The organism is Candidatus Latescibacterota bacterium, from assembly GCA_019038625.1.
Taxonomy (GTDB): Bacteria; Krumholzibacteriota; Krumholzibacteriia; order Krumholzibacteriales; family Krumholzibacteriaceae; genus JAGLYV01.
Genome location: JAHOYU010000077.1, coordinates 1 through 56861 on the forward strand (window position 1 = coordinate 1; position 56861 = coordinate 56861).

The following is a 56861-nucleotide window of genomic DNA, read 5'->3' on the forward strand; positions in this document are numbered from 1 at the left end:
AGTCAGGTGCCTATCCACATGATGTTATCAACCTTATCGTGGGCCAGCGCCCGTACCTGCGGGCCAACTCCCAGACTGTCATCATCATAGTTCGTCCACGTTGTATCCATGTCAAAAACATCCACACCAGCATCATTGCCTATCCAGAGGTTTCCACTGGTATCAACGGCGAGCGCGTAGACGGGAACGCTTGAGAGGCCGTCAGAAGTATCGTAGCTGAACCAATAACTTAAATACTGGCGCTCAAGCCCCTTGTCCGAGCCGTACCAAGTGCCACCCGTACAGTCTATGGCCATAGCATGGATAAGCTTGCCCGCCGTGGAATCGATCTCAGAGGTATTGATTGTGGCGCTGTCTACGACAAACAGCGTAAGCCCCTTAATCGTACCCATCCACAGCGTATCGGCATCAACCTCTATTTGAAGCGTTCCCACAAGCTGACCGGGTAGACCGTCAGCGGTATCGTAGCGCGTGGTGTCCGAGGATGATGCGCTGTCCAGTACCACAAATCCCTGGGCCGTGCCCACGTACAGATCGGTCGTGCCGGAAGCGATTGCAAATATATTGTTCACCGATTCCTGATGGTAGGAGGCTACCCCGAAGCTGGCCAGCGAAAAGCTGTCTGCGGAAAACTGGCTGTATAGACCGCGTGAGGTGGCCAGCCATGGCCTGCCCGTATAGTCAGCCTGAATGTTCCTAACGGCGTTGCCCACCACCAGAGTATCCCCGGCTATAATATCAAACCCAGACCAAGCGGCTACCGAGACCTGCCCACGTATGTCGGAGGTGACTATAAGGTATAAGATAGATGCGGCCAGAAGGGAGAGAATAGCGCGCAACGCCCTATTGTACGTTGTCACCCTGGGTATCCTTTGCTGAATTTTATTGCCGGGGCAGCGCAGGGCCATCCCTGAGAACCATTAGCTCCTATGGAACAACCCCGTAGCGCTGCCCCGGCAGTCACCGAGAGATAGCGACAATTCAATATGGGGGGAGAGGCAATATAAGTCAAGTAAAAAATAATTTATAAAAGGGTTGACAGCGGGCTATTAATTGTTTATAGTAAGGAGGAAAGAAGTAGAAGCAGCAATAAGCTCAATGTTAGAGAGTTACAGCCAATTTACAGTAGTGTACGTATGACCGAAGCGGTGACTGGTGTCTGGCGCACTGGCGGCCTAATGGCCGTGGGCTTAAGCCCCATCAGCCGGTTTGAATCCGGCTCCGGCAGGTTAAATATTCGGGCGATGGTGTAATAGGAGAATCCGGGATAAATGTTGATCGAGCGGGGAGCGCTCCCCTTAATAGGCTCCGAGGCACCCGGCGGCACACTGGCTATGGAGTCAGAGGAGCGGGGTTAGGCACCCGCAGACCCGACCAAATTTTAAGGCGCAATCGTCCAGGGGTCAGGACATCGGATTTTCAGTCCGACAACGCGGGTTCGATTCCCGCTTGCGCTTCCAATATTCCGAAGCGGGCAACTACTGGCGGTCGTAGGGATTCAGCAAGCCGATCGTAGCCTGAAATCAAGTAGGGCGCGGAGCCGATTCCGGCCCGCTTCGGGAGAATATCATAACAGGAGATGCAGAATGCCAAGGTGGTTATGTGAATGCAAGTGTGGGCAAAGGGGCAACGTAGCAAGCGGAAAATTGCTTTCCGGGCGATCCACAAAATGCGCGGATTGTGGCAGAACTACGTTTAGGCATGGCGAGGGACGCAGTAAATTGTATTCGATTTGGCGCGGCATGAAAAAGAGATGCGCGCTGAAAGGATACAGTAGATATGAATATTATGGAGAGCGCGGAATAAGCGTCTGCCAAGAATGGGGGGCTGATTATTTAGTGTTTAGAAAGGGCGATTATACCTTTTACGTACCCACGCGAACAGGGGGTTTAAATGACTCCCTGCCATAATATAGAAAATGATCGTTCAAAAGAAACTATCGAGAGCAGGGGTTACTTCGGTAACTATGTAATTAAAGATGTCGCTGAGTATTGGGATAACCTTCTCCCCGATCAAAGGCCCGTCTTTGAACGCTATTTCAAAGGCAGGGAAGATATTCATGTGCATTTCAGGGTCGGGGACGAGTATTCCACGGGGTATTCTGGCGAATATTGCCTCGCCTTCCACTGCGCCCAAGCTGAAAACCTTAAGCTCTCCGCCCTCCCGCCATTCTTCGCGCGGGAGAAGCATGTCTCTCGGGATTCCGAGTGCAGTGAAATTCCAAGCCGTGACATGGAGCATTCGGTGCTTGTCAATGTTAGAAAGCTCATTGAGTTGCCAGAGAGGGTGGGAACGAAAATTCCTCCCGCGCTGGTACGGTTGCAACCTCTCTATCACTGTCTTCGCTTTTGGGTTGATCGCTTGGAGCATTTGCACAGCGTTGTCCCGAAACCTATCGGAACCAAAACCGGACACACCCTTGCTACTTTCGTCCCCGATGATTGGGAACTGCGTTTTGCGTGCGGTCTCTTCCGTGAGTGGGCATGTGTAGACTTTCGTGAGCGCAAAAACCAAGTGATCCAGACTGCTGCGGAGATTTTGGACACAATCCCCGAGCATAAGCGAAAAGGGATCGACGGGGATTGGGTCAATACCGGACTTGACGAAAAGGTGGGTAGGATCGTCTGGATCGGGATCGAGTCTGGTCGGATGCAGGTGACCATTGACCCATTCGTTCAGCGCGATATTCAAATCTTCCAAGTGCTTTCGCGCTCGCTCGATTTTGAAGATGTGCGTCAGTTCTGGGGTGCTCATAGTGGGTGTTCTCTTGCGGTCTGCAAGAAAGAATTTAAGCGTCAGGATCACTAAAAGCAAAGCCAGAAGCGCCACAGTTAGGACATTTGCCGATGAATAGACCATCTTTATTAATTTCTTTTGGTTTTATGGGAAACTGATGGTTGCATTTTGGACAAGTGGTTGTATCAACTCTACTGAATTTTAACCGTGGCGGTGTATTTACAAGCTTTTTAACGACATCGTCAAACGGCTTTGGTTCATACTGTTCTTTGTCGTCAGACATGATTACCTCGCTTGTGGAGCGCAGTACATGAGACGTTTACCGGCGATACCGCGCAGGGCAATAATGGTTCGTTGAATATCGCCGATGTGGCGGTGGTTATACCGGAAGTCATATTCTCCAATGTAACGCTTAAGATGCTGAGAGCCAACATGCTGATAAATACCGACAAGGCCACGCTTGAGGATACTAAAGAATCCTTCAATGGTGTTCGTATGGACAGGGCCACGGACATACTCGCCCTTGCTATGGGTTACAACGCTGTGCTGCTCAAACAGCCTGTCAGTGTCCTTGTAGGCTCCCATTTCATCGGTGACGATATGGGTATCCCTGTTGATCTGGCCTTGCATGATCGGCTTGAGTGTCTTGCCCGTAACGGTATTGACGTGGAAGGAACGGACATGCCCACCACGCTCAACCAGAGAGAAGATACTCTCCTTGTGCGCATAGCCCCGCGCACCGGCTGGCTTTGGGTATTTGGTTCCCCAATAGGTTTCATCGGCCTCAACGATATTACCGCCTCCGCCGATCTTCTTGACGAAGAAAGAGTCTTTCATGGCCGCACGGATACGGTGAGACATGAACCAAGCGGTTTTGTAGGTGACATCGAGAGTCCGATGAAGCTGGTGGCTGCTGATCCCCTTCTTGCTGGAACAAAGCAAGTAAGCAGCAAGCAGCCACTTGTGCAGGGGAATGTGACTGCGCTCGAACAACGTCCCTACCGTCACCGTAAACGGCTTGCGACAGTGGCCGCACTTGTACAGTCCAGGGCGTGTAGACTTACCCTCAAGCTTGTAAGCCTTGTCCATACCGCCGCAATGTGGGCAGACAACGCCATCAGGCCAGCGAACCTTTTCAAGGTACTCACGTGCCGCCTGTTCATCATGGAAGTATTGCGCGGAAAGTTGGCTCATCGGTTACTCCTTGAAAGGATTACCATCGGGTGATTTGCCTTTTAAGCATGCAACTGAATTCCAAAGATATTCGCGGTCTTTATCTGAAAGATTTTGATCGCATTTCAGGGTATCAACTATCTGCCCTTGGCGATCCCAAATCTCTTTGAGTAGGGGAATTCTTCCTTCAAGTATTTTTAGTCGCTCAAGATTAAGTTGATCCAATTGGGCTTTAAGCTGTTTCTCTTGGGTTTCAAGTTGTTGGATTTGAATAGATAAATGCTTTTTATCAGTTTTAAGCCGTTCTGACTTGATGGTGAGTTCATCATAGCGAATTTGCAGAGTGTCCTTTTCGGATTGAATTTGACTTAAGCGATCTTCACTTTCCTGTTTGGCTTTTAAATCGAGGGCTTTATGAAATTGATGAAGGCGGATAAGAGCGGCGACAACTATGATTGTCAACGCGATGTATGCCAAAGTCGATTGGCTAAAATATATCAACGCCGCTACAATGGAATTGCCAATTCCAAGAATGAAATAAAGGCCATGTTTAAACTTGTCCGGGATGATACCGGTCTGAGCTTTTGGGCTGGGGTTACTATTTGCAATCTTTTCCATGTGTTGCTCCATAGCTTGAAAGGTCTATTTCCAATATACATCCTTTGTATCTGGTATGTCAAGTATATAATCGCCTTAGAAAGTGGGCTTTGAACAACGGCTATCAAGAGGGGCTTAGTCTGGACAGGATTAACCCCGATGGAAACTACGAGCCGAGTAATTGTCAATGGCTGACTCGCGGTGAAAACACAAGCAAAATGCACCGGGAAAAACACCGAGTTCAGGTTTAATGTAGTTTATAGCAGCAGCACTCACACTTAGCAAAAGGAGAAGCAGATGGGAAAGCTGCATGAACTATTGAGTGTGGAGCCGGATGTTGTCGGCACTGCAAAAGCCATTGTTGACGAGGGCATCAGCACCCTTGGCAAGAAAGGCGAAAGGTTTACGGGACTGCGCAAGACCTACCAGCCCCTGGACGAGGAGGGCACCAGCTACCCGCCTGAGATTACTCAGGTACAGGAAACGGTATCGGGCAAGCTCGATTACGTAGCGGGAACGCTGGCCAAGGCGATTAATATCGTTTTGAGCAAAGAGGTCACGAACACGCTGACCTCGGCCAAGCTCCTGATTGGCAAAGAAGACTTCGGGGAGTTCCCGGCCACCGTCTACTTGGCTCTGGAAAAGCAGGTTAAGGAGTTCAGGCGCGTGCTTCAGGCGGTGCCTACCCTTGACCCGGCGTACACATGGAAGGCTGACCCTGGCCGCGCACATACTATGGTAACAGATACCGTTGAAACTCAGCGCACGGAGAAACAGCATCAGCCGGTGGTGATGTACGAGGCCACCAAGGAACACCCGGCGCAGGTCGAGATGATCAGCCGGGATGTGGTAGTCGGCAACTGGAACACGATCAAAGAGAGTGGCATGATCTCCGTCAGGGCCAAGAGTGAGATGCTTGCCCGCTGCGATCAGGTCATCAGGGCCATCAAGACGGCGCGCCAGCGCGCTAACGACATCGAAGCTAGCAAGGTCACCGTGGGCATGGCGATCTTAAAATTTATAACCGAAGAAAGGAAGTAGTACCGATAGGGGTATGCGTCAGCTTTCGCCTTAGTAATGGGGAATAATCCCCTGAGCAGACGTAACAATTCAGCTTATTACCCCTCAGTCTCAAGAAGGAGCGGTGCATTGAATAACTTGCCAAGGTTACTTTGCCGAAACGTGGGTTCGAGTCCCACCGGGGCCGCCAATAAAACTCTATGGCCCCGTAGTTTAGTGGCAGAACGCGGCTATAAGCAGACACCCTGGCGTGAGCGAAAGATGCAGACAGCGTTCCGAATTGCTATAGCTCAATTGGTAGAGCTTCTGACTATGGATCAGACTGTTACCGGTTCAAATCCGGTTAGCGAATATTGAGAGACTTGTAATCTCTTGGGGGGGGGAACAGGCGAGTTCCCTCCCCCCTTTTATTTAAACGGGGATCGAATGACCTACGATGAGTCAAATCTTGAAGATGGCTGCTGCCCGTGGTGTGGGCATAAGCTTACCCTGCGTAGAATATATGGTAAGTACCACGAAGCGGAGTGCGAGAATTCCAAGTGCGTCGAGGGCTATTACTATGATAGCAGCCCACCTGAGGTTCACTTTGGACGACCGGAGTAGATGATGGATTTATCAAAGCTCAATAAGCTGCTCACCCTGCCGCCGTGGGAATGGGAGGGCATGTGCTTAGTGAATCAAGAAGGCGAAACAATTATTGAGGCGGCCCATCCGTCATACGCTACTAATCTCGAAGAATGGAAGCCGTTACTCGCCGCCGCCCCTGACCTGCTGGCAGAGGTTGAGAAGTTGCGGGAGAAGTTGGCGCAGATAAGCATCTGTGCCAGCAACGCTCAATATGGTCGGCTGGATATGAATGAGGCCATGAGCAGCATAGCCAAAGCCGCAAAACTGGAGTGTAAGTGATGGCAATATGTAAGGTGTGCAAGCCGCTGATAGCCGCACTGACCAACGAGGTGTATGCTATAAAGGCCGAGAGAGATAAGCTGCGAACCGAGAAATCCGTGTATAAGGAACTGGCCGAACTGCGAAGTAGTTTGTTATGCCTCTATCGCGTTGGAGGGAGACCAAGTGACCGGCTGCTTGATGGGCTGGATAGATTGCAAAAGAAAGCCGAAGAACTGGAGGGCAAGTGACTGATGAACAGGCACCCTTGAACCTTGAGCCTCGCTTCAACGGGCCGGTTTACGAGCCTGTGCAAGATCACTCACGGCTGTACAAGCAGCACGAGGTTATCAGGGGTTACATGCTGTACGCATACCGGCATGGCAGCGGCTGGCGCACCCTGGCCGAGATAGAAAAGGCCACCGGCTTTCCGCAAGCTTCTATCAGCGCACAACTCAGGCACCTGCGTAAACCGCGCTTTGGAAGCTATGCGGTAGATAAGCGCAGACGGCGCGATGCGGGCCTTTGGGAATACAGAGTATCACATTAACCGGGAGTAAATGATGGCGAACTGGCGGCATAGGGTTAAGCTCAGAGACCTGTTTGAGTCATTCGACCCACAAGAAACCGCAGAGGCCGAGAAGGCCGAAGTGCTGCGGGTGGGCAAGGCTGTACTTGCAAGGGTTAAGGGCGAAGATTGCCTTAATGGGTTCCGCCTGAAACGCTTTATTGAGGCCGAAACGGAAGCGCAGTCTAATCGCGTGATCGAGAGCCTATACGATTTTTGCGACCAACACCTTATCTGGGTTGATTAACCGATCCAAATCACCGAAAGGGACTACAGATGAAAGGATTTAGAATAACCCTACTGATGCTCGATCATTACGGCGGAGTGAAAGCCGCCCTTGTAAGGCCGGGAGATATACCGGTGATCAAAGTCGAGGGGCCGAATGGAGCCGGGAAGACAACGGTGATCGATTCGATCTTTGCCGTTGTTGCGGCCCAGACACTGCAAGACCCCATTCGTCACGGCGCGAAAAAGGCCACTATCACGCTGGCCATGAGCAATGAGGAAAAAGATGAAATCACGGTCACCAGACACATGACCGCGAAGACATCCAGGCTGGAGGTGAGCTACAACGGCGTCCCGCAGGAAAGCCCGCAGACCCTGCTCAACAAGCTGTTCAGCAAGGTATCGATTGATCCGCTGGCCTTTGCGCGCATGAAAAAGCGGGAGCGCATTGACGTTATACTCGACCTGACCGGCAAGAAGGATGAGATAGCCAAGCTGGATGCCGAATACCAATGCGCGTACGATGAGCGCACGCTTACCAACCGCATAATCAAGACGCTTCAAGGTAAGCTGGATGGCGAGGAACGCCCGGAGAACGATAAGCCAGAGGCCGAGATAGACACACAGGGCGTACTTGATAAACTGGCGGCGGAGCGGCAGCGGATACGGGGGGTTGAAAGCAGCAACGATCAGCGTAAGATTCTGAGCAACAAGATTCTTGAGGCCGAAGTTGATAGGGACAATAATGCCCGCCAGATAAAGCAGTACGAAGACACTATAGCCTCCCTCAGGGAAGACGATAAGAATTTGCAGGAGGCGATAAGCGAGAGAAACAAGGCTATAGCCGATATCGATGATGGGTTGAAGGGCGAGGCACCAAGCGAAGTTGCAGCGCTTGAACAATCCCTGGTTGACGCACAGGCCCACAACGGTCGGGTGGCCGCTGAAAACGCATACTGGACGCTCATAGCCGATGCGAAGTCCGAGAAAGAAACGTCTGCGGCCTACACCCGCAAGCTGGAACAGATCGAGGTAGCAAAGCGGGATATCCTGTGCGAGAACCTCCCGTTCAAGGAGATCACCATTACCGGCGATACCATTCTAATCGAGGGTAAGCCGTTTGATGACCTGTGCGGCATGGAAAAGATGTTTGCCAGCATGGAAATAGCCCTGCGGATGAATCCAAGCCTACGGGTGATCAGGATTGCCGATGGCGCTGAACTGGATAAGAAAAGCTGGAAGAAGATCGAGAGCTTTGCCGTCAAGAATAACCTTCAGGTATGGACTGCCGTTGTGTCCGATGACCGACACAGTGGTAGTTTCTACATAGAGGAAGGAGTGTTATCGGCAAAAGAAGAGCAAGGGTAGCGTGGAGTGATGACAAGTATGGCAAAGGCACGGTAGCGTAGGGTTCGGTTCGGTAGAGTAAGGTAAAGGTATGGTGGAGTGAAGCATGGTGGAGTTATGGTGCTGGCCGTCCCATCAATAAAGGTGGCTGACTTGAGTAAAAAGTCCAAGGGCACATACCGGGCGTGTAGCGGTAAAGGCGTAGAGTTTTTTGACAAAGAGTGGTGGGCTGATGCCGCCGCGATATTGAGTAGGAAGCTCCCGAAGTCGGTAGTAGTTCGTGGTGAAGAGGTAAGGCAGAACATAGGAGGGGGAAGGGTAAAAAGGCTGGTTGTAAAGGAGTGGATTATCAACAAGGCCTTTCTGGGCAATCGGGTAGACGATTACAGGAAATGGAACGTGATGAAGTATATCGGTGACAAGGGCGTATGCCTTCTGTACTGCCTGTACCACCAGAAAATGACACTACAGGCGCTGGATATCATTGAGGAGGCCGAACCTCATATCCTGCACATACCTGGGGAATGATTCTAAACATGCCGCCTGTAAGCCTCCAGGGGTCGCGCTTACCTACCTTGGCGGGGAACGGCGTGAAGCCCTTGGAGCAGGGCGGGCTTAACTTAAGGAGAATTGACATGCCTAGAGTCCATTTTGTAGCAAAGGCACGCAAGGATAACGAAGTATGTAAAAAGGGCGAAAGTTACTACTGGTGGAAGCACAAGACCGGCCCGCGTAGCAGCATAAAACGCATGAGTAAAGCCAGACCAAGGGGCAGTGAGCTTACCCTGTCCGACAAGATTGGCCGCATGAGGGCCGCTGGCGAGGCCATAGAAGACTCGTTTGGTAATCTGGATACTGGTGATGTTGATAGCGCGGAAAGCGTCATCAGCGCCCTTGAGGAAGCTGAGAGTGAGGTGCGTGAGGTGGCCGATGAGTACCGGGAGTCGGCTGAGAACATGGAAGAGGGCTTTGGCCACTCCACCTCCCAGAGCGAGGCCATCGAAGAGCAGGCCGATGAGGCCGAGAGCTACGCCGATGAGATCGGGAACCTCAAGGATAGCATCGAGAATGTTGAGATACCCGACAGGGATGATTTCGAGACGGATGCCAAGGAAGAGATCGAAAGGCAGGTCAATGCCAACGAGCTTGAGGAAGCCGAGAGCGACAGCGCAGTAGCGCAGGTTATGGACGAAAAATACGATGAGGCCGTGAGTGGTTACATAGATGAGATAGGCGGGTACCAAGGCGAAGCACCGTGCCCCGTATAACCAAGCCGGAGGACAAATAGATGTCAAAACTGGCCAGTGAAATGTTTACCAAAGAGCAGGACGCGGCACGGCTGGTGGTGCTGAAAGAGGTCATGGATACACAGGCCAGAAACATGGCTTCTCTGCACCAGCAGGAGCTGAAAGCCTATTGGGAGAAGGCCGCTGACCTTGTCTATCTCGACGGCGAGATCAACCTGCGGCTACGCAAGCTCATCTTTGAGGCGGTAAGCCGGCACTACAGCCCAAATATGCTGGACGCGCTTGGCGGCGACAAGTACTCCGAGGATGAAAAAAACGAGATGAAGAAGGATGTAATCAGGGCCACTATTCTAATGGCCGAACTCATTTCAGTCACTTTCTCCGCACCCAATATGCTGACCGAACCGGAGAACAACTTACTCGATGCCCTGATAGACGCGCGGTTCTCGCACGCTCTCTCAAGGTGAGGAAGGATAGGATATGATGGACGAGATTACCTATATTTTTACTGTCTATGCCGCGCTTGCTATCCTCTCCTGCGCGGGGATAGCGGCTTACCTCATGTCCCGCCAGGCAAAGCGCCACCGGAAGCATGTTGGCCGCGTTAGAGCGGAAGAGATCAAGAATACAATCCACTGCTATCAGAGGTTTTGGGGCAGCGTGCGCGAAAACCGTGAGCGTATCGCGGCCATCCGCTGCGAAGAGGTGTTCCCCCTCCTGCGCATCCGCACATCCCTTGTCCACCAGCTTAAGCATTCCGCTGAGGAACGGCACCGGCTTATCGGTGAGGTGCAGCGCTACAGGAACATGGCTGGCGTGGCCGGTGATGCGTATGGCCTAATGATAAACGAATGCCGTCTGGGCCTGAGCAGCAGCAAGAGCACCATGAGGTGCCTGCGCGACATTCAGGAGATAATCCACAACGCCAGCGCAATGCTGGCAGCACAGGAGGTAGTCAGTGACGAGGGCGCAAAACAAGCAGCTATCAAGGTTGAGAAAAAAAGGGTGGGAAGTAGTCGCAAAGCCAAAGGGAGAAGAGGAGCCGGTACTGCTAAGAAGGGCTGAAATTGATTTCAGCGGCTATTTCTACAAACAGATATTGCCAAACGGCACTGTGGAAAACATCAGTAAACCGTGAGGATGTGATGCGAGCAATACAAGGAAAATATACGGAAGCTGTTATCTATACAGGGGCGAGTGCTGTCTCGTACTGCGGCCAAGGCCATGCTGTCTATGAAAAACTTCACCTCGTCAATGGAGGGCATCTATAGTCAATCGGTGGTCGAGAGCACGATAGATGAGGCTCCTATGGCCTACAAGGATGCGTCCCTGATAGAGTCAACCATCGGCCCGGCTGCGGAGATTGTTGACCGTCTTGTTCCGCTTCATAACCTGAAAGCCTGTTAGGGGGTAGATGGATGGTTCTCGAAATAATAAACCCGTCCGATAGCTACACGATGGAAACGGACGATAAGGCGGCGGCTTGCGCTGCGGTCTCTCTTCTTGGCTCAGGCCAATACGGCCTGAAAGACTTGGCAAACGGGGAAGATATTCTTCCAGTGCTAATTTTCTGCCAGGACGAAGACCATTTCAATGAGATATTCAAGAAATACGCCGGAATGGGCCTGAATGAAGTAATGGAAACAAGGCGGGAGCAGGTCGCGGAGGCTCTTGAGAGCGTTCTTATCGGCGACAGGGCCGCATATGAAGATGCCATTAAAGGCATAACAGATGATACCGAGAGGGCTGCGTTCGCCGAAAAATGGCATGCCGAGAAACGCACATCACTGAATGACATTGGCGGCAGAGCAAAAGATATAGCGGCTGCCCTGCGAAGAAGCTCAGAAACACCCTAACCATTGACTTTCGCCGGGCTATAAACTATTATTAATAACCGAAAGGAGCAACGATGCCGATAATAATGACACCAGAGCAGTTAGCCAAGCGCAGGACGCATATCTGCTCATCTGAGGTGGGCAAGATATTCAACGAAAGCCCATTCGGGAATGCCTGGGATGTCTGGTGCGAAAAGGTCTGGGAGTTGGAGGATTGGCCGAGTACGCCCATGCAAGAGGCGGGTAACTACCTGGAACCGGCAATCGCCGCTTGGGCCTGCGACCAGCTTGGTATTGAATGGGAACTTGACCAAGAGAAGTTAGAGGGCATCAAGGGCTTGCACATGAGCCACCCCGACGGCGAGGATAAGGCTAACCCAAAGGTTGGCGGGGAGTGGAAGCTTGTGACCATGACAGCCGGTTGGGGTAAGGCCCAAGATGAAATACCTGGCTTTGTCGCCCTACAGGTTGCCCATCAGATGTATGTAAAGGATTATGACAAGGTTCATGTCGTGGTGTTTAAGCGCACGATGGGAGAGCCTTTCAGCTTGTACGAGATCGGCAGAACTCCGGTGGTTGAAGAGATGATCAAGACGGTGGTGGAGCATACCGAATGGTGGTGGAATGAGTACGTACTGACCAAGAAAGAGCCGGAGAACACGCCACTGCCCTCACTTGATACCCTGAACAGAGTCATCCGACTGCCGCATCCTGATAATACAACGGTTATCCCGCTGTCGCTGGTGGAAGCGTGGGATGAAGCGCGTAGACAGCGCCTGGAAGCGGAAAAGTTTGAGAAGGAGCAGAAGAAGGCCATGCTGATGGCTCTTGGCGAGTACGAGGCGGCAAACCTTGATGATGGAAGCCTGATCTGGTTAAAGACGGAAGGTGCTGGCAGGCGAATCGATACGAAGAGATTCAAGAAAGAAGAGCCGGAGCTTTACATCAAATTCAGTAACGAATCCACCCGGCAGATACCGCGCTGGAAGAAAGGTTGAGGGGCTATGGACAATACAGCCGAAGAGCATTCAGCAGTGATCCAGGCTAAGATTGCCGACATGGCCGATACAATTGAGATATTGCAAGATAAAGACCTTATGCGTCAGATAAAGAGCAGCGAGAAAGACATCGCGCAAGGCCGCACCATTCCAGCCTCTGTAATTAAAGCCAAATATGGTTGAGGGGCTGAAACGAGAAAGCGTAAACACAACGGAAATTGCGAGGGGGTGGCGTGAAAGGCAAAGAGTTGTACCCCGAAGGTGCGTTCTTGGATGCCGCTGGTCAAAAGTATCGACCATCAAACGGTACCGATGGTGAAATGTTTCAAGCCATGTGGTGCGATAAGTGTAGGCTTGAACCTGATCAAGATCAACGGGAGTGGAAAAGGTACTCGGAGAAATGAAATGAAAAAGATACATGTCTATCGACCAGGAACCGGAAAGAGTTTCTGCGGGTTGGTTGTGGGCTTACATTCGGGGGTGAAGATCGTGCGAGATACTACTGCCGGGAAATTAATCGGCTGGCGCGGCAAGTACACGGTTGGGGATTTCTGTGCTAAGTGCGTGAAGGCAAGTGAAATAAAGGCGGAAGTATGAGAAAGCGCGGCCACAACGCTATTGGTTATTGCCACGAAACGCGGAATCCTATCGGCGGCTGTCTGCACGGCTGTTCCTATTGCTACGCCCACCGGATGAGCAAGCGGTTCCCAAATCTGTCAATGGAGCCGAAATTTTACCCGGAGCGGCTTGGAAAGATGGCCCGCGAACTCGCCACGACCGAGCCGAGCAGAATATTTGTCGGCAGTATGGGTGATATGTTCGGGGACTGGGTACCCCGGCATTGGATTTTGCATGTGCTTGCGGTGTGCTACATACTTGAACGGCATAGGTTTTTGTTTTTGACGAAGAATCCTGCACGGTATGGAGAATTTCGATTACCGGAAAACTGCTGGTGTGGAACCAGTATTGAGGGCGGCAAGGATGATGAAGTCGCGCGTCGCTTGGAAATGTTGGCAATCCACGCGCCGCGAGAAAGGTCTTTTATATCTCTGGAGCCGCTATTGACAGAACCGTCTTATTTGTTACGCAATCACCCCTACCGCTGGCTGATTATCGGCGGTCTAACGGGTAAGGGAGCGCGACCGGCTCCAGGCGGGTGGGTAAAAAATGCAATATACATGGCGAAAGTGCAGGATAGGCCCGTCTACATCAAATCCAACGCCGGGCATCCGGAAATAGTACAAGAATTCCCCGAAGGTTTATTGTTGTAATTAATAGGAGATGTTATGCCAGATGATAAAGACCACAAGGGCATCAGGGTATCAAGTCTTATGGATTTAGATTGGGCAAGGAGTCAAAAACTGCCTGTCTTTATTCCCGCTGACAAATCTTGGGCAGCCCCCAAACCGGCAGCGGTTTTGATTAATCAGGCGGGCCATGTTCTACTGCGCCTGTTCAGGGCCGGTATGTACGTCTACGTGAAATGACCAACGCACCTGAAAGGGGTGAATATTATGGTGGAGAACAAAGATAATACCTCAACGGAGATGACAACGCGGGATAAGTCATTCACAAGCCAGCTTGTTTCAACCGGTGGGACGCACATCGGCAAGCTCCTGCAAAAGCGTCATGATATTGAATACTTCATCGGGCAGGCGGTCATCAGCCTGATGGGCAGTGAAAAGGAAAAAGAATACAATATCGCACGCCAACATCCCCACCAGCTTCTTAAGGTAATAGGCCAGCAGGCCATACTTGGCCTTCAGAGCAGCCTGGGGCTGTGCCATATCGTTGCTTTCGGGCAAACCCTACAACTTATGGTAGACTACAAGGGATATCTGGAAGTGGCGCACCGTCACCCACAGATCAAGCAGATTATTGCGAAAGCCGTCTATGAGAAAGACGAGATCGATATAGATTCTGCGCGCAAGCCGCCGGTGGCCCACCGCATAAGCCTCGATGATGACCGTGGTAAGCTCCGTGGCGCATACGCTATGGTGGAGTATACAAACGGCGGTTTTGATTTCCGCTGGTGCCCTGAGTCTGAGATTCTCGATATACGCGACAAGTACTCTAAGGCGTGGAAAGCCAAAGGCAAGTCAAGTGTCTGGGGCCAGCGTCCGAGTGAGATGTACGTCAAGACAGCCGTTAACCTACTGTGGAAAATACTGCCGAAGACGGATGCAATGCACCAGCTTTACAAGTTTGACAACGCGGCCAGCGCCGAAATGCCGTCAGACCGGACACCCGAAGGCGAAACGACTGAAAACCTGTCAGAAAGAATGCGGGAGGAAAGCGCACGCCAGCGCGGCCAGACCACAGAAGAACCGTCCGCGCCAGCCAACATCGAAGACGCTCAGTTTGAGGAAACGGAGCCAGCGACAGAGCCGCCACCCGAAAAACCGGAGAAAGGCAAGAAGGGGACTACGAGCAGCAAGAAGGAAAAGCCAGCAACGAACCCGGCTGCGGGGAAAAAGAATACGTTTTCTGCCAAACACCACCAGCGCCTTGCCGATCTGATTGAATTCTTCGGCAACCCGAAGGTAGTGGATGCCCGACAAACTCTTGACATTATGAAATTTCACATTGGGGATCATACGCCAGAAGACGTAGAGCGTATCGCCCAACTGCTTGAAAACGGCTCAACTAATTAGCATCTGGCCGGGCGGCGTGGTGCCAATAGGCGTTATCTGACCCTGGCCAGATATTTTAACAATCTAACTACGAGGAAGAGATGGATACACAGGAGAAGAAACCCACTGCCGAAGAAGACGATGCGCTGGTCAGGGATTGGCGTAAGGCGCTTATTGATAGGGGCATGAAGCCTCTCGACTTCTGCAAGCTCTATCCCAATGAAATACCGTCAAAGAACGTGTTTACACAGGCCATCAACGGGCATACCAACTTGCAGGACAGGTTCAGGGATGCCATGACCGCCTTTGTGGGCGAGACAAGGGCTATGGTTGCCGATGAGCGCAGATAAGGGCGTTACTAATACACCGCCCTTCCTGCGTATGTTTCACGAATTCTGGCTGAATACTGATCTCCCAAAGCTTAATCATGGGCAGCGCGGCAGTTTGGTTTATCTGATGCTTGAAGCGTGGACGCACCACTGGCCAGAGTTCGACATACCGGAAGGCTCTGTAAACCATAAAGTATATGATGCCTTTGTGAAGTACGGTAAGCCTTACCTTGAACTGGAACGCGACTATTACCTTCGGGGAGAAAAATCAGGCACCGCCAGGGTAACGGTTGACGGGTGGTTTAAGGCCAATCCGGAACAGGATGAGCTATTCAAGCAGTTCCACAAAGCGTATCCTCGCAAGGATGGGGAGGTAGAACCAAGACGGGCATGGAAAGATGCGAAGATCAAGCCCGAATTCTTCTCCCAGCTAATGAAGGCCTTGGAAGCACAGATAAAATCAGGCCAGTTGCCAGCCGACAAAGAGCGGAAGCGGTTCTGCAAGCAGGAAAGCCGCTGGATAAGGGGTAAGCACTGGCAGGATGAAATCATTGAACGGAGTAACAATGGAGATAGAAAAGCTGGAAGCTCTCAACGGGGACTCCCTGCGGACGAAAATGCAGGATACATTGAAGGACAATCCGATTTTACAAAGCTTGATGTCTGAGCTTATAGACCTGTCGCCCGCGCAAGATGACTGTAGCATGACTACTTGCTGCGGGGATTGCGGGCTTTCCTATATGACAACGGATATCGCCGGTAAGATTTTCATCTACATGCCGTGTCATCATTGCAAGGGAGAGATTTACGAGAAATTCCGCACCGCCTATGCGAAGTTTCACCGGGTAGTAGAGCAAGCACAGCACTTTGAGAGCTTCGTCACCGATAACATGATTGGCCCCAGGCTTGGTGCGGCAACCTTCAAGAGCTTTGAGACTTACGGGACACCCACGGAGATAGGACGGCAGGAGCGTGCCCTTTCTACTTGTAAGGCGTATGCCCATTATTTTGATAACAGAACCGTACAGTGGATGGTTCTGGCCGGTGGATGTGGAACGGGCAAGGGTCATCTGGCCATGAGTATAATGCGTGCGATAATTGAGCGCGGGGAAGGTCCGTGCCGTTTTATCAGCATGGACAGGATGATGCTGGAGATCGGTGAAACCTACCGCAGTGACAGCCCCGTAAGCACAATGAAGTACTTGGATGCCTTGTGTGAGGTCAGGCTGTTGACAATAGACGATCTTGGGCGTAACATTAATATAAACGAGCATGTCAGGGGCAGGCTGTTCACGATAATCAATACGCGCAACCTGAACATGCTTCCCACCATCTTTACCACGAACTTGCTGCCGAAGGATGACGATAACCCGGAGCGCAGCACGCTCAAAAAGGTCTTAGGCCAAGCTAACTACGAAAGAATCTTCGATAAGACCACGGATAACCTCTATGTCCCTTTTGAATGGCGCTCTTACCGGGAAAAGAAATGAGAGAGGCAGGGCGATGCACGGAATGAAATGGCCAAAGGATTATATCAATCAGGTTATCTGTGGCGATTGTCTTGAGGTTATGAAAAGTATGCCGGATGAGTGTGTGAACATGGTGTGGACTGACCCGCCGTATAACGCTGGCAAGGATTACGGCACATATAAAGACAAGTTATCTGACAATGAATATCTAAAAATGTGCGAGATGTGGGCGCGAGAGATGAAGCGAGTCTCTGGAAACAGGATGGCCATATTTGTGCCGCAGAAATACAAGCTGGATTGGTGGTTGCTGCTGGGGTCGGATTACCGTGAAATTATACTTACGTGGTCTCCAGAGGGCAGTTTGCGCGGAGGGTTTTGCAACCAGTTTTCCACGCTTCTTACAAACATGCGGCCCCTGAAATACACGAAAAACGTATGGCACAATTGCCAAATGCCGGGATTGGGATATTTTTTCCGCGAAAACAATTACAATCACCCCGGTTATACGTCGGAAGATATTACCGCCCGTGTCATAATGGCGTTTTCAGAATTGGGGCAAAAAATCTTAGACCCCTTCGGAGGCGCGGGTACCACTGCGGCGGTGTGTAAAGTGCTGGGGCGCAATTCTGTTAGCGTTGAAGTGGACGCGGGGTGGTGTGAAATGGCTCGTAAGCGGATAGCACAAGCCGCCGAGCAACAAGACTTGTTTCGTAATCCCGTACAAGAGAGACAAGCCGAACAGCACAAGTTGGGGTTGGCGTGAAAAAAAAACAGCCGGAAAAGAAACTACAGGAAGCGTGTCTTGAGATCGCGGGACTGAGCGAGTGCTTCAACGCCTTTCCGGTGGACATCAACCCGGTTCCCGGTGGCGGTAAACTCGATTGGCGCATTGCCGGGTACCCTGATCTGCTTATCGTGGGGTATAGGGAAGACCGTCAGTTCCATGTTGAGCTTAAGATAGGGCGCAACGGCCTGAACAGGAAGCAAAAGACATGGCACGCGCGCTACAAGGCCGTCAACGGTTCCGCTTTCGTCTGCCGTACTACCCTGGAATTCGCTGAAGTGCTGCTTTCAAAGGCCAGAGAGTACGGCTGGCGGGATCAGCGGCTTGAACTTATCCGTGTGGGGCTGCAATGAGTGATTGTGCGCACCAACTCCGAGGGCAATATTGGCGGAGGATGATTGATGGCAGAGAGGCCGCACTAATCAACCTGTCGCATCTTACTCTAAACATTAGTAAGGAGTTTGGGTTCCTCGGCGCGTTTATTGCACTCCATCGGTACAAGGGTAGGTTGGAGCCGCACCTGAGTATATATCTGTGGAAGTGGCACCTATCAATTGGTTGGAGATGGATAGAAAACAACCTCAAGGAGAGCGTATGAAGCGCGTAGCGGTGACAAGAACCGTGGATGGGGATCAGGGCACATTCGGGAAGATCGTGGCTGGTGGACGCTCCTGGTGTTCCCTGGAGCTACCCGGAAGGGGCAATAAGCCCTACGTTTCGCGCATACCGGCGGGAATTTATACCTGTCAGTGGACGTATAGCACTGCTTTTGAGCGCGACCTGTATATCGTTCTCAACGTTCCGGGCCGTAGCGGGATAATGCTGCACTCAGCCAATTGGGCTGGCAACAGGGATAAGAACTACTATTCGCAGTTATTGGGCTGTATCGCTCCCGGCCTTGGTTATGGGCAGATGATTCCCACTGCCAACGAACAGCATTGGCAACCGCAGTGGGCCGTCACGGACAGCAGGGATGCCCTGAAAGAGTTTGAAGATTACCTTGACCGTAAAGAATTTGAGCTTCATGTTATAGATGCAATTTCAGATGTATCTTATGAATGGGCGCTTGCGCCCGCAGCATGAGAGGTAACATCATGAGTATAGCACTGATAGTCGATTGGGCCGTAGATAATTGGGCCATGCTGGCCGCGTCCTTTCCCGTTCTCGCAGCCGCGTTGGCCTGGGTGGCCCACCGCATAGGCAAGCTGGGGCCGATCATCATGGAGCTTTACCATGTGCTCAAGGACAAAGAGGCATCCGACAAGGAGATCGCCACCATAGTCTGGATGTTCGCCGCAGTTCTGGTAGGCTTGTTCAGTAAGCCAAGTTACAAGGTGCTGAACTACGCGCCCGATCACCAGATAGCGTTGCTCAAGGCCAAGCAGTTTATACCGGCCTCATACCGGCCAGAAGTAAAGGCCGTAACTTAACCCAAAGGGGTTAACCATGTTTCTTCTCGATTTACTGGCGGCAATAGGCTCCGTTATGCTCAGGATGTTCAGAGGCAGAACGGGCCGTGTGGCGCGTTATCTTGAGCCGGTGGCAGAATCGATCATCCGGCAGCTTGATAAAACCGAACTGACGGCTGAAGAGCGGTTTAAGCTGGCGTTTGAAACGCTGACCAACTTCGCCATTGGGAGCGGGGCAGAGGCCGCTGATCACGCTATCAACCTCGTTATCGAATGGGAATTAGCTGAGGGGCGTGGTAAGAACATCAAGAAGATATTCGATGAAGGTCTACAGCAGGCCCGCGAGGTCGTGGCGGAAGTGGGCAAGCTGGCCATCGAAAGCGACATGGACAAGAAGCTGGAGGCCGCAGAACAGTTGCGTATGCGACTAACTCACGACATGAAGGAATGGTTGACCGAAACGAATACGCTTTTTTTACTTGTGGAAGCGGCGGTTGCGGAAACTAAAGAATGAATATAAACCGGCCTTGAGTATGGGAGTTCTCAAGGCCGGTTTTCTACTCCCTCAACAGCCGTTCTATTTCTTTCAGGAGTTCGTTGTTCTCCTTCTGGCGGTCAATGAAGCCGTCCACCTTTGTTTCCAGCTTGACGATCCTGCCGTTCGTATCGTTCTTAAGATCGCCGTGCATCTTGTAGTTGGCAAAACCGGTTCCGACAACGGAAACCGCCGCTGCTGCAACGATGCCGATAAGCCAGTAAAAAATGCGGCGTAAATTCTTGACCTCTTCTTTGCTTGCGCGAGTCTTGTATACATCTGCGATAGCTTCCCGAATGTTATTGTCCATCTGCGCTATCTCTTTGGGCATAAAGGGTGTCTGTGGTTGCCGTGGTGTCGGTTGTCTCCATTGAATCTGTCGCAATGTCGCCGGTTTCAGCCACCTCCATCCGTTCGACAAGCAGGGTGCGGATGACAAGCAATCGTACTTTCATACTGTCCTGCTGGGCGCGCAGGCTGTCATCCTTCTCCGCAAGCGTGTCCGCGCGGCTGCTGTCTGGCGATTTACTGGCAGCAGAGAGGGCGACAAATAGCGCCAGGCAGCATATAATCAATAGTCGAAACATCACTTCTCCCTAATTGACAGAACGAGTCCCCTGTACGCCCATGACATTCAAGGGTATTGATACTCCAGTACCTGTGCTCGGATCGAGGGTATCAAACACCGCTCCTATATAGCTCCCAGTTACGTCCGTGTGAAACGCCCGATAGGCATAGGTAGTATCCGTTGCCAAGCTATCGGTGGTTAGTACGGAGAACACGCCCTCTTCCCATGGGCCGTTGGTATCACTCGCGTCCAGAATCGTATCTGGCGTAGCGTGTCTGCCAAGTGGGAAGTATTGAAACCCACGAACTGTGATTGGGGTTGTGTTTGGCGTATACGTGAATCCGGTTGTTCCCGTAAACTGAGCGAGAACATACTTGACGGTATCTGCGTCTGTTGAGATAGTACCATCTGTTATGTCAGTTCTAACCGTGTCCGCTACATCGCTGTGTATGCGAGTGCCAGTAGTAGCCGAGAAGGCGGTTACAATATAAGCCGTGTCGATAGCAAGAGTGTCTGCTGTTATTGAAGTGTTGATGAAGAAGACACTATCTGTTCCAACGATAGACCATTGTACGTTGGTTGAGTCCGTGGATACGAATACCCTGGTTATCGTGTCGGCTGGAACGGCCTGCTTGTAAAAGGTAAACCCCACGCTGTCAAGAGAGCCGTCAGTCCCTACCGAGTCAACTGTTGCGCCAAGAGATAACTGAGGAGCAAGGCCGGTTACTTTGAGCGTGTCCGGGTTATTAGTTACCCCGGTAGTTACGTGTGAAAGGTTGGCAGGAGTATCATCATAATATATAACGATATGGTTATCTGTTATGCTGAACGTCAGAAGCTCGTTCGCATTTTGCGTATCACTAAACTGATCCCCCGCATCCTTTGCCATCAGCATCATTATCCGCAGGGTATCAGAATCGAGATATGACAGTAGCGTATCTTCTCCGGCAGTAGTGAAATCGAGCACCTGCCAGCCGGTTTCCTCTGACGTTGTAATCAGGGAATCAGTAAACACTACAACCCCATAAGCTCCGCCTCCGGAGCCATCGGCCCAACCTGGGAAAGAATTGTAATCATTTCTGTCAGGAACGCCAGTCCATGAACCTTCGACAAATAGCAGAGTATCGGCTTCTGTATTTGCATTAGCAGTGAGATTCATGTGCAGCTTTGCGGAATCTATGCTAACTGCGCTGGTGCTGTAGCCCGATAAATCAAAGGACATCAGGCCACGAAGAATATTCATCCGGCTGCCGTTATCATTGACGGCCTTGATTCTTAGGGTGGCGTTGGATGGATTTATAGCAAACTCAGAACCCCGGACGGAATCCCACGCCGCCTGTGTAGTGGCCCCAACCAGAAAGCCGAGTTCGGTAGTATCGCCCGCCATCATTGTATCATTGACCGAGGGGTCAACTGTAATTGGAAACACGGCCCCAGCCGTATCTACCAGCACAGTCAGGCTGTCTGCTGTGTAGTTGACGGTCAGCGGGACAGCCGAACCAGCAGCATCCCACGCCACCAATTTACCGAGTTCAGCAACTACCGCGCTTACAGCGTTCCTGACCCGACCCTTGCCCACGCCTTCATTTTCATGAGTGGACGTAAAATTAAAACCCCATGCCAAGCGATCAGGGCTGTCAGCCTCAAGATAATAATTGGCCTTCAACCCGTGAGCATGGATGTTAAACTCTATTCCGACATCAGTAGTATCGAAGGCCGGGAGAAATTCAACGAAGCCCTGTTTGCGCTCGAATCTGATCGCGCCAGTTTCGTTATAGGCAATATCAAACTTACCCGTCCGGATTACCTTGCTGAATGTGCCCGTGGTATCATCAGGCTCAAAGTTTAGATTAACCATCGTGCCGGAACTGTCACGGTGAATGGGCTGTAGGCCGATCATCGTAACGAACTTGCCGGAACCAATGCTATCAACCTCAAACGTCTTGCCGTTCAGCGTCCGTTTGCTCACCCGCTCTATTGTATTCGCTGGCTGCTGAAACTTCTCAGGCTTGTTGATCTTAAAACCCTTAGCCGACATCACTGAGGGCAATAGCATTAACAGCAATACAAGTGCGAATCTCATAATCATACCCTCCTTATTTGGATGCCCAGGGAAAGTTAACATCAAACATAATCATATCAGGATGAATCACCCAACCAACAATTTGAGAAGCATGTCCGGCAGTAGTGTCTGCCGGGGCTTCTGTCAATCCTCCCGCCGTAGTGCTGACATATAAATAAGCGCCTATTTTAGTCCAGTTCCAAGTTGTATTATGAGCCACGCCGCGTGTCATTATGGTGCCAGAAGAGCCGTTACTTATGTTGGCCGTCGCCATGCCCATGCCGCGCTTGGCGTAAAACGATCCCGCACCGCTGCTCGTATCGGCATCCGCAAGTTTCCAAGTGCTGTCCGGGGCATAATAAAGAAGCTCGAAGGCACTGATGGACTCTCCGGCCTTAGTCCACGAAGAAGGAGTATAGCCCTCCTTCATGTCCACATCGCCATCAGCTATGGTAAGATCGAAGAAGGGACTAACACTTATCCCGTCCACACGCAGTAGATCAGTAACCACGCTGTCAGCATTGGCAGCTAACGTACTATCACGGTTGAACGCATCATGTGCCGTTGCCGTGTCGCTTGCAATTTCGGCAACAAGAATAGTGTCCGCACCGGAGATAATCGTGTCGCCGGAAATAGACATCGTGGTAAAGATGATCTGCCCATCTGCTCCGTAGGCAAATACCAGTGTGCTATCAGCGCTCGCCGGTCTTGCCGCTGGCAGGTACATGGCGGAGTCAAGGTCTGCCGCCCACGACAGGGAGGTCGTAACCAGATCGGTATTCTTCCAGCCGACTCGACTGGTCTCCGTGATCTGTGCTGAGAGTGGAATAGCAAGGAGGCTGAGACCAATCAGCGCCCCCACGATACTTCTTATAAGCGCTCGTGTTCTCATGTTATTCTCCTCGGATTTCATAGCTTACCCTGGTATCCCAGTAAACCGTCTTAAGATTAGCTCCGGTTATTTGCACGTCCACCGTCTGGCTATCAGTATTAGCCACTATATCGAAGTCGAAAGCTGCTCCGTCGCTATAATGGCTACTCAGTACAATCGAACTGCCCAGAATCGTCACGTCCCCGGCGGTGTCTCGGTAGAATGCGGCCTCTACTCGGTAGCTGGCTGCTTCGTCAGTCGCTGCGCGGGCTGTAGTCATCGCCAAGACAGAGATCGTCTGCTGTGCGGCCAACGGAATAGCCACGGCCACTTCCATCGTACTGGTCGTGGTGGTATCGGTAGCAATGGAAACGCTCTCGTAGTACCCTGCTCCGCCGCCACTTCCATAAGTCCAGACTATCTGCCCGCCAGCCCCATAGGTCAGTACCCATGAACTGTCGGCATCGTCCGGTCTGGCGGGCGGTAGGTACATCGTTGAATCCAAGTCCTCTGCCCACCACAGGCCAAGGGCGGTTGCATATCCATTGCTAAACCCCGGTCTCGTTCCCGTTACCTGCGCACTCGCCATTTGCGGCACCAGCAGCAGAAGAGATAGCATGATGGTAAGTCTTGTAATCCATTTTCTGTTCATTTGCTTATTCCTCTTAGCTGGCTAAGGTTCGGTAGACAAGTCGGCAAGACCACTTGACGGTTTCTCCATCCGCGCCGGTTACCGTCACCACAATGGAATTCCCGCTGGCATCCAGGGAGGCCGCGTAGGAGGCTTCGGCACTCATGTGCGAATCGAGAGAAGCATCATACCCCTCTCGCGCAAGGCTGCTCACCCGCTTGAAGGTGGCCGATAGCTTATAGACCGCTATCTTTGCCCCGGAAACGCCCCAAGCCATGCAAATAGCCTCGCAGTCAACCACCTGACCGGCAGCGACAGGCAGCGTCAGCACGGTTGTCTCGGTAGCATCAGAGGTAACAGCAGACCCCTCTATGCTGCTCGAATGCTTTGAGGCGTTGCTGCTGTTGTAAATATTACCCCATAGTCGATTGCCCATGATGGTCTCCGTTTATGCGTTTACTCCGCGATTATCCAACCAACCCAATGTGCAAACGTCAACAGCATAAGCATCCTGGGATGGTCGTATTCTGATTTGTCCGCTGCTGTTAACCCTGACTTCTATCTGCCCGGTACTGAACCGGACACCTGTATTCAACGGCACCGCAAGCTGTGGAAACGGCGCGGTCGTGTACTCGTTGGGCGCTTCATCGTCAATGCTAAGAGAACTGAAATAAACACTTCCGGCCACCGCATTTGTACCGGCGGTCGCCGTGATTATCGCGGAAACGCTGGAATCTGGTGGAACCGTAAGCGCCTGGGTAGTAGCAGGAGAGGCATCAATGTTACCATCACCAGCAGCATTCCTGTCCTCAACGGTTTCCTTCCACAGAAAAGTATCAGCATCCTGGCTAAAATCCTTGATCTGTGAACTGGAATCGGTTTTAATCCAGCCGATTCTACGGAAAGTGGTATATCCGGTTGGCAGTGTGGGGCTTGACGCGCTGGTGCTGATCATAATGTCAGTGGTATCGCTCTCAGGGTTATAGATCAGATGCACGGCGTACCACGTATTTACAATGATGGAAAGGCCTGATTGCAGGCTCCCGTTGCCGGTACCCACTACCCACCCGCTTAAGGTCTTTGTATAATTTGAGGCCAATGTCGGTGAGGTGCTATCCGTGCTGTCCCGGCATTTACCGGCTGACACCCCGAAGGTAGTAACAGCCGAGTAAGAAAGGGTTAGCCCGCTGAGATGTTCGGGCGGCACGCTGGCCGCAGAACCGCCAATGTTGGTAAGATTGGACCCGTCAAGTACGGGCAACTTGGCATCGTCATCGAGTAGCAGGACTTCACCGCCATCCGTGCCAGCATCCTTGGTGGCGGCTGTACCGAGGCCGAGAGATGAGCGCATTGCGGTAGCGCTTGCCTGTGCAAGCAGGTCGCGTGCATCGTCTGTGATCTGGAGGGCGAGAACGTAATCGATGGTGTCAATGAGATTATCGTCACTATCGTAAAGCTCAATCTTGTAAAGACCTTCACCAAATATAGCAGCCATCCCATAGCTGTTGAGAATAACCGGATTGGCGTTGGCGCTTGACATGCCACCGTCTTGCCATGTGACCTTGGGGGTGCTTGTTCCAGCTTCGTAGGTTCTTACCTTGCCACCGGAAAGAGGCGCTCCTGAGCTATCGAATGCCTGAAACCAGGGGTTATTCAGGGGAGGTGCGTAATCAGCCATTTTTTCAAGCGCTCCTGCAGTCGCTATCTCCCTATGCGCCCAATATCGCGCAGGGATTTTCTCAACTGCTTGCCAGGGTTAGGCATTTTGGGAACCAACGGTTGCCCGCCCTTTGGCGTGCGCTTGATTACTGCCTTATATATAACAGCTTTTGGTAGAGATTCCAAATACCAGTTCAACCAATCATCTATTTCTTAATGCGCCCAATATCGCGCAGGGATTTTCTCAACTGCTTGCCAGGATCAGGAGGCTTTGGGAAAACAGGAGATTCCCGAACCGGAACCGCCTTAAGTTCGGGATTGATTTTCCTCTGCTCCTTGATGAACCGACTCTTAACGGACTTCGCAGTTTTCTTCTCCATTGACCCATCCGCGACAGCCCTATCCACTGCACTCTTGAAACGCTCCCGCTCTCCTGCGGTAAACACGGTGGTCGCCGCATCGTCCAACATACCGTAGACAGTTTGCTTACTCTTACCAGGATAAGGTTTACGGTAAAAACGGCGCATCACGGGTATAAACCGCGTTTCTATCTTTTCATCAGTTGCCAGTGAGATGCCGGTAGCCACCGAATTGCTGACAAACTTCCCAATTCCACCGCCCAGGAAGTTGATCGTGTGGTCAATATACTCAGGGCTGACATCCGCCGCACCGAAAGGCTTACGCTGCGTAGCGGTCTTCTCTGCCAACCAGCGAGTGAATTCCCTTGTGGATGGGCGCACGCCCTTGAAATATAACTGGTGCCGTGGCTTTTTAGGCCCATAGGCCGGTTGATCTGGTGCCACAGGGCCACCGAAAAATGTTTTATTTGTAGCCAACTGCACCGGCAGATCAAGGGCAGTCGGTGAAATGATCTGTGTCAACGGGCCACCGCCAACAGGACTTGCAGCATCGGCCACCGCGCCCACCATCCTGGCCGCGAGTTTAACTGGATCAGGGTTATTGCCTAATGCCATTTCTGCCGCCAGTCCACCGAGCGCCCAATAGACGTTAAGCCCGTAAGGCAACGGTACGCTCAATGTTCTGCCGCCGCCAAGATGCCAAGTAGCGTTCTGATCCTTTTGGAAGTCGGCCACTTCCTCCCAATCGTCAGGATCGATCATGCGATTCTTTAACTCGTTGAGAAATGCGGTGGCTATGATAAGGCCGATCAGCGCCTGTGCCCTTACCTGTCCTGCCGTCTTAGGCTTACCGGGGATGCCGATTGTTCTCAAATTACGGGCTATGCCCTGAATCGTAGCATTTGAGAACAGGTACAGACTGTTCAATATCCTACCGATTTCACCTTTTTTATTAAAGTTGACGGTCACGTTTTTAGCATAACTCGCGGCCACTTCCTTTGTCGCGCCAGCACCCTTAAGGTGATGGTATACCGACAGGCGGATACCGCTCTCCACCATCTCATTGTAATCCTGTATTAATTGCCCAAGGACTTTTATCGGTGCGACTATCCGACCTTTACCCGTGTAAGAGCGCACCTTGCGCTCAAGCTGTTTTATCCTCTGCTCCAACGGCTTGTTGTCAAACCAACCTACCTTACCGCCAGTAGCCTTCAAGTCCTCATACTCAGCAGCCCAACCTTTATCCGCATCACTTCTGATGTTACCGCGCACACCGTTGATAGCCGCAGGTAGTGAGGCAAGTGTCTTAGTCGCCAGCTTAAATCCATGATCGGAAGTGATATGGAATGTGGCCGTGGGGGTATCCCTGATGAAGTTGAAGATCGGGAATACGGGCGAAAACGTTGTTATTACCCCGCGCTGTATGGTGTTAAACAGTTCAAGCGCACCGCCGATTATGGGCACGGTACTCTCTGTACCTAAGCTTTTCATTGCACGGGCGAGAACCACATCCCTGATAGTCACCTCTATGGTCTTGCCCTCTTCCTTGACGGCAAATATCTCATGCGCATAATCACTCGCCGGATCACGAAACGCAATCTCTCCCTCTTCGTTTATTGTCGAAGGGTTAAAGACCTCCTTGGCATCCCAAAGCGGATGAGGATTGTTGCGCACGAACTCAAGGAACGTACTGGCTACCTTGTTCTTTTCCTCGCGCATTACCGCCTGCTCGTAGTCTACGATGGCCTGCACGAATGGATTGTCCGCAATCGACCAGCGCCCATGTGCCCGCTTAATGGACTTCCCGCTTACCGAGAATCCCTTACCGATACCACGATAGGCTTTCTTACCCGCCTTACCCTTGAGCGGTACGTAATAATTGTACTGGTCCTTATACTTCTGGTAAGCTTCTTCTGTGATCTCACCATAGTCACGGTAACGTTCGAGCGTCACGTTGATAATCTTCTTACGGAACTCATCGGCAAACTCTTCTATGCCCGTACCCTCGTAACGATCCAGAACAACAGCAGCCTGGTTTAATGATATACCGGCCCCGAAAGTATCATCCCGATCCTCAAGCCTCGCACTCAGCTTCGCAAGTTCCTTTTCAGCCACCTCTGGCGTGATAACCCCAGCCTCAAGCTGTGCGTTAAGATCGTCAATCATCTCTCCGTACTTAGCCTGACGGCGTTCGGCGGTGTGCTTCGCGTACATGAACCCACCGAGTTTGCCCACACTATATCCAGCTTGAGCCAAGCGCACCATGAACGACTTCCTGCCCTTGGTCAGAAAATCCTCAAGTTTATCAAGCTCGTGCGACACTCTGCCGGGGAACAACTCTGCGGCCAGCCGCGTATCCTCTGTCTGCGGAACCACATCATAAGCTTTCTGGATTGTCTCTATTCTGTTCAGCTTATCGACTACCACGCGCACAAACTTCTCCCTGTTTGTCTCATCATCAATCTGAGGAATGGTGCGCTCAAGATCAGCAGAGACATCGGTGCGGGCGAAGCGCAACCCCTGCTCTGCGGCCACCATCTGCCGCTCAAGCTCTGCGATCTTCTGCAAGTAACGCATCTGTATGTTTTCCGTGCTCACCCCGTTGCGCATCGGCGGTAGGTTAGCCAACAACTCTGATACCTGCTGTATCTCCTTCTCTATGGCAACAGGGTCAAGGGTACGGGCGAACAAAGGCTGACCAGCCTCTCTCTCCGCTCTCTTGCGCCCCATACTCGCCCTCAGAGCATCATCGAGCAACACCCTTAGTTCGGCTTCACTGAACGCAAATCGCACACCTATGGCCTTCAGGGTGCGCCGTATGAAGGCCATCAGCCTGTCCAACAGACTCGGTGCTACCGTTCCATCCTCTATCTGTCCGGCAAGCATTTCCTCGGCAGCTTTTTCAAGGGGAATGTTCCACCTGTCGGCTATGCCCTGGATTTCATCTTTGTACTTCTTATGCTCGATCAACTCCTTGCGGTAGAACTCATCGATACCACTACCGAGTACCCGGCGTAGCCCGTAGTGCGCTACAACCTCATGCAATACAGTGCTAACCGCTTTCTTGCGTTGCCGCAGGCTATCGGCTATCAGATACATTTCTTCGGTAGTCGGATCGAAGAAGCCACGGATTACGCCGCCCTTTTCCATCTCAGCCTTCACCGCATCCTGGTACTGCGCTGGCAGGTCTTCAACGGACTGCACGGTATTCACCGGCACGTCAATCTTGGCGGCCAGTGGCTTAACCGCATCCTCGATGAACTTGACGGACTTAGGTTTTGCGGCAGGCTTGCCTTCCCGTGTTGCAAAGCGGAGCTTGCCTTCTGGCGGTTTCTCGGTGGGTTTTACTTCCTCAGCAGCGGGCTTTTTCTTTAGACGCGCCTCTCTGCTATCAATCAAATATTTAGCATCGGAGAAGGCTCGTGCGTGCATCTTAGCACCATCCTTTTCCAATCTAAAGGCATACTTTTCCCCAAGCGGAGACATAGGATTAATTTTAACAACTCTATACCCGTGTTTTTTTGCATACTCTCGAACTTCTTTAATTTCTGACCTGCGCACAGCATAGCCATCAAATGTCTTGACGGCCTCATAATCTTCACCGAGAGACTTGGCTTTGCGCTGTGCTGCTCCCTGAGACTTAAATGGACGACCAGTGCTGGTGAATATTAGTTCTGGTTCAATCTTTACTTCCTCGCGCTGCTCAGGCGCGTCCTCAACGGGCGGAGCGGATTTCTCAAGCTCGGTCAGCTTGCGCTTGTCCTTCTCAACCTGTCGGGCAACAGCGGCCAGCGCATCCTTGCTCATCTTTTTACCGATAACATTCTTACCAGACTCAAGAATCATCTCGCCTTCGCGGATGTCGTTCTTCTTTGCCTGGATTGCGGCTGCATCAAGAACTGGCTTCACTTCCTCTTTCATTCCCGCAGCTTCGGTTACAGGCGCGGCGGGTTCGGGTTTGGCTGGGGGTGTGCTGGCATCAACAATAACAGCCGGAAATGATTTTACCCCAAGCATTGCAAGGGCATCAAATCGATGACCACCCTCAAGGATATATGGCCCCTTGTCTTCTATGGCTACAATAAGTGGATTGATTTCTTTATTGCTCTTAATTTCATCCGCAAGTTTACGGATGCGTTCATTCTCAGTAGCACTATGGGAGGGTTTGTTTACGTCTTCTGCCACTGTGAAGGCATCCATAGAAACATCCCTAACGCCCGGTAATATTTCATATTCACCTTCGTCATAGGTTGATTCTATCGAACCCATGTTAGGTACGGCTTTGCGGACAGTGTAACCGTACAGCTTATCTTTGGTCGTTGGGGCCGCCCTAACGCTTTCAATGTTCGCCTCTACCGCCTCAGCCTTTTCCTCGCCCTTTTCTTCCGCAACGACTTCAGGCTCCGGTGCGACCTCAGCTTGTGCTTCTTCTTCTTTTTCTTCCGCTTTTTCCTCGAAAACTTCACGTGCATGCTCTCTCGCGTACACATCAACTGGCTTGTCGCTCTTATATAGTTCATCTACGGCCTCCACTGTACCAAGTTTGGAAACCTTATCCTCGATAAACTTGCGTGTATCATCGGTTATCTCTGCCTCTGCCTCAACCGCCTTCGCCAGCTTCTTTTCAATCTCTGTTGCTGGTTCTTTTTCCTCAGCCTTGCGCTTTTCCTCAGCGGCGAGGGCTGAAACTTCCTCTTTCGCTGGCTCTTCTGGCTTCTCTGCGGCTTTTTCCTCTTCCGCCACCTCTTTGACCGGCTCTTCAGCGATCACCTCTTCAGCGGCCTCTGCGGGCTTTTCGGTGGTAACTTCTTCGCCAAACATTTTATTCAGATCAGATTCAAGTTCGTCGGCTGTTTCAGCGGGCTTTTTCGCAGTGGGCTCTTCTTTGGGCTTTTCGACCTCTTTTTTAACCTTAACTTCTTTCTCTGTAACGGGTTTAGTGGGGGGCTCTTCAGCCACCGCAAGTTCTTCATCCTCTATCAGTGCTTCAGCCTCCTCCGCGCTTACCTCGGCCTCTACCTCTGGCCCCAATTCTTTCGTGAACGGCTGTTTGGCCTTGTCGCCCTCGACTGTCTTTTCTGCCTCAAGTTTCTCTTTTACGGCAGCTTGCATATCATCTCTTATCTTGCGCTCACGAATTAGTTGCTCTTCCTGCTCAAGACCCAAATCGCCTTTCCCCTGCTCTTCCTCCAAGGCTTTTACGCGGTTCTCCTGTGCTTTCTGGATATAACCCGATACGGCACTTCCACCACCACCCATAATCATCGCAGGGCCAATAACAGCAAGCCCGTCCTTCATCTTCTGGCGATACTCGGCACCCTCCATGCCTAAGATTTCAGCCTCAAGCGGTTCTTCGGCGTATTCTGTTGCCCCCTCGGTTAATGCCGCCACGGTAGCCATAACAAGCTTCTTGCCCTTATACTTGGAAAATATGGCAGTAAAGCCTATTTGGTTGAGAACCGCGCTACCCACGGTCATCAACATCATATCCTTGAACGCTTCATCCGGCTCATTCCCGCGCTCACGCGATTCACCATAGGTATTTGCCCCCTCCATCATGCCCGCAGAAATACCACCAATAGCAGTCGCGGCGAGTTTCCCGAATCTTAGCGCAGCCGCGCCAGGAAGCATCGCGGCGAGAAACGATGGAGCCATATTACCAACTCCATACAAGGTAAATCGAGGGTCAAGGATGATCTCAGGGTTATCCCAAAGGTTCTTGCCCTGTAATTCTTTCGCCATTGGGTGTTCTTCGGCCTTCTCCTTTAAGAAGTCCCTTACGCGCCTTGCCCCTATTTCAAGGGCACCCTCTCCTTCAACCTGTTCTGCTACCGCGTGCGTTATGGCAAACGGAATACTCGCTACGTCGAGGACACCTGCGGTCAATCCCTCGGCCAGTGATTCCATATACCCTTGTGGGTCGGCTATAGATCGTTGATCTTCTGGCATCTGCTCAACCACACCACCGGCTTCAGGCATTACCGGGAGTTCGGACACGGTATCATACGGCTCCGGCTCCAAGCCTACGATATCCGCAATACCAGACTCTTGCGCGGCGGCAGCCAATTCCTTGTCGGCCTCTAACGAGAACCGATCCGGTTCAGCCGCTACCGCTGTTTCTGGAAATAGTGGGCGCTGCCCTTCGACCATAGCCTGATGCGCCTCGGTAAGCTGGTCACCGGCCATAGGATTAGGGAGATACTTATTAAGGAAGTGATCTTTAATGCGTGTCTGGTCTTCTGCGGCAATAGAATTAAAACGGTTATCTGCAATATTATTATCGAAATACTTCATAACTATCGCAGACTGTTGTTCGTGGGGCAACCTGATAAACCGTTCATCCCGCTGCCACTTATTGATTAATCTGCTCAGGCGATCAGGCATTGAACGGCCTTATTGGGGGGTGGCACGATGACTAAAAAGTACTTAAGGCAACCCACGCTGGAGAAATCAAAATAGGGGACACCATAATCCCTTGTGCAGTTTTGGAAGATGGCACAAGGTTACTCACACAACAAGGCTTTCTTGTTGCTATTGGTCGTTCAGGACAACCCGCAAAAGGGCGCGGGTCACAACTCGAAAAGATGGCCCTTTTTTTGGATATAAAAAACATAAGACCCTACGTAGACAAAGAGTTAGAGGATTCGAGTAAACCAGTTCTTTTCCAGTTATTTCATGCTCAAGGAAATTCTTCAGACATGCAACCTTGCTCTACGCGAGAAAGATGCCTAATGGTTCTTATCTCGTCCTGTAGAATGTTTGCAACTTCAGGTATGTGGTGTTGCGCCTTGACCCTTGATTGAATTAGCTTATATGCTTCAATGGCTACTTCGTGAAGGTCTTCGGATTTTGGCGAAGCGTCCACAATGTCCTCCTTGTTACTCATTGGAGTAGAATGCGATTCGTTCATCTTGTCCCCCTTTGGGTACGTTAATTACAATCGCCCTATTTTAGCTCTATCCCAACTTCTTCTGCCAAAGTATCAAGTTCCGATCCCTCGTCTCCAGAAACCTCTTCACCAAATCCAATCCTTTCATCAACCATTTCTGCAATCTTTTTCTTATCTTCGTCAGTGAGAGGCTTTGTGCCCGTGATTTCACGGTTGCCGTTTTCATCCGGTTCCCCCCAGGTATAAAGATCGTTCTCGTACCGGTAATCGCTAACCGCGCTACTTAAAACATCTAACCGTTGTTTTGGAGTCAGTTTTTTCCCAGACTCATCCTTTTGATTGGCAAGCTTATTTTGCAATTCCTTATCTAATACCATCATCCGGTTTGCGGCCCGTTCGTTCTCGATCCTGATTTGATTATTCGTCTTGAATGTCTCAAACCGATATTCTGCGGATTTATCCTCTACCGCTGCCATTAGCTTGGGATGTATCTCATTCCACTGCTCATCGGACATATTGGGATCAAGCTCAGGAATTTCCTGCGGGTTTACGCCCATTTCATCTATTGCATACTGACGAAACTCCTGATATTGTTGCGCGTTCTCAACAAGCGGTAGACTTTTCATGGCCATGTTAAGCACGCGCCGGTTCGACTGGTATTGGTATTCCTTATCCTCGCGCCCTTCTGTTATACCGCGCCTTGCCTTGTCGGCCTTGAGCTTATCTATCTGAAGACCGCCACGTTCAAGCGCCTGCTCGGACGCTGCCTGACGGATAGACCTGCCCTGCCTGGATGTCTTGATTGCCTCTGCCTGTTGCATTGCAGGGCCAAGAACTTGTCCCGTATCAAGCTGAGGAATTGCCATGATCACCCCTTATCCATATACTTTCTGGTTCACCGGATCAACAGTATTCCGGTTAAACTGGCTTCCGGCTGGCGTGGCCGCATCCGCCACACCGGCCACGCCCGTATCCTCTTTCGCCAAATCGCGCAGGGTCACGTCTCTTGCCGTAGAGCGGGCAACGTTGGCTACGTTGATACCTGCCCCTGCGTAAGCCTCACCCTTGGCCATCTCAGCGGATGCAATCTGACCAGCAGCAGCAGAACCAGCCGCCACCTGACCGGCAGCCGAAGCCTGACCGACACCGGCCATCTGCCTCAGAGGCTCAAGGCTTTGGTAATACCGGGCAAGAAAACGATCACGCTCATCGGTGGCATAATCTTGGCCGTAGCGCACAAGCTCTTTCCCGAACTTCCCGCTACCAAGTTCACCTTTGGCCGAGGCCGCGCGTCTTGCGGCCTTTTCGCCCTCTTCCATTCTAAACTGGTAGCCTGGGCTTTCGGTAAACTCGCCGGGGCCAGCCTGTATTTTTTCATCATAGAGTTTAAGCGCATCCTCACCGGCAGCACGCCACGGCTGTAGGTCTGCCCTTGACTGTGCCGCAGCGTCACGGATAGTTGCCTGCGCCTTAGAAGCAGACTTTGCCTGAATCGCGGCTGATCCAGTAGCCGCAGCCGCACTTACACCCGCTGCTATTAACGTACTTGTAGCTACGGCCATCTCACACCTTCTTGATAAGTAGATGCTCTAATGAAGTATAACCATTTCGGGCATAGTAGCGCAATAAGACCCGCTCTCTGGGGTTGTCATGCGTTCCCATAATACAGAATTGCGCTCCTGCGGCCTTTGCCGTAGACTCAAACTGTTCCAATAGCCAGTGTTCAACGCCGCTACCTCGATGATCTTTCGCAACATACCACCAAGCTTCCTGGCAAACCGACTGCTCTCTGCACAGCAGCCACGGACTGATAGTACCGGCAATCGTACCCACCACCTCATTATTATCACCAATGGCGAGTATCAGGATGCCAAAGTCATTGTTAATCAAAAGCTTTATAGTCTCAAGCAGGCTGAACGCATTGGCATCAAGCCCCTTATCCTTCAGCGTAGTCTCATTGTAGAACGCCGCACCAAGACCAATCAGTTGCGTCAGATACGGCTCAACCATCCCATCGCTGACGATATTTATAATCCGGTAGTTCATTTAAGTATCCACAACGATTGTCTTTATGAATCAACGGCTATGGTGCCTACAAATCCATCGCCGAATTTTACTTTTAGATTGCCATCGGCGCTATTGCCGTATATTTGTATGACTCCACTTATTGTATCCGGCTCGGTTACGCCATCGGTGACACAGATGATGTCTGTCCGAACCTTGCCCGCTTTATCCCACGAGAATTCGGTGCCAAGGGTCGTTACTTTGATTGTGCTTTCGGTCGGGGGTGTAGGCAAGGTGCCGCGCGTTCGCCTGATGCGTATCCAGTAGTAGTCCACTACATTGTCACCCGCGCCCGTAACTTCGTTGACCGTCCGCACTCCCCAGTCGGTCAGGTTGTCTTTATCAAAGGTGATAGCTCCAGAGTTCTGGAAGCCTGATGTGCTATCGTCTGGAGTGAAAGCGTGCCAAGTTCCAGCATCCTTGACATACTCAAATGTCGGGATAATGGTATGGCTTGCTGGCGTGACAAGGATCGCATTTATCTCGTCCCACTTCGCTGCCGCCGCTATGTAGATATAGTCGTCGTCACTTGGGAAGAGCTGGACGTTTGTTCCAGAATCCCCGAAAGCAGTAGTCCGATCCGTGTAAGTATCCGTATCATAAGAAAACGCGGCGGTTATGGAAGCCAGCGTCCCAAGATGCTGGTGAATAACATCAACATTGCCGTTAGAGCCAACGGCAGCTACGTTCATATCGGTGTTGGCCGTGTCTGTTACACTCACGCTAAGGCCATGAACATCACCTGCCGTGGCTCCCGCGTTATCTACCAGGACGCAGTTAGCGTGTCCTACCTTGGCAGCATCATCAAAGGCTGTAGCATCGAAGTTTACGCTATTCCCACATATTCCAGAGTAAATATCCGCGTCCACTTCCAGAAAAACGGCGCGATGATTGTCCTTCCCGGCGGTTATGAGATAGTGAAGTGCGTGATCGTTATTGGCTTCATCACAATGCACCTTGAATGAAGCCCCGGCATTTACACCAATATGAAAATGCACATCCCCATTATCAAGCACGAACATAAGAGGATGGTTAATTACCACGAAGTCCACGCCAGTCAGGTCATCTGGAGAAGCCGCTCCGGTCGAGTCTAAAGAGATAGTAATCGTAGTCTCTTCTACTGCGATAATCTCTCCGGTTGCCCCAATATAAGAAGCATCGCTTGCATCCGTTATTCTAAGCACATCTCCTACTACCACACCGTCAGTTACAAATGTTTCTCCGGCTTTAAGAAACGTGAATGTAGCGGCAGTGAAAGTAGCGGCTATATCATACCATAAGGTTTTCGTCTTGGCATACTCCCGCATCAGGAGAGAGGGTCCATACTTATTGGCAATCGCGTACATCCCGTTACCCCAGTAACAACCGCCATCATTTGAGAATAGATCACCCTCGCTCCCAAAGAATCCAGTGGAATCGGCATCGTCCCCCAATTGCACGTTCTCGTGGAATGTCACTTTCTTAGCAGCATCCACGGTCATCACGACCACCCACGCCCCTGTAGCATACGACTCAAGAGTGAACCCGGCAGCCGTCTTGCTGGCCACCAAGCGCCACTTGTCGGCGTTATCGTCACCTTCGTCGGCACTCAGGTAGATAATCCCGTCCGTATCCTCGGCACCCTTGACCGTCAGATCATCGCTCGTTACAAGCGTACCGCCCACGGTAGCATTGCCCGCAATTGTCGCCGTGGCACCGCCTACGTCTCCTACTACATCAAGATCACCACCAACGTCAGCATTGCCGGTAATATTGGCGGTTGCGCTCTCCATTTCCCCTGTTACATCAAGAGACGCGCCAGTTATGGCCCCAGCTATCGTCGCCGTAGCTCCAGCAACGTCGCCGGTCACATCAAGGTCTCCTCCTACATCCGCATCGCCAGTGACATTCAGGGTCGCGCTCTCCACCTCGCCAGTAACATCAAGCGAATCACCGGTTATCGCGGCACCTGAAATATCACCGTCAATACTCGCATCACCATCGGCTTCAATATTACGGCCCGCCAGAACGTCCCGTTCCGCGATCACATCCTTGCCAGACTTGATGTCGCCCAGATCAGAGGTAGTAATATCATTCTTAACCTCAAGGCTATTGAGCGACAGATCACTATCAATACCGGTTGCGGTTTCAACCGCTTCAGTGGTATCAGATAACTCTCTTACTATGGCCCCAAACCACTCCTGCCACGCCACGGACATAATGGTCTTTTCTTCATCCTCGAAGAAGGGCGTTTCAATCGGTGGCTCTATGAACTGGTTGGCCATCAGTGATACCCGCCTTCATAGCCAATAAATCCGGCCACCATTACAGTTTTGATTGGGTCGGATATAGTAAACCTTAACCCGATTGTTCGCGCACTGCCAAGTTGGAACCAACGTGCCCTTGCCTCATATTCGCCAAGAGCGCCAATATCGGTTATCCGTGGAGGGTTCCAGCTTTTACCACCGTTATATGATAGCTCCACCATTGCCTCTGGAGAACTACCCTGGCCACTTACCGCACCAGTACCAGGCTCCATCTCAAGTTCTACCTCTTTGACGATTATCCTGTACCTGTCATTAATCACATTAGGCACTGTCCTTTGCCTGATGACAGTATTGCCATCCTCGGTATAAACATCCGGGTCAAGGTAGTAAATCTTGTTATTCCGGTAATCGCCTACGAGATGATAATTCTCGAACAGGGCATAAGTGTTTCCGCGATGCCTGCCGTACCCGTCTATGTTGTCCTTCCAGCTTTTACGCTCATGCCATTCCTCTTCGGTGAAATCATAGCTGAATGTAACATCGTCTGTCGGGAAGCTTATCACGTAGAATTCGTGGCCGCCTTGGCCGTAGGAGAACGACACTGCATCATCCACCTTACTCAACGCTTCCATTCTCGCAACCGTCTGGGGCGTAGATATATCAACTGCGCTCATCCCTATGGCGGAATAGACATGCTTGTTATGGCCAAGCCACGTAAGTCTTTCTTGAAGGGCAGACACAGACCACTTCGCACCAAGTCCTATTTCGAGATTACCGCCAGAACGGCGCTTGAACACAAGTTCAGCATCTCCGCTATTATAAAATACTTCCGTGCTTTTCTTCTTCCACACCCACAGGTTGCGCTTGTGGCTCAATATGCGTAGCGTATCAGTCGGCTTGACCTCTGCCCTGGCCACATCGAGAGCATTCCAGATGAGGCCGTTGTTTACCGCACTATGGAAAAAGTCGGGGCTATTCGGCCTGCCGGATATAAAAAAACCGTCCTGCGCGGTGCCACTCAGGCCACCCAAGAAGCTATAGTCGCTTTCATCAAGGCGCGTAAACGAACCGCTTGAATCATCATACACGTATCCCGCGATAGTCCCGTCACAGATGAATAACTGCCTCCCCCCCACTAAGTTCCAGATGGAAGACATATCAACAAGCCCGGCCTTCGTGGCCATAGGAGTATTGGCATTAATGGTGGTCACCGTGAAGTCGCTGTCTATTCTCTTCAGCAACGGCCCATGCACAACATACAGGTAATCGCCCATTATGTGCATACCGCGCATACTATAGTTTAGATTGATAACCTGGGTAAGGCTCACATCGCCCATTACGAGGGCTAAACTTGCAGTTGCAGTAAACTTAACACCACCAGAAGCACCGGCCACTATGTCCATCGTATACGTACCGGGACTCACCACAGGATCGCCATCCGTACCCGCAACAGATGGGACAAGAACCCCGCCGCTGATAGTAACTACGGTGAATGTCAGACGATGAGTTTCATCTTCTTCTGGCGCGGTCGCACCAACCATTTGGGCAACAGTTTGTTCGGTATTATCCGCACTACCGCCTGCCGCCCTTCTGAGCTTATCACTTGAGATAGTCCATTGACCAGAACCTTTTGTCCAATCGGAATCGGCAGAAAAATCACCACTTGTAATCTGGTCAGACTGTAGGTCGGTTTCTGTAAGATCGAGTTTTTCCACAAGGCCGGGAGTATTAATAAGCGCATCACGACCCCGCCCACGATCACGCTCAAGAAACATATTGACCGTGCGCTGTGGGTCGGCGTATACGCTTATACCCTCGCGGCTTCCGCCAACGAGAGGGATTTCTTTTCTCTGCGTCATATAGATAGTCTTTAGTTGGTGTTGTCAGCAACCTGCTCGTTAACAACTGCCTTTGGAGAAGCCTGTGAATCGCTTGCCACGCTGCTGCTATTAAGCGCTCTTAAGAACGCCCGACTCTCCGAAGCCCTACTCGCAAGCCACTCTGGAACGGGAGCGCCGTATTCCGGGGCAAGTTCAATCGCAAGATTATACTTTAGCGCACGGAGAAATTCTTTAGGCAATAGGATGTCTGTAGAGCGCTCACTAACCAGGTAAGTTCTGAACGGCTGCCACAAATCAAGTTTTATCAAATCCGTGGCATCGGGGATATTGTCAAACCAAAGTGATCCGCTGTTTATCCCACGGTTATAATACATATTCTCCGGGGCGGCAGTGGACGCAAGGCCAGTAAGCTCTCTCATTCTTGTTCTGGCAATTATGCCAAGAGGGTCTTCTGCGCTACTTGTTTTAATGTTCGCCCACATGATCCTGTTAGGTCGTTGCATATTAAGCACTGTTGCGCTACCTGCCGTCACGGCATCCGCAATGGCGGTCATGGTTATACTCGTAACGGTTTTGAACAGGAGATCGCTGTAGGCGTTACCAGCATTTGCACCCGTTACGTGATCTACCTGACCCTTGCCCTTCTCATTTGTGCCGGTAATGATGAAGGTGTTCCCGCTCTCATCGCCATCTGAAACCAAAATAACCTGTCTGGCAATATCCATTGTAGCAACGCTATCAGCAGCCAGGGCACCATCTATTGTAATACTCTCAGCAGCGGCGGCCTCAGTGCCTATGCCGTCAGCATCACCGCTGGCAACATCGCTCTCCCCGATTGTATAGACCCTGCGGCCTACAACGAGAGGGAAATAGAACTCATCAAAATCATTCATTGCCAGCCGGTCGGCAGACCAGCTATCCAACATATTATTAAGAGTCTCAATCCCATCATTGACCTTATTGGCCGGAGGCGGTTGTTCGGCATCATAAACTCCCAACTGCTGGAAGCTGGCCCTGACTAATTCATATACAGTCATATTTCTACCCTCGATAATGGGGATTTGAGTTAATAATTCCTTTAACGATTGTAGTTATCATAGTACCTGTCCCTGCTCTTGCGGCGCAGAACCATACTACGATGGCCGCTATCAAAGTTGTTCAGCATCTTAAGCTTCTTTTCAGCTTCTGAAATAACCCAGGCATAAACCGCTGAGGGCACTGCGTTCCTGTTCTCCGCGCCCCATTCCTTAGCGAGATTCCAGCGGATACAGGACATCCACTCATCAGGCAGATCAGGAGTATCGCTGCGATTAACAAACGTTTCTATGGGCATGAGTGCGCTGAACATGATACGCCCGTCAACGTCACTGAGCGGTGGCCAGATATAAAGCCTGCTATTGGTCAGCCTGGGCTGGAAGAAGCCAACAGACGGGGCAGCAGACGCTTGGCTACGTTGATTGATTGCGAAGAAGCGCTGCCTGGGCCACAGCAGAATAGGTTGTTCGTCTCCACTATTGTTCCGATACCGAACATTATCGCGGTCAATATCTATCGGACGCACGATCTTGGTAGTGTAGTTCACAACCGTGTTGTTCTCACTGGCAGCGCCTGTAAGCACATCGGTTAGCGTAACAACGTTTGCAGATGGTACGCCATCGACAGTCGTGTACTGCATAAACCCTGTATCGAGTTCCACGCCGATATAGTCACCATTGGTTATATCATCGTCATCATCGACAGTAATAGTACCGGCGGCTGCCGCTGCATCTGCGGCAAGTTCAGTGCCATACGGAGTGAAAGTAGCGTTGTCGCCACTTGGCCCCAAAGCATAATACTGGCTATCTTTCTGCGGAAAAAGCGCAATATCTTCTTTCGTCCATATCCCAACGCCCTGCGTCTGCCACTCGCGCATCATCTCATTAAGCGCACTAAGGGCATCGTTAAACTTCTCAGGCGGTATTCCTTCGCCCGTCTGGTATAAATGCAACAGGCGTGCCGCTCCGCGAATCAAGCCATCCGCAGTCTGTGTGATTGTCACTACGCCCGACGTTGCCATAATCAGTAACCTCCGCGCTCCCTGTTCAGCCCGGAATTCATAGACTGAGGATTAGCCACAGAAGCTTCGCGGATAGTCATACGGCGTTTCTGATTGCTATCCTTTTTAGCGGGCTTCTTCTTACCCTTTGATCTCATGCCTTGAGCGTCCTTCATTTGCTTTTCGCCTCACTGCAAATAGTTGTGCCCTTATCACAGATCGTCCTGGGTAGGGCTTTCATCGATAAACTCCCAATCGTATTCCGGCCTTGCGATTATATCAACGGCATCATCAACCTTAGCCCGTACAAAGTCCTGCGCGTGTCGTGCCTCGTAACAGTTACCGGCTGGCGGCTTGCACACCCACTGGTTCTTCCAGTTCTTACGAACTTCGTAGTAGTGAAAATGAAACCCGCAGATTTCGCATGTTACCTTATAGTCGTAGTCTATCGATCCTTGCCCTTCACCAGCATCCACGCCACTTAACTTCAAACTCGCATCATCCATCTGGATCGTAAGCCCTGAAACCAACTCCAACACGCTTATATCGTCCATCTGAATCGTCAGACTTGTAGAGCCGCTAAAAATCACTCCGCCAGAAGCACCGGCCACTATATCCTGCTCATGGTCACCGGCTGCGCTCACGGCAGTTCCAGAAGTCCCAGCCAGAGAGGGCGTAACCGTTCCCCCGCTAATGCTATCGACCGTAAAGTATAGCCGGTAGGTCTTGCCTTCCACAAAAGCTACTGCCAGATCGCCAGCAACTTGAGAGGCCGTGTCTGGGCCAGTGGGACTGTAGCCAGTCACCTCTTTGAGTGACGCATTGTCCAGATAGCATGATTGGGTAATGCCAGCCGTGGTATCCTTACGGATACGCAGGACTGGCCCTTCTCCGACAACCGTGACAGCCGATATGGCAGTAGAATAGGTGCCATTTGCCGACACGTTGGAAAACGATGGCCCGTAGGTGGCCGCGCCCACAATATCCATGCGCATTGGCATGGTGCCAGAAAGATTGGATACTTCGATTGTCGCTCTGTAGGTAGTATTGTCCTTGAGTACCGCACTAAAATCAGTGTCTGCTATGCCCCAGCCGCCAGCACTTGTCGTTTCCTTGATCCACAAAACGCCGGTAGCAGTGGAGAAGTAACCGGTAGTCGGCACCCAATTGCCAGCACCACCAGTGAAGGTAATGTCGCCGCCAACAAGAAGCTCTGAGCCAAGTATTTCATCACCTGTTCCGGGTGTTCTCGTAAGCTTTCCACCGGCAATAGCCCATTGGCTTTCCAGCGTCCAACCAGTATCACCTCCCGAAAAGTCTCCGTTAGAAATATGCTCTACTGCCAATGGCGTATCTATAGACCTGGGGCCATCAGATTGGAATCTTAGGCCATCAGTCACGTCTGTCGGCGTAAAATAAATGGTGTACGTGCCAACTTCGCTCAGTTTTGGCCCTTGGACATTGCCTAACCACGGCCTTACGGTGCCACCGGTAATGCTGTCGATGGTAATCACCAAGACGTAGGTTGTACCTATAAGCAGATCATCGGTCAGATCAGCTTCAAGCTGTTCGGCACTATCCTCGCCCACGCCGGAAGATGTACGTGTAAGCTTTCCACCGGCAATCCCCCACTGATCTCCGAGAGTCCAGCCGGTAGAAGATGCAAAATCCCCATTCTGTAGCAGTTCAGCGGCCACTGGACCAACCCCGGACCCATGCGGTCCAACCCAAAATTTATTAAATCACCGCAACACAATAAGCGCCATAGAGATACGTGGATATCAATTGAAAATGGCAATAATTTGCATAACAGCTAAATGATTATAACATAGACTGTTGGCCGCCGGACCAACCCGGTCCCGTTAATAATCACTGATAGGCGGTAGGATTATCATATCCACGCTACCGGCCACGAAGTTTGTAATCTCTGCCCTGACCGCTGCCACCGCACCAACGGAACTACCCCGCTCACTGGCAACCTGCGGGCCATCAGTCTCAAACCAGCGTGCAGTATCCTCGTTACGCTCACCGTCTATAAGCCGGTCAAGGGTAGATACGAAGTTGTGGGTAAGATCACCATCCGAAGAATGCTCGATGGCAAAGGTTATCCCGCTGTCGAAACGTTCCAGCGGTATGGGCGGGCCGTCCATTGAATCCGCGCTGCCAATCTCCACATTATCAGTAACCGCACCAGAGGCCCGTATGCTGGTTATCGTCCTGAAGTTCTTGGCAGAGGTGGCCGTGCCCGCGTTTGAGCCTGTGACAGCCTCTGAGAGCGCGTTACCGCGCCGGTCAGTGCCTTCAATGGTCAACGTTATACCACTGTTATCACCCGTACCCTCGATAGTGATATGTCTTGCGGTCAACTCGCAGAGTTCTCCGTTGAACACAACGTCACCGGCACCGGACATCACCTGGGATATCGCTATGCCATCGAGTTTATCCACGGTACCGACTGTAAACCCTGAAGCATGGGTAGCGCCATCAACAGCAACGCGGTTTACCGTCTTGAACAGCAGTGAACCTGTAACAGTTGCATCGTTCCCACCCGTAATGGCCTCGCTGATCTCGACATCATTGGCATCACGGCCATAGACCGTGAACGTATCGCCCGAATCATCACCAGCGTTTGCAATCGCAACTATCTGGGCAACACCAAGATCGCCCACCCCGTACATATTGGCAACCTTGGCCGCAGCACCATCGATAGCCAGGTTACGTGCATTAGCCGGAGTCTGCGCCTCACAGGCACCGTCATCATTGGCAACCTGTCCGACTTCCACTTCACCAGAGGCTGCGCCATCGATTGAAACACGGGTAACGCTCTTGAACGTCTGGGTTGTATCGCCGGTAGTAGCTGCGGGGCCGGTCATTGATTCTTGAATTGGACTGCCGTTACTCCCCTCGCCGTAGACAACAAACGTGCGTGCCGACTCGTCTGCCGCGCAGGTAATGCGGATAGCAGCCGCTACGCCGAAGTTTGCTTTAACGTCAGTGACTACCAGGGCACCGTTAAGCAGCAAATCTGCGGCAGCACCGGTTGTCTGATCCGCGCAAACTCCGTTTGCATCCAGCGAGGACAGGGCAAGTGTAATCTTCTTCTGACGCATTGCATGTTCTCCTCATTTTACAGAAATATCCTTAATCATTGTGTTTTCTCCACACGAGTTTAGAAAAGCCGGGGCTATAAAAGCCCCCGGCCACAGAGAATAAATTACGATCAAGGAACTGCGCCAGCAGCAGGATTAAGCACACCGCTAAGATTGATCACATGAGAGGCGAAGTTCTGACACACGAAAAAATCATTCGTGGCCGCAAGTGGTGCAGCGGTGTTCAAAGGACATTGTAAGTAGTTGTCGTAAATCGCTCCAGTTGCAGAGCTATCCGACTTGATGCCCAGTACCAGACCGGCATCCAAATCGATATTTACGATGCGGTTGTTGTGTATCCGAATATTGGTCGAGTTGCCTGTAAGATGATCGATGACCGATGCCGAGCAATCAACATGCCACTTGTTGTTTCTGATAATGCAGGTGTCGCTGGTTCCGGTAAAAAAGATCGAACTGGTCATCGCACCAGCGCCAGTAATAAAGTCACAGCCCTCGATAATCACATTGGCGATAGTGGTAGCGATATCGACATGCTTCTTAAAGTCCAAAGCCGCCGTATCCCTGAACACACAGTTACGGATAACCGTTCCATCAGCAGCGGCAGCAAGATCAATTGCCTGCACGCAGTCCGCAATACCAGACGCGAACTTCAGGTTCTCAAGCACCGTATTAGCCACGGTAATCATCACCGCGCCAGCGGTGGCAGTCGATGTAAATGTGGGAACCCTGTTGCCCTGGCCAAGACCCCTGATGGTCAAATTGGCAACATCAACGGCAAAGATAGCCGCAGTAGACAGGTTCTCGGTATGGCCAGCCGCAATCAGAATCGTATCACCAGCCGTAGCCTTGCCGATAGCAATGTCGATTGTAGCATAGGGGTTGTCTTTCGTACCCCTTCGGGTAGTACCGCTATTCGCATCAACCCAGATCACCTTATTCCCAGAGCCGGGTATTTGATTCATGGGAAGCTCTTTTACCGCAGCATCCCCGCTTATTACACTTGGGAAACTACTCATTTTTCACATCTCCCTTAGGCTTAGTAGCCTAAACTGCGATAAGTTAGATAGTATCAGCGCCAGGCTCTAACACACCACTGACATTGATAGTGTTGGAGGCATAGTTCTCGGACGTATAGTAATCAGCCGTAACGGCAATAGGTTCGGCATCAGTTTTGGGCGACAAGCAGTAGTTATCGTAGACCAATCCCGTTCCGTCACCGGAAGAATCAAGGCCAAGTACCAGGCCGGCCCCAGTGTCGATATTAATTATTCGATTACCGTAAATCGCAATATCGAGCGGATCGTCAGCCAAGTGGTCAATGACACCAGCCGAACAGTCAACATGCCAGAAGTTATTACGGATAATGCAGTAAGAACTCGTCCCGGCGAAATCAACAGATTCTGTCATCCCACCGGCAGCGGTAGTAAAATCACAGCCCTCAATAATGAGATCGGTAACAGTTGTGGCGATATCAATGTGTTGCAAAAAGTCCAGGGCCGCACTTGAATCTCTGAACACACAGTTACGGATAACAGTACCGTCTGCGGCGGCGGAAAGATCAATCGCGTTTGCGCAATCAGTGATGTTGGACACGAACTTCAAGTTCTGAAGTGTCGTATTCGCGGCTGTAATCATCACCGCGCTAAGTTGTGCGGTGGTGGTAAATGTCGGTATCCTCTGGTTTTCACCCATACCTTTGATGGTCAACCCTGCGGTACTCACGTTAAAACCTACCGCAGTGACATACGCACCGTTCATCGGTATGTAAAGTGTGCTCGGAGTGGCGGCAGTAGTGCAGATGCCGTCAGGATCAGCGACCGTCCCGATAGTAATATTGCCAGAAGTCGCGCTGCCAACATAGACCGATGTAACGGTCTTGAATTTTTGGGTGGTATAGACGGTGCCAGAGGACGCGGGGCCAACTCGCGCCTCGCTAACAGGTTGGCCCCTGCCATTCGTACCGGTGATGGTAAAGGTGTCGCCAGAATCGTTTTGATCACTTGTGATCCCTACGACACATTCAGTCGCCAGCGTTGCCACTACCGTAAGATTCTCGGTATGCCCGGCTGCAATCATTATCGTATCGCCGGTCTTGGCCGCAGCGATGGCCGCAGCTACAGTAGCATACGGTCTAACGTATGTCCCGTCACCGCCCTTAGCAGCGTTAACGTCAACCCATAGAACTTTCTCTACCGGGCCGACAAGAGGCTGAATGGGCATGTTCAGAATCGACACGCCGTCACTAAAGCCTTCTGGGTAATTTGAACTATACATTATTTCTCCTACGGACGCTCGTAGCGCCCCTTCGGGATAACCCGTAGTTCGTGATTGAAAGCTAATGGTACGGCAGCCGGTCAATGACCGACCACCGTACCCGTAGCAAAATATTTATCGCCCGTTATCGGACGGCTAAACCGCGTAAGTCCTTATTGGGTAGGCTCATCCCCCTTCAGAGCCAAAAACGCCTTTTGCGTCCGTCCAGCCAAAAGAGCAACGGAAATATCCGCTGAACTTGGCGTTTTTGGTATCGAAATCGTCGTCTTGCTCGAACTTGTCAGGGTCACGATCAAAATACTTCAGACCGTCCGGGCAGTCGGTGATGATAAACCACGCATCGGCATCGGTGAAGTAATGGTTGATAGTGTACCCTTCGGGGAACGTGCCCAGGTTACGCAGAGCGTTAATGTCGTTATTGGCCGTACCAACACGCAGCGGAGATTTAAGAATCCTCTCCGCCTCGTACTTCAATTGGCGCGGGATGGCCAGCTTGCGCGGCATAACCTTGATCTTCAGCCCACGGTCATTAGTCCAGCCAGCAATGTCGATATCTGCCTGTTCCAATGCCTTTTCGCTGAGATCGGATGGGGTTTCGAGTTCGTTCCGGTATGTCCCGCCGTAACCACCTTGGTTCGGGTGAACAGACGAGAACATTTCCAGGCCGTCAGCGCCGGTGTACGCAGAGTTGAAGCCACGGTTGAAGACATTTGCGGCCACATGCTCTTTCGTCTGGCGAAGACTGTAGGCCAGAGCACGCGGTTTGCGCAGCATCTGGTTGGTGATGCGGTACTGGCTGTCACGCCACATCTCCCAGGAGACAATAAATCCGAGGGCGTATGCAATGTGCGCGTACCGCTGGACAAAACCCTGACTCATTGAGTCGTAGGTAATGCCCTTGTTCTCAGGCTTGATCGGAGCGAGTCCGAGAGATGTCAGGCCGACATCTTCCTCGTAAGCCTTATCCGAGGAGTTGTAGGAAAAGAGTTCGGTGTATTCCTCCGGGTATTTCTTGTACTCCGCTGCATAAGTGGAGTTCATTCCCGGCCACAGGAATTTACCGAACCCTCCGCGAGTTATTACGCCTGCTGCCATGTTGGTAACCTCGTTTTGGTTTCGTTAAAAGCAAACGCTAATAGCATACTGTCGCTATCAGGCATGCACTCCTGTCGAACCGGTTGACCCGGTAGTGTCCGCACCATGACCGTACTGGTGGATGTTAAATCCGACAAGAAGATCGGCGTTTGCACCGAGTTCATTGTCGGCCCTGTCCTCTACTTCCAAGATGAAGAAAATCAGGGTGTTGGTGGTATTGACCGTACTCTGGTCGATTTCCATGCCAGATGCGCCGGAATCGGTATCGACTCCAGCCGCTACCAAATCCGCATTGGCCCCCACATCTCCATCTTCTACTGTTCCGCTTGACTGAACCCGCATAACCAAATTCGGGTCCATGCAAACAAGCACGTATGCGCCTGTCGAAGCAGGCAGATACGTTGGATCGAGAATGCCGTCTTCCCATCGTTCAATACTGGTGATAACCCCGCAAGGGCAATCACCAGCATCCGAATCGGTGACATTGGGGACATTCTTGCTGGCCCCATTGGCAAGCAGTTTGACAATATCGCCAACTGCCAGTGCCTTGTCCTGCCCGGACGGCACATAGCACCGCCTGGACTCACCGTTGTAGGATGCTCCACTGAGAAAACCGACAGGCTCGAAACCGCGAACCCTGTCTACGTTAGCCATTGTAAGAAACTCCCGTTACAAACATTAACGGTAAGCCTCGGCCTCTTGTTTGCCTACACTCAGGCCAGCGGGTGTTCCTGGCGCACCAGGGAGATTAACCGCAGCCCCCAGACCTTCCGGGGGAGTGGCCAGCATCTGCTCCAGCCTGTTAATCTCTTCCTGTTTCTGCGCCTTGCGTTCAAGGAACATTGCTTCAGGAATCTCCACCAGATAACCGCGCGTGGAAGCACCACCCTCATCAGTACCTACATGACGACTAACGGCGCTACCCATTTGCGAAGCCGAACTCGCATCTCCGTCTGATTCGACTTTTGAACCATCGGCAACCAAGTTCCAGCCATCTTCGATGAAGCTCTTGATTCGTTCCCCGCCCGCAATATCACTAACACACCGCCTCCGATAGCCGGGGCGTTGTGGAAACGTCAGTACACCGCGAGTAGTAAGGCTTTTTCTTACCGGCCTGTTGCCGGGAAGCCCTTCCCTGCGCACATGCTGACGTTCCGTTGATTGATCGCCACCTTCCTGTAACCTGGCAAGCTCATCACGCGCTGCGGCAAGCCTACGCTCTACCGCAAGGCGCTTCTCTACCCGTCCAAGTTCTGCTTCAGCCGTTGCCAATTCATCGTCTTCTGACGATAAGGCAGCCGACTGTCGCATGGTCTGAGGTGGCTGTTCCCCGCCGTTGTTGGTAGGTGATTGCTTTTGTTCCCCGCCGTTATCGGCAGGCAATTGCTCTTGTTCGGCATGTCCGGTAGCAGGATTGGGATTGCTCTCAGGCTGCCCGGAAGTGTCATCGGCTTGCGCGCCAGGGCCGTCATCGCCCAGAATTTTCAGCGCCCATAGCCCGTCACCAACCTGGACGGCTACAGTATCAATCCCATCATTTGCTTTCAACATCTTCCTGCGTGTCCCGGTTGCAGACTGTTTGGTGTAAGGCTTGCCATCCGGCCTGTAAAACACGCCCTGCTTCTCATCGTACCCTTTTGGGTACACTTTTTTAACGACACTTTTGGTCGCACCTTCTCTGATACTCGTCATTGTATTGTCACTCCATAAAGGAATTCGTTTTAGTAACCAACGTCAGAATACTCTTCTTCCTGCTGCTGCATCGACTTCAGGTAATCGGCCTGCGTACCCATCTTGGCCGCTACAAAACTATCGCAGGCGGATTTACCAGCAGGCGGAAGATTTGCGTAAGTAAGTTTCCCACCGCCACCTCCAACACCACCGCCACCTCCGGCCTCGGCATCAGAAATTTGTTCTTGCTCGTTCCCACCGCCCTTGGACTTGTAGTAATCGGGATACGCGCCTCTCATGTGCGTATCCACGAAGGCAAGCTTCTCGGCCAATGAAAGATCGTCATTGAGGCTTTGGTGAAATCTATCCGCTTCGGCTGTCATCTCCGGGTTTGTCTCATACCAATCCTTGTTATTCTCATGCCAGCCCAGAAAGACAGGGCTTTCCGTGCCACCACTGCCCTCTGCCGTCTTTGCTACTTCACGGTGCTTCTCTTCCAGGCCGTCAAGTTCCTTGCTTATCTGATCGTACTTGTCGGTATCACCGTCTTCAACCGCTGTGCGCTGCTGCTCTTTCAGCCTGTCCTTGAGCGCGGTTATCTCGGCCATAGTCTCCTGCTGGTGGCGAAGCTCCATACTGTCGAACTTCTTGTTAAGCTTCGACAACTGGCCTTCAAGCGACCTGTTGGCGACCTTCTGGTTGTTGATCACCTTTTTACTATCCCGCATGTATTCAGCCGCAGGTTTGTGCTTTCCGGCATCGCCTTTCCATTGGTCTTCAGGAACCCACCCTGCATCCGAGGCGAGTTTCTCAACGACCTCTGTTTGTTCTGCCGTTAGATTATCGAAATCAACTGGACTCATCGTCTTGTAACCCCTCTTAGGTTAGTTAGAACTGCTTCCCATGATTGTAGTAAATATCTACATCGTTTACCACGCGCCATTTGCACTTTTCGTCAAGCTGTACTTCAACTCCTGAATGGCGCACGAAATCAACCAAATCTCCAATCTCCGCCCACGGAGTGCCGCCCGGCTGGTCGGCCCAGGCACAGGCTCCTATTTCCCTGATAATGCCTTTCTCGCAAGCCTGCTGGTGTGCGTCTTTGACGGTATCGGGAATCTCGATCAGACTCTTTGACCTGTCCATACCCATTGACTTATACAGAAAAGTCTTAAAATCAACGGGTTCGATCAGCACCCTTGTACCGGCTGGCCCCTTGTACTGGCTTACGGGCTTCTGGGCCGTCTTTATGCGCGGCCCAAGGGCGGCAGGGGGGTAATCTCCAACAAATCCATCAGCTATAATATTCTTCTCCGTTGCACCCATCTTCAAACCCCTTGTGGGTTAGTTAATAAAAAAGCCCGCGCCTACCACTTTCACGGTGGTAAGTTCGGGCTTATGGATAAAACCGGCGTTGCCGGGTATTCATAGAGGCATGTTATTTATCAAGATTGTCTGGCCCACTGGCTACTGTTCCTCTGGTTATCCCACCTTCATTCAGGTGGAAACCAAAGTTGATCAGTCCGGTGGTTCGCTTCGCCTTTACATCGTATAATACCTTTCTCATCAGAGTTAGATATTTTTCTATTTTCGCGTCATCAGCCATCTCATATACCTTAGTATGCGCCTTTAGCCGCTATTTGTCAATATAGAGGCTTGTCCGTAGCCGGTGTCCGCGTTGCGCCCGCCTTTTTCTTCTTTGCCACTCGTTCAGGCTTTACTGCCAGCGCCTGTTCCACGGCCCTGCAGTAGCCATTCGAGTCCGCTACTTTCCCATGGGTCAGATCGGGCCTGTCCATGTCAATGACCTTATTCTGACTCAATCTCCTGCGCTCATCTTCCAGCGCGGCACTAAGCGCTCTCCTGAAATGTTGGGTAACAGGATGATTGAACCATTGCTGAAATACATCATCATTTACCGGTAGATTTCTTATTCTTGCCATCTGCCTTCCCCTTCTTGGTCGGCTGCTTATCAGCCGGTTTGTCAGGTTTGTTGGCCTGTTTTATCCTCGCGGCGGCTTCCATCTTCTTGATATCTATTTCCTTCAGCGCTATCTCATGCTTCTGATCAAGCTCCTGTTTCTTAAGCTTCAACTCGCCTTCTTTAAGCTTCAACTCTTCCATCTTAAGCTTGAACTCAGCGCCAGCGGCTTCCTTTTCCGCGAGTATCTCCAGCACTTTCGGGTCTGGCGGCGGCTTGTAATCCTCTGGTATCTTGAATCTTTCCTTGTCCTCTATCTGCATCGCATCAAGCCAATACTCGAAAATAGCTTGGGCTACCGGCGGGACTACCGTTTGCCTCATCTCCATAAGCTTGTCGGCCTTGAGCATCTTCTGGATGTGCATCACATCTTCGGGCAGCGCGGAAAGCGTTATATCAACACTCTCTGAGTTAAAGTCTCTGGCAAAGACTTCCTGCTGCTCGTTTACATCCATTACGTTGTAATATTCCGCCCGGCCAAGATGCTCCATGTCCAGACGGTAAATCTTTTTGAGTTCCTCGCCAATGCCACGGTGGACACGGCCCATAACCGCAGTATGCAGCTTAAGCCCCTGTTCTATCAGGGCAAGCGTAGTAGTGGCCGGTTGATTTGAGCCGGAGGCTTGACCGCCCAACACATCTACGCTCATACCCAGACGCTGATAGGCTTCCATCAGCAGCCCAAGTGTATGGAACAGGGTCATGCTCGGCTCACGCGCGGGCAGCATCATAAACTTCTTGCGCAGATCGTCTACATCCGATGCTTCCTTGAACTCGTTCGGCTCAAACTCAAGGTTGCCGGACTCGTTGGATGCCATCAGCAGATCAGAGGTATACAGGCCAGCGTTGGTATTATACCAGATGCCGGAATCAATTATCTCTCTGATTATCGCGTTAATGGCATCATTGGGGTGGGAAAGCAACTGGCCGAATCCGAAGCCGTAAACCGACTTATCGATTGCGGGCATAAACAGGATGCGGGTAAACATCTCACGCGCTTCTATCTTTGCGATCTCTTTCCCGTCGGGTGTCAGCCAGATATCGTCTTCCTTGTATCTGGCCTTTATCCTCGCAACAGTATCTGTTTCCTTGTGAACGGTCACTATGTAAGGCTCTGCATAGCCATCACCGTCCAAGTCCCACCATCTATGCTGCTCCAGAAAGATATAATTACCTTCATCTTCTCCCTGTGAGGTCTGCTTCGCCTCCTGATCACCCTCGCCTATCTTCTCCAAGATATCTGACCATGCACCGCTATTAATGCGCTCCTTAACAGTATTCCGGGTCAACTCAAGGTAATGGGTAGCGCGTTTGGCGGTCTTCAGGTCGGTAACTTCGGGGTGGATCACTAAGTCCATCGCAGATACATACTCACTGTAATTGCGCTTCTCTTCCACGTAGCGGTATGTTTTCTTGAAGGCGCAGCCGAATACTGGCAGGCCGAACAGGGCAGCGTCAGTCTCAGGCATCCATTCAGGCATTTCCTCTGTAAGCTGGTAGTTCACAAAGTCGGCAACGCGCTGTGCGCTACTGGCCTTCTGGCCGTCCGGGTCTTGGCCGATTACCTTGCCCTTTACTATTCTATTGCTGAATATCGCTCCTGTCGCCCTGGAACTGAACTGGACACACGATTGGGCCAGCAAAGGCATTATAACAGAACATGCTCCTGCGAATGGCGTGTCCTTTTCCTCCACATTCATCTTAACGAACTTGATGGCCATCGCCATAGTCCGTTCCCAATCTTTGCGCGCGTCCTTATCGTACTTATACTCCTGAGTGACCTTCACGCCAATCCGGCGTACAACCTCGTCTTTCAGCGCGGGTACGATATTCGCCATCTTGCTCCACTTCACAAGCTGCTTCGGGTCAGTGCCCTTGGCGTTGTTGCCCGTAGCGTCCTTCAGACCCCGTGAAGCATAGTACTTTCTGTTCTTCGTCACGTATTTCGGCATTTCACCGCCCCTTTTTCTTCCATTCAACCATGATTAAACGCTCACGTTCCTTAAGCGCGGCAATGGCATCTGCGAATGACCGGTGTATGTGATCCTCATGTATGCGTAAACCACGATTGTTGCAGCCATCCAGGCGCAACATAATCGCATCAAAGATTTGAGTTGGAATATCAAGCGTTTTTGTCCAACGTATTTTAGCAGCATCTATTTTAAGTTCTATGGGCCGACCTGCCCTTTGTAAGCCTTGCCCGCTTATTCCTACTATTTCATTGTAACTGCCCTTGGGCCATCCATCATCGTATTTCGGCATCTTTTCAGCCTTTCTGAGTTAGCAGCTTTTGTGCGATCTCGTTGGCTGGTACGGTTAAGTCACCGTCTCTTAGTATCTTATCTAAAAGTATACCGGGTAGGCTACCGCACATTTCTACCGTACCAACATTGGGGCTATTCTTTTTGAGAGTCGTCTTATAAAACACCACCGCCACACTATCACCTGCAAGATGTATCTTAAAATCCCCACTTGCGTAACTGGCGAATGGCTTTATTGTATGCTGCGAATTTGGTAATCTAAACGCTTCTGGTTTAATCTTCTTCCAGGCCATCGTCTAACTCTCCTTCACGATTTCAAGCCAGTCTTTGAACTTAAACAGCAGTTGGCGGCTGCAAGCATTAGACGGTTATCTTGTCAACGGTCTTTCCCTGTTCGTTCATCACGTAGACTGTTGCCGGTGGTTCGATGATAAACGACTTCATGCTATCCAGATCAAGTCTAAGCGCGAAACTCGGCTTTACCTTAACATCACCACAAAAGGTTGTAGCCCCCGCTTCTTCTGGGGTACTGGCCCTAACGTAGTTTTGTATATTCTGGTGATTCACACAAGTTGCTTCTCGCATTTTAGTCTCCACCAGTTTCTGAGCCGGTGGATTACTACCAGCTTCTGCTGTGTTCTCCACTTCTTGATACAACTCGATCTTGATCGTAAACATCGCGCTACTCCTTCTTCTTCTGGATACTGCGTTGTGCTTCCGCCAACTGCTGCTTCTTCTTCAAATATATATCACGCATATCCTTATGGTCAACCTGTCTCGCTCCCATGTTGATCGCCGCGTCAATCTTGCTGTTCATGGCATCAAAATGAACGCTGTTTTTACCCGTGTTTTGGAGCCAAGTCTGACGCAGACCTATCTTAAGGCCGAACTCAATTTGTGTCTATCGCCACGCCTCTGTCCGACATGCTCACTCGGTTTGACCTTTACCCATTTGAGATAGCATTGCATGGTTGACATCGGGCAACCTATGAGTTTAGCAACTTGTCCTGTAGTATATGTTTCAAGCATTTGCCTTTCTCCTGCGCCTCTCGCGCCTTCTCAATGTCCTGCGCCACTTTCGGGAACTCCGCTCTTCCTCTTCCCCGCTTGACAAAGCCAATAGAATGCTGTATTATTAAACTCAACGGATGCAAAGCCCGTTCGCAAGCGGCTGACACAGGGTCTCGATCCGGCAAGCGCTCCACTCAAAAGGTGGGGCGTTTTGCTTTTAGCCTTTTCCCACACAATCCTCTTTCTCTGCATTCTTGATTATCTCCATCGTGCAGGCCAAGCAGAATTTCCTGACAAGTTCATTTGATAACCGCGCCGGTTGCCCGCAATCGCATACGCCTATGATTGGAAAGGAAGTCTGGTATTCAATGCTCATCTTGTTACCCTCTTTATCAATGCCCATGACCACTATTCGGTTCTGATGACAACTCTCTTTGTTCTCCGCCATAGGTAGGTAGCCAAGTCACGCCAATATGGGCACGCCCCCTCTGGAATGCACTCATCGGCTGGCTTAAATCCATAGGGCTTCCATGCTCCGCGCCGATCTTTGTAGCACTTAAACCAGCGCCACGCTACGCTGGTTCTAAAAATATGATTCCACCACCCTACACGATACCATAACCAGAATAGCGGAACAACAGGAGCTATTGCATATCTTAAGTCGGGCCAATTGCCCAGAGTCGCCCATCCTACGTTTACCCACGGGAATCTCATCGGCCCTAAATCGTCAACATACTCACGGCTCACCGTTATCGTGCTCTGAAATGCTGGAAACATCAGAACCCCCTTAGTGTTCCGGATGAACGTAACCGCAGATCAAACCCTTTACCTGAATGTATTTCCATCTCCACGGATGTTCTCGCTGCCATTTCGCAAAACGCATTTCAGCAAGTCCAATCTCAAAGGCTTGCTTGTCGCACATCTCCCGAAAGCTACCCATATAGTTATTGCTCATAATCAGTACCCACTTATAGGGCTTTTGCCCTTGTCGCGTTGACGGTGGAGTGCCGCATGTCGCCTGTGTTGCAGGCTATCCTTGTAAGTTTTGTTCTCGCGCCTCTGGTATTCAACCGGCTTTATCCTGAAAGCAAAGGTCTGGGCCAGCGCATCTCCAAAGTCCGGGCTGTCAAGTTCACGCGCCTTCATATGCTCCTTGCGCTCCAACTGTATCTTATCCGCAACGCTAAAGCCATACTCGATAGATGTCAGGTCTGTTTCAAGGTAATCGTACTCGCGCTGCTCCAGGCCACTCAGGTCTGCGGTCTTCAGCCATTCGCGCATGTTTCCCCACATCTCGGCCCGCTTATTGAAGTATTTCTTCTTGCTTGACCGGCTACCCGCCACAACGGAGAACCAGCGGCACTTAAGCTGCCTGCCACGATCAATGACACCTGTCCCCGGCCCTGTCTCATCGATAAACACGGCATCGGCACCGTATTCGTCTTCAGCGTCCTGCACCAAGCTAACAATTGTCATGTTATCAAGCTCTCGATACTCGCGTATCTCCAGTATTCTAAGTCCCTGCCTTATAACAATAACAGTCCTGTCGTCACCGAAACGGGCTACATCAACGCCTATCACAATAGGCGAATCCTTGTAGAGATCGTAATCAAGCTTCCGCTTACGGGCCTCTTCCACCCAATCAAGGGCAATAAACTGCATTGAACTTGCGCGCGGAAACTCACCCTTCACCCTGACCCTCACAAAATCGCTGTCTTCTCCGTAATCGTCTATCCACTCCTGGATAAGCTGTTTCTCGGCCTTTTTCGCCGTCCTGCTGTCCACCTTGAAAGTCACCCAACGCTTGCGGAACTTCGTCCAGCAGGCTCTAAAGCGGCCCACGTTTCTTGTCGGGTTGCCGAAACATATCCAGATAGAGCCGGTTGTGGTCATGGCACCGCTGGCCACCTCCCATATCTTGTCATCGATAGCACTCGCCTCATCGAAGATCATCAGCACGTTTTCTTCGTGTGTACCGGCAAACGCCTCTGTATTCTGCTTGCTCCAGGGTGCGGCGGTCATAAAGTGCGTGGTAGGGTGTTCGATTGCGCGGAACTTGGTGGCAGTCCATTCAAACCAATGCTGGTTGATAACCATCTGGTGCCACTTCGATAGCTCCATCCATGTCTTGTCGGTCAACTGCATCTTGGTATTGGCGGTCACAACGGCCTTGATCGGTGTCCGCGTGGACATGAACCAGAGGATAATCCAGGCTACAAGGGCCGTGTTGTGTGTGACGATGAAATCATTTGCCAGATATAATTGATCCTCAGCCTCAACAGTTATACACATGCATTCTGCTTCACCGGCAAGCTCCACGCGATCAATAAACCTTTCCAGATATCGCTTCTGTGATGTCGGCCTTATTCTCTCTGCCTTGCGCTTAATGTAGCACGGAGTAAATCCGTCTGGAAACGTCAAGGAACACAAGTAGGCTCCGTTA

The 56861-nt window shown here is 51.3% G+C and carries 63 protein-coding genes and 2 tRNA genes (1 of these 65 running past the window's edge); 28 read left to right on the forward strand and 37 right to left on the reverse strand.

Translation table 11 applies throughout. The features are described 5' to 3' along the window. Positions 1-2: 2 nt before the first annotated feature. The gene (locus KOO63_05325; GenBank protein MBU8921222.1) at positions 3-713 is read right to left on the reverse strand and encodes a hypothetical protein; all 711 of its coding nucleotides are present in this window, start codon (positions 711-713) and stop codon (positions 3-5) included. A 672-nt stretch (positions 714-1385) separates the two neighbouring features. Here KOO63_05325 and KOO63_05330 point away from each other — a divergent pair. Beyond that, positions 1386-1460, forward strand: a tRNA-Glu gene (locus KOO63_05330). A gap of 466 nt (positions 1461-1926) precedes the next feature. Here the strand turns inward: KOO63_05330 and KOO63_05335 are convergent. From KOO63_05335 to KOO63_05345, 3 genes are all read right to left on the reverse strand, one after another. Then, positions 1927-2859: a hypothetical protein gene (locus KOO63_05335; GenBank protein ID MBU8921223.1), complete on the reverse strand. Its 933-nt coding sequence runs from the start codon at positions 2857-2859 to the stop codon at positions 1927-1929. Between the two features lie 162 nt (positions 2860-3021). After that, the gene (locus KOO63_05340; GenBank protein MBU8921224.1) at positions 3022-3930 is read right to left on the reverse strand and encodes an IS1595 family transposase; all 909 of its coding nucleotides are present in this window, start codon (positions 3928-3930) and stop codon (positions 3022-3024) included. Positions 3931-3933: 3 nt separating this feature from the next. Further along, positions 3934-4527, reverse strand: coding sequence for a DUF3450 domain-containing protein (locus tag KOO63_05345; GenBank protein ID MBU8921225.1), 594 nt, complete (start codon positions 4525-4527; stop codon positions 3934-3936). Between the two features lie 276 nt (positions 4528-4803). On the opposite strand from KOO63_05345, the gene KOO63_05350 reads away from it, so the two are divergent. From KOO63_05350 to KOO63_05480, 27 genes are all read left to right on the forward strand, one after another. Then, positions 4804-5547 (forward strand): hypothetical protein, encoded by a 744-nt coding sequence (locus KOO63_05350; GenBank protein MBU8921226.1) that lies wholly within the window; start codon positions 4804-4806, stop codon positions 5545-5547. A gap of 258 nt (positions 5548-5805) precedes the next feature. After that, positions 5806-5875, forward strand: a tRNA-His gene (locus KOO63_05355). Positions 5876-6129: 254 nt separating this feature from the next. Next, positions 6130-6432, forward strand: a complete 303-nt coding sequence (locus tag KOO63_05360) for a hypothetical protein (protein MBU8921227.1) — start codon at positions 6130-6132, stop codon at positions 6430-6432. Next, positions 6432-6662 carry a hypothetical protein gene (locus KOO63_05365; protein MBU8921228.1) on the forward strand — a complete coding sequence of 77 codons (231 nt, stop codon included), beginning with the start codon at positions 6432-6434 and terminating at the stop codon, positions 6660-6662. Before KOO63_05360 ends, KOO63_05365 begins: the two co-directional genes overlap by 1 nt. Continuing rightward, on the forward strand, positions 6659-6961 hold the full coding sequence (locus KOO63_05370) for a hypothetical protein (protein ID MBU8921229.1): 303 nt from the start codon (positions 6659-6661) through the stop codon (positions 6959-6961). The genes KOO63_05365 and KOO63_05370 overlap by 4 nt, the downstream gene beginning before the upstream one ends. Before the next feature lie 10 nt (positions 6962-6971). Then, positions 6972-7226 (forward strand): hypothetical protein, encoded by a 255-nt coding sequence (locus KOO63_05375; protein MBU8921230.1) that lies wholly within the window; start codon positions 6972-6974, stop codon positions 7224-7226. A gap of 29 nt (positions 7227-7255) precedes the next feature. Further along, positions 7256-8572: a hypothetical protein gene (locus KOO63_05380; GenBank protein ID MBU8921231.1), complete on the forward strand. Its 1317-nt coding sequence runs from the start codon at positions 7256-7258 to the stop codon at positions 8570-8572. Positions 8573-8668: 96 nt separating this feature from the next. Then, entirely contained in the window at positions 8669-9079 is a 411-nt protein-coding gene (locus tag KOO63_05385) for a hypothetical protein (protein ID MBU8921232.1), read from the forward strand. A gap of 107 nt (positions 9080-9186) precedes the next feature. Beyond that, the gene (locus KOO63_05390) at positions 9187-9819 is read left to right on the forward strand and encodes a hypothetical protein (protein ID MBU8921233.1); all 633 of its coding nucleotides are present in this window, start codon (positions 9187-9189) and stop codon (positions 9817-9819) included. Between the two features lie 20 nt (positions 9820-9839). Next, positions 9840-10265, forward strand: coding sequence for a hypothetical protein (locus KOO63_05395; protein MBU8921234.1), 426 nt, complete (start codon positions 9840-9842; stop codon positions 10263-10265). Between the two features lie 13 nt (positions 10266-10278). Continuing rightward, positions 10279-10863 carry a hypothetical protein gene (locus KOO63_05400; protein ID MBU8921235.1) on the forward strand — a complete coding sequence of 195 codons (585 nt, stop codon included), beginning with the start codon at positions 10279-10281 and terminating at the stop codon, positions 10861-10863. Positions 10864-10995: 132 nt separating this feature from the next. Further along, entirely contained in the window at positions 10996-11205 is a 210-nt protein-coding gene (locus KOO63_05405; GenBank protein ID MBU8921236.1) for an RtcB family protein, read from the forward strand. Between the two features lie 11 nt (positions 11206-11216). Next, complete coding sequence (locus tag KOO63_05410) at positions 11217-11654, forward strand: hypothetical protein (protein MBU8921237.1); 438 nt, start codon at positions 11217-11219, stop codon at positions 11652-11654. A gap of 53 nt (positions 11655-11707) precedes the next feature. Then, on the forward strand, positions 11708-12631 hold the full coding sequence (locus tag KOO63_05415; GenBank protein MBU8921238.1) for a hypothetical protein: 924 nt from the start codon (positions 11708-11710) through the stop codon (positions 12629-12631). 6 nt (positions 12632-12637) lie between these two features. Continuing rightward, positions 12638-12814, forward strand: a complete 177-nt coding sequence (locus KOO63_05420) for a hypothetical protein (GenBank protein MBU8921239.1) — start codon at positions 12638-12640, stop codon at positions 12812-12814. Between the two features lie 90 nt (positions 12815-12904). After that, the gene (locus tag KOO63_05425; GenBank protein ID MBU8921240.1) at positions 12905-13228 is read left to right on the forward strand and encodes a hypothetical protein; all 324 of its coding nucleotides are present in this window, start codon (positions 12905-12907) and stop codon (positions 13226-13228) included. After that, positions 13225-13902 carry a phage Gp37/Gp68 family protein gene (locus KOO63_05430; GenBank protein ID MBU8921241.1) on the forward strand — a complete coding sequence of 226 codons (678 nt, stop codon included), beginning with the start codon at positions 13225-13227 and terminating at the stop codon, positions 13900-13902. The genes KOO63_05425 and KOO63_05430 overlap by 4 nt, the downstream gene beginning before the upstream one ends. Positions 13903-13917: 15 nt before the next feature. Beyond that, the gene (locus KOO63_05435; GenBank protein ID MBU8921242.1) at positions 13918-14118 is read left to right on the forward strand and encodes a hypothetical protein; all 201 of its coding nucleotides are present in this window, start codon (positions 13918-13920) and stop codon (positions 14116-14118) included. Positions 14119-14145: 27 nt separating this feature from the next. Then, positions 14146-15285: a recombinase RecT gene (locus KOO63_05440; protein ID MBU8921243.1), complete on the forward strand. Its 1140-nt coding sequence runs from the start codon at positions 14146-14148 to the stop codon at positions 15283-15285. A gap of 80 nt (positions 15286-15365) precedes the next feature. Then, positions 15366-15614, forward strand: coding sequence for a hypothetical protein (locus KOO63_05445; protein ID MBU8921244.1), 249 nt, complete (start codon positions 15366-15368; stop codon positions 15612-15614). After that, positions 15601-16260, forward strand: coding sequence for a hypothetical protein (locus KOO63_05450; GenBank protein ID MBU8921245.1), 660 nt, complete (start codon positions 15601-15603; stop codon positions 16258-16260). Before KOO63_05445 ends, KOO63_05450 begins: the two co-directional genes overlap by 14 nt. Further along, entirely contained in the window at positions 16145-17083 is a 939-nt protein-coding gene (locus KOO63_05455; protein MBU8921246.1) for an ATP-binding protein, read from the forward strand. The genes KOO63_05450 and KOO63_05455 overlap by 116 nt, the downstream gene beginning before the upstream one ends. Positions 17084-17096: 13 nt before the next feature. Continuing rightward, positions 17097-17825 (forward strand): site-specific DNA-methyltransferase, encoded by a 729-nt coding sequence (locus KOO63_05460; GenBank protein MBU8921247.1) that lies wholly within the window; start codon positions 17097-17099, stop codon positions 17823-17825. Continuing rightward, entirely contained in the window at positions 17822-18199 is a 378-nt protein-coding gene (locus KOO63_05465; protein ID MBU8921248.1) for a hypothetical protein, read from the forward strand. The genes KOO63_05460 and KOO63_05465 overlap by 4 nt, the downstream gene beginning before the upstream one ends. A 241-nt stretch (positions 18200-18440) precedes the next feature. Then, a complete protein-coding gene (locus KOO63_05470; protein MBU8921249.1) occupies positions 18441-18929 on the forward strand; it encodes a hypothetical protein in 489 nt (162 codons plus the stop codon). Positions 18930-18940: 11 nt separating this feature from the next. Further along, positions 18941-19276 carry a hypothetical protein gene (locus tag KOO63_05475; protein MBU8921250.1) on the forward strand — a complete coding sequence of 112 codons (336 nt, stop codon included), beginning with the start codon at positions 18941-18943 and terminating at the stop codon, positions 19274-19276. Between the two features lie 16 nt (positions 19277-19292). Then, positions 19293-19769 carry a hypothetical protein gene (locus tag KOO63_05480; protein MBU8921251.1) on the forward strand — a complete coding sequence of 159 codons (477 nt, stop codon included), beginning with the start codon at positions 19293-19295 and terminating at the stop codon, positions 19767-19769. Positions 19770-19812: 43 nt separating this feature from the next. On the opposite strand, the gene KOO63_05485 is transcribed toward KOO63_05480, so the two are convergent. From KOO63_05485 to KOO63_05645, 33 genes are all read right to left on the reverse strand, one after another. Then, on the reverse strand, positions 19813-20100 hold the full coding sequence (locus tag KOO63_05485) for a hypothetical protein (protein MBU8921252.1): 288 nt from the start codon (positions 20098-20100) through the stop codon (positions 19813-19815). Further along, positions 20090-20377: a hypothetical protein gene (locus KOO63_05490; GenBank protein MBU8921253.1), complete on the reverse strand. Its 288-nt coding sequence runs from the start codon at positions 20375-20377 to the stop codon at positions 20090-20092. Before KOO63_05490 ends, KOO63_05485 begins: the two co-directional genes overlap by 11 nt. Positions 20378-20386: 9 nt before the next feature. Then, positions 20387-22441 carry a hypothetical protein gene (locus KOO63_05495; GenBank protein ID MBU8921254.1) on the reverse strand — a complete coding sequence of 685 codons (2055 nt, stop codon included), beginning with the start codon at positions 22439-22441 and terminating at the stop codon, positions 20387-20389. A gap of 13 nt (positions 22442-22454) precedes the next feature. Then, on the reverse strand, positions 22455-23312 hold the full coding sequence (locus tag KOO63_05500) for a hypothetical protein (GenBank protein ID MBU8921255.1): 858 nt from the start codon (positions 23310-23312) through the stop codon (positions 22455-22457). Between the two features lies 1 nt (position 23313). Next, on the reverse strand, positions 23314-23784 hold the full coding sequence (locus KOO63_05505; protein MBU8921256.1) for a hypothetical protein: 471 nt from the start codon (positions 23782-23784) through the stop codon (positions 23314-23316). Positions 23785-23956: 172 nt separating this feature from the next. After that, positions 23957-24358, reverse strand: coding sequence for a hypothetical protein (locus KOO63_05510; protein ID MBU8921257.1), 402 nt, complete (start codon positions 24356-24358; stop codon positions 23957-23959). 12 nt (positions 24359-24370) lie between these two features. Further along, on the reverse strand, positions 24371-25600 hold the full coding sequence (locus KOO63_05515) for a hypothetical protein (protein ID MBU8921258.1): 1230 nt from the start codon (positions 25598-25600) through the stop codon (positions 24371-24373). Between the two features lie 187 nt (positions 25601-25787). Beyond that, the gene (locus KOO63_05520; GenBank protein ID MBU8921259.1) at positions 25788-32234 is read right to left on the reverse strand and encodes a ParB N-terminal domain-containing protein; all 6447 of its coding nucleotides are present in this window, start codon (positions 32232-32234) and stop codon (positions 25788-25790) included. A 385-nt stretch (positions 32235-32619) separates the two neighbouring features. Then, on the reverse strand, positions 32620-32850 hold the full coding sequence (locus KOO63_05525) for a hypothetical protein (GenBank protein MBU8921260.1): 231 nt from the start codon (positions 32848-32850) through the stop codon (positions 32620-32622). Positions 32851-32885: 35 nt separating this feature from the next. Next, the gene (locus KOO63_05530) at positions 32886-33695 is read right to left on the reverse strand and encodes a hypothetical protein (protein MBU8921261.1); all 810 of its coding nucleotides are present in this window, start codon (positions 33693-33695) and stop codon (positions 32886-32888) included. Positions 33696-33704: 9 nt separating this feature from the next. Further along, positions 33705-34391 (reverse strand): hypothetical protein, encoded by a 687-nt coding sequence (locus KOO63_05535; protein MBU8921262.1) that lies wholly within the window; start codon positions 34389-34391, stop codon positions 33705-33707. 1 nt (position 34392) lies between these two features. Continuing rightward, the gene (locus KOO63_05540; GenBank protein MBU8921263.1) at positions 34393-34875 is read right to left on the reverse strand and encodes a GNAT family N-acetyltransferase; all 483 of its coding nucleotides are present in this window, start codon (positions 34873-34875) and stop codon (positions 34393-34395) included. 23 nt (positions 34876-34898) lie between these two features. Beyond that, positions 34899-37157, reverse strand: a complete 2259-nt coding sequence (locus KOO63_05545) for a hypothetical protein (GenBank protein MBU8921264.1) — start codon at positions 37155-37157, stop codon at positions 34899-34901. Next, positions 37157-38998 carry a hypothetical protein gene (locus tag KOO63_05550; protein ID MBU8921265.1) on the reverse strand — a complete coding sequence of 614 codons (1842 nt, stop codon included), beginning with the start codon at positions 38996-38998 and terminating at the stop codon, positions 37157-37159. Before KOO63_05550 ends, KOO63_05545 begins: the two co-directional genes overlap by 1 nt. An 11-nt stretch (positions 38999-39009) precedes the next feature. Beyond that, the gene (locus KOO63_05555; protein MBU8921266.1) at positions 39010-40017 is read right to left on the reverse strand and encodes a hypothetical protein; all 1008 of its coding nucleotides are present in this window, start codon (positions 40015-40017) and stop codon (positions 39010-39012) included. A gap of 41 nt (positions 40018-40058) precedes the next feature. After that, positions 40059-41036, reverse strand: coding sequence for a hypothetical protein (locus tag KOO63_05560; GenBank protein MBU8921267.1), 978 nt, complete (start codon positions 41034-41036; stop codon positions 40059-40061). Positions 41037-41227: 191 nt separating this feature from the next. Beyond that, a complete protein-coding gene (locus KOO63_05565; protein MBU8921268.1) occupies positions 41228-42712 on the reverse strand; it encodes a hypothetical protein in 1485 nt (494 codons plus the stop codon). Between the two features lie 165 nt (positions 42713-42877). Continuing rightward, a complete protein-coding gene (locus KOO63_05570) occupies positions 42878-44125 on the reverse strand; it encodes a hypothetical protein (GenBank protein ID MBU8921269.1) in 1248 nt (415 codons plus the stop codon). Positions 44126-44235: 110 nt separating this feature from the next. Beyond that, positions 44236-45141 carry a hypothetical protein gene (locus KOO63_05575; protein ID MBU8921270.1) on the reverse strand — a complete coding sequence of 302 codons (906 nt, stop codon included), beginning with the start codon at positions 45139-45141 and terminating at the stop codon, positions 44236-44238. Positions 45142-45184: 43 nt separating this feature from the next. Continuing rightward, positions 45185-46399: a hypothetical protein gene (locus tag KOO63_05580; GenBank protein ID MBU8921271.1), complete on the reverse strand. Its 1215-nt coding sequence runs from the start codon at positions 46397-46399 to the stop codon at positions 45185-45187. A gap of 165 nt (positions 46400-46564) precedes the next feature. Beyond that, positions 46565-47494 (reverse strand): hypothetical protein, encoded by a 930-nt coding sequence (locus tag KOO63_05585; GenBank protein MBU8921272.1) that lies wholly within the window; start codon positions 47492-47494, stop codon positions 46565-46567. A 57-nt stretch (positions 47495-47551) separates the two neighbouring features. Continuing rightward, positions 47552-48148, reverse strand: a complete 597-nt coding sequence (locus KOO63_05590; protein ID MBU8921273.1) for a hypothetical protein — start codon at positions 48146-48148, stop codon at positions 47552-47554. A gap of 24 nt (positions 48149-48172) precedes the next feature. Next, entirely contained in the window at positions 48173-49186 is a 1014-nt protein-coding gene (locus KOO63_05595; protein ID MBU8921274.1) for a hypothetical protein, read from the reverse strand. Between the two features lie 29 nt (positions 49187-49215). Further along, on the reverse strand, positions 49216-50028 hold the full coding sequence (locus KOO63_05600; protein ID MBU8921275.1) for a hypothetical protein: 813 nt from the start codon (positions 50026-50028) through the stop codon (positions 49216-49218). Positions 50029-50053: 25 nt separating this feature from the next. Then, positions 50054-50491 (reverse strand): hypothetical protein, encoded by a 438-nt coding sequence (locus KOO63_05605; protein ID MBU8921276.1) that lies wholly within the window; start codon positions 50489-50491, stop codon positions 50054-50056. 317 nt (positions 50492-50808) lie between these two features. After that, positions 50809-51108 (reverse strand): hypothetical protein, encoded by a 300-nt coding sequence (locus tag KOO63_05610; GenBank protein ID MBU8921277.1) that lies wholly within the window; start codon positions 51106-51108, stop codon positions 50809-50811. Continuing rightward, positions 51077-53098 (reverse strand): hypothetical protein, encoded by a 2022-nt coding sequence (locus KOO63_05615; protein ID MBU8921278.1) that lies wholly within the window; start codon positions 53096-53098, stop codon positions 51077-51079. The genes KOO63_05610 and KOO63_05615 overlap by 32 nt, the downstream gene beginning before the upstream one ends. Before the next feature lies 1 nt (position 53099). Beyond that, positions 53100-53408: a hypothetical protein gene (locus tag KOO63_05620; GenBank protein ID MBU8921279.1), complete on the reverse strand. Its 309-nt coding sequence runs from the start codon at positions 53406-53408 to the stop codon at positions 53100-53102. A 4-nt stretch (positions 53409-53412) separates the two neighbouring features. Next, a complete protein-coding gene (locus tag KOO63_05625) occupies positions 53413-53700 on the reverse strand; it encodes a hypothetical protein (GenBank protein MBU8921280.1) in 288 nt (95 codons plus the stop codon). A gap of 67 nt (positions 53701-53767) precedes the next feature. Then, positions 53768-54085, reverse strand: coding sequence for a hypothetical protein (locus tag KOO63_05630; protein ID MBU8921281.1), 318 nt, complete (start codon positions 54083-54085; stop codon positions 53768-53770). Between the two features lie 4 nt (positions 54086-54089). Then, positions 54090-54302: a DUF4031 domain-containing protein gene (locus KOO63_05635; protein MBU8921282.1), complete on the reverse strand. Its 213-nt coding sequence runs from the start codon at positions 54300-54302 to the stop codon at positions 54090-54092. Positions 54303-54635: 333 nt separating this feature from the next. Then, on the reverse strand, positions 54636-54794 hold the full coding sequence (locus KOO63_05640; protein MBU8921283.1) for a hypothetical protein: 159 nt from the start codon (positions 54792-54794) through the stop codon (positions 54636-54638). 581 nt (positions 54795-55375) lie between these two features. After that, a protein-coding gene (locus tag KOO63_05645; GenBank protein ID MBU8921284.1) for a hypothetical protein crosses the window boundary here: on the reverse strand, positions 55376-56861 show its 3' portion. It continues 1070 nt past the right edge of the window; only the last 1486 of its 2556 coding nucleotides appear in the window; the start codon falls outside the window, past its right edge; the stop codon is at positions 55376-55378.

Excerpts from the sequence above, each read along its gene's own strand:
- KOO63_05530 (MBU8921261.1), bottom strand. The coding sequence starts at position 33,695 with ATGGCAATTCCTCAGCTTGATACGGGACAAGTTCTTGGCCCTGCAATG.
- KOO63_05625 (MBU8921280.1), bottom strand. The coding sequence starts at position 53,700 with ATGGCCTGGAAGAAGATTAAACCAGAAGCGTTTAGATTACCAAATTCG.
- KOO63_05450 (MBU8921245.1), top strand. The coding sequence starts at position 15,601 with ATGAGCGCAGATAAGGGCGTTACTAATACACCGCCCTTCCTGCGTATG.
- KOO63_05480 (MBU8921251.1), top strand. The coding sequence starts at position 19,293 with ATGTTTCTTCTCGATTTACTGGCGGCAATAGGCTCCGTTATGCTCAGG.
- KOO63_05445 (MBU8921244.1), top strand. The coding sequence starts at position 15,366 with ATGGATACACAGGAGAAGAAACCCACTGCCGAAGAAGACGATGCGCTG.
- KOO63_05520 (MBU8921259.1), bottom strand. The coding sequence starts at position 32,234 with ATGAAGTATTTCGATAATAATATTGCAGATAACCGTTTTAATTCTATT.
- KOO63_05335 (MBU8921223.1), bottom strand. The coding sequence starts at position 2,859 with ATGGTCTATTCATCGGCAAATGTCCTAACTGTGGCGCTTCTGGCTTTG.
- KOO63_05570 (MBU8921269.1), bottom strand. The coding sequence starts at position 44,125 with ATGCGTCAGAAGAAGATTACACTTGCCCTGTCCTCGCTGGATGCAAAC.
- KOO63_05420 (MBU8921239.1), top strand. The coding sequence starts at position 12,638 with ATGGACAATACAGCCGAAGAGCATTCAGCAGTGATCCAGGCTAAGATT.
- KOO63_05400 (MBU8921235.1), top strand. The coding sequence starts at position 10,279 with ATGATGGACGAGATTACCTATATTTTTACTGTCTATGCCGCGCTTGCT.
- KOO63_05640 (MBU8921283.1), bottom strand. The coding sequence starts at position 54,794 with ATGAGCATTGAATACCAGACTTCCTTTCCAATCATAGGCGTATGCGAT.
- KOO63_05410 (MBU8921237.1), top strand. The coding sequence starts at position 11,217 with ATGGTTCTCGAAATAATAAACCCGTCCGATAGCTACACGATGGAAACG.
- KOO63_05350 (MBU8921226.1), top strand. The coding sequence starts at position 4,804 with ATGGGAAAGCTGCATGAACTATTGAGTGTGGAGCCGGATGTTGTCGGC.
- KOO63_05470 (MBU8921249.1), top strand. The coding sequence starts at position 18,441 with ATGAAGCGCGTAGCGGTGACAAGAACCGTGGATGGGGATCAGGGCACA.
- KOO63_05600 (MBU8921275.1), bottom strand. The coding sequence starts at position 50,028 with ATGAGTCCAGTTGATTTCGATAATCTAACGGCAGAACAAACAGAGGTC.
- KOO63_05440 (MBU8921243.1), top strand. The coding sequence starts at position 14,146 with ATGGTGGAGAACAAAGATAATACCTCAACGGAGATGACAACGCGGGAT.
- KOO63_05575 (MBU8921270.1), bottom strand. The coding sequence starts at position 45,141 with ATGAGTAGTTTCCCAAGTGTAATAAGCGGGGATGCTGCGGTAAAAGAG.
- KOO63_05555 (MBU8921266.1), bottom strand. The coding sequence starts at position 40,017 with ATGACTGTATATGAATTAGTCAGGGCCAGCTTCCAGCAGTTGGGAGTT.
- KOO63_05390 (MBU8921233.1), top strand. The coding sequence starts at position 9,187 with ATGCCTAGAGTCCATTTTGTAGCAAAGGCACGCAAGGATAACGAAGTA.
- KOO63_05535 (MBU8921262.1), bottom strand. The coding sequence starts at position 34,391 with ATGGCCGTAGCTACAAGTACGTTAATAGCAGCGGGTGTAAGTGCGGCT.
- KOO63_05615 (MBU8921278.1), bottom strand. The coding sequence starts at position 53,098 with ATGCCGAAATACGTGACGAAGAACAGAAAGTACTATGCTTCACGGGGT.
- KOO63_05385 (MBU8921232.1), top strand. The coding sequence starts at position 8,669 with ATGGTGCTGGCCGTCCCATCAATAAAGGTGGCTGACTTGAGTAAAAAG.
- KOO63_05395 (MBU8921234.1), top strand. The coding sequence starts at position 9,840 with ATGTCAAAACTGGCCAGTGAAATGTTTACCAAAGAGCAGGACGCGGCA.
- KOO63_05605 (MBU8921276.1), bottom strand. The coding sequence starts at position 50,491 with ATGGGTGCAACGGAGAAGAATATTATAGCTGATGGATTTGTTGGAGAT.
- KOO63_05380 (MBU8921231.1), top strand. The coding sequence starts at position 7,256 with ATGAAAGGATTTAGAATAACCCTACTGATGCTCGATCATTACGGCGGA.
- KOO63_05375 (MBU8921230.1), top strand. The coding sequence starts at position 6,972 with ATGATGGCGAACTGGCGGCATAGGGTTAAGCTCAGAGACCTGTTTGAG.
- KOO63_05435 (MBU8921242.1), top strand. The coding sequence starts at position 13,918 with ATGCCAGATGATAAAGACCACAAGGGCATCAGGGTATCAAGTCTTATG.
- KOO63_05540 (MBU8921263.1), bottom strand. The coding sequence starts at position 34,875 with ATGAACTACCGGATTATAAATATCGTCAGCGATGGGATGGTTGAGCCG.
- KOO63_05505 (MBU8921256.1), bottom strand. The coding sequence starts at position 23,784 with ATGTACCTACCGCCCGCCAGACCGGACGATGCCGACAGTTCATGGGTA.
- KOO63_05485 (MBU8921252.1), bottom strand. The coding sequence starts at position 20,100 with ATGGACAATAACATTCGGGAAGCTATCGCAGATGTATACAAGACTCGC.
- KOO63_05545 (MBU8921264.1), bottom strand. The coding sequence starts at position 37,157 with ATGGCCAACCAGTTCATAGAGCCACCGATTGAAACGCCCTTCTTCGAG.
- KOO63_05495 (MBU8921254.1), bottom strand. The coding sequence starts at position 22,441 with ATGAGATTCGCACTTGTATTGCTGTTAATGCTATTGCCCTCAGTGATG.
- KOO63_05525 (MBU8921260.1), bottom strand. The coding sequence starts at position 32,850 with ATGAACGAATCGCATTCTACTCCAATGAGTAACAAGGAGGACATTGTG.
- KOO63_05610 (MBU8921277.1), bottom strand. The coding sequence starts at position 51,108 with ATGGCAAGAATAAGAAATCTACCGGTAAATGATGATGTATTTCAGCAA.
- KOO63_05515 (MBU8921258.1), bottom strand. The coding sequence starts at position 25,600 with ATGGCTGATTACGCACCTCCCCTGAATAACCCCTGGTTTCAGGCATTC.
- KOO63_05425 (MBU8921240.1), top strand. The coding sequence starts at position 12,905 with ATGCCGCTGGTCAAAAGTATCGACCATCAAACGGTACCGATGGTGAAA.
- KOO63_05490 (MBU8921253.1), bottom strand. The coding sequence starts at position 20,377 with ATGTTTCGACTATTGATTATATGCTGCCTGGCGCTATTTGTCGCCCTC.
- KOO63_05510 (MBU8921257.1), bottom strand. The coding sequence starts at position 24,358 with ATGGGCAATCGACTATGGGGTAATATTTACAACAGCAGCAACGCCTCA.
- KOO63_05415 (MBU8921238.1), top strand. The coding sequence starts at position 11,708 with ATGCCGATAATAATGACACCAGAGCAGTTAGCCAAGCGCAGGACGCAT.
- KOO63_05595 (MBU8921274.1), bottom strand. The coding sequence starts at position 49,186 with ATGACGAGTATCAGAGAAGGTGCGACCAAAAGTGTCGTTAAAAAAGTG.
- KOO63_05620 (MBU8921279.1), bottom strand. The coding sequence starts at position 53,408 with ATGCCGAAATACGATGATGGATGGCCCAAGGGCAGTTACAATGAAATA.
- KOO63_05345 (MBU8921225.1), bottom strand. The coding sequence starts at position 4,527 with ATGGAAAAGATTGCAAATAGTAACCCCAGCCCAAAAGCTCAGACCGGT.
- KOO63_05340 (MBU8921224.1), bottom strand. The coding sequence starts at position 3,930 with ATGAGCCAACTTTCCGCGCAATACTTCCATGATGAACAGGCGGCACGT.
- KOO63_05560 (MBU8921267.1), bottom strand. The coding sequence starts at position 41,036 with ATGGCAACGTCGGGCGTAGTGACAATCACACAGACTGCGGATGGCTTG.
- KOO63_05630 (MBU8921281.1), bottom strand. The coding sequence starts at position 54,085 with ATGTTTACGATCAAGATCGAGTTGTATCAAGAAGTGGAGAACACAGCA.
- KOO63_05580 (MBU8921271.1), bottom strand. The coding sequence starts at position 46,399 with ATGTATAGTTCAAATTACCCAGAAGGCTTTAGTGACGGCGTGTCGATT.
- KOO63_05460 (MBU8921247.1), top strand. The coding sequence starts at position 17,097 with ATGCACGGAATGAAATGGCCAAAGGATTATATCAATCAGGTTATCTGT.
- KOO63_05365 (MBU8921228.1), top strand. The coding sequence starts at position 6,432 with ATGGCAATATGTAAGGTGTGCAAGCCGCTGATAGCCGCACTGACCAAC.
- KOO63_05430 (MBU8921241.1), top strand. The coding sequence starts at position 13,225 with ATGAGAAAGCGCGGCCACAACGCTATTGGTTATTGCCACGAAACGCGG.
- KOO63_05590 (MBU8921273.1), bottom strand. The coding sequence starts at position 48,148 with ATGGCTAACGTAGACAGGGTTCGCGGTTTCGAGCCTGTCGGTTTTCTC.
- KOO63_05500 (MBU8921255.1), bottom strand. The coding sequence starts at position 23,312 with ATGAGAACACGAGCGCTTATAAGAAGTATCGTGGGGGCGCTGATTGGT.
- KOO63_05585 (MBU8921272.1), bottom strand. The coding sequence starts at position 47,494 with ATGGCAGCAGGCGTAATAACTCGCGGAGGGTTCGGTAAATTCCTGTGG.
- KOO63_05550 (MBU8921265.1), bottom strand. The coding sequence starts at position 38,998 with ATGACGCAGAGAAAAGAAATCCCTCTCGTTGGCGGAAGCCGCGAGGGT.
- KOO63_05360 (MBU8921227.1), top strand. The coding sequence starts at position 6,130 with ATGATGGATTTATCAAAGCTCAATAAGCTGCTCACCCTGCCGCCGTGG.
- KOO63_05475 (MBU8921250.1), top strand. The coding sequence starts at position 18,941 with ATGAGTATAGCACTGATAGTCGATTGGGCCGTAGATAATTGGGCCATG.